General features: G+C 62.4%; 53 protein-coding genes, 1 tRNA gene and 2 pseudogenes. 30 read left to right on the plus strand and 26 right to left on the minus strand.

Features of this window, described 5'->3' with window-relative positions; genetic code table 11:
- Positions 1–890: histidinol-phosphate transaminase (locus EN955_RS13775; RefSeq protein ID WP_127223428.1), on the plus strand; the 890-nt coding region annotated here is incomplete at its 5' end.
- A 41-nt stretch (positions 891–931) separates the two neighbouring features.
- Positions 932–1,468 carry a polysaccharide deacetylase family protein gene (locus tag EN955_RS13780; RefSeq protein WP_024505460.1) on the plus strand — a complete coding sequence of 179 codons (537 nt, stop codon included), beginning with the start codon at positions 932–934 and terminating at the stop codon, positions 1,466–1,468.
- Positions 1,469–1,848: 380 nt separating this feature from the next.
- Here EN955_RS13780 and EN955_RS35360 read toward each other — a convergent pair.
- The 3 genes and pseudogenes from EN955_RS35360 to EN955_RS13795 all read right to left on the minus strand — a co-directional run.
- Positions 1,849–2,343 (minus strand): annotated as a pseudogene (locus EN955_RS35360) (exonuclease domain-containing protein); the annotation flags it as partial.
- A gap of 8 nt (positions 2,344–2,351) precedes the next feature.
- Positions 2,352–2,873, minus strand: coding sequence for an ImmA/IrrE family metallo-endopeptidase (locus tag EN955_RS13790; RefSeq protein WP_024505458.1), 522 nt, complete (start codon positions 2,871–2,873; stop codon positions 2,352–2,354).
- Positions 2,873–3,241, minus strand: a complete 369-nt coding sequence (locus EN955_RS13795; RefSeq protein ID WP_024505457.1) for a helix-turn-helix transcriptional regulator — start codon at positions 3,239–3,241, stop codon at positions 2,873–2,875. The genes EN955_RS13790 and EN955_RS13795 overlap by 1 nt, the downstream gene beginning before the upstream one ends.
- A gap of 159 nt (positions 3,242–3,400) precedes the next feature.
- On the opposite strand from EN955_RS13795, the gene EN955_RS13800 reads away from it, so the two are divergent.
- The 6 genes from EN955_RS13800 to EN955_RS35365 all read left to right on the plus strand — a co-directional run bounded on the left by EN955_RS13800 (position 3,401) and on the right by EN955_RS35365 (position 9,585).
- The gene (locus EN955_RS13800) at positions 3,401–3,622 is read left to right on the plus strand and encodes a DUF2188 domain-containing protein (RefSeq protein ID WP_024505456.1); all 222 of its coding nucleotides are present in this window, start codon (positions 3,401–3,403) and stop codon (positions 3,620–3,622) included.
- 68 nt (positions 3,623–3,690) lie between these two features.
- Positions 3,691–4,938: a nucleotidyltransferase gene (locus EN955_RS13805; RefSeq protein ID WP_024505455.1), complete on the plus strand. Its 1,248-nt coding sequence runs from the start codon at positions 3,691–3,693 to the stop codon at positions 4,936–4,938.
- Between the two features lie 2 nt (positions 4,939–4,940).
- Positions 4,941–5,390 (plus strand): hypothetical protein, encoded by a 450-nt coding sequence (locus EN955_RS13810; RefSeq protein ID WP_024505454.1) that lies wholly within the window; start codon positions 4,941–4,943, stop codon positions 5,388–5,390.
- Positions 5,383–6,519: an SAVED domain-containing protein gene (locus EN955_RS13815; RefSeq protein WP_024505453.1), complete on the plus strand. Its 1,137-nt coding sequence runs from the start codon at positions 5,383–5,385 to the stop codon at positions 6,517–6,519. The genes EN955_RS13810 and EN955_RS13815 overlap by 8 nt, the downstream gene beginning before the upstream one ends.
- Before the next feature lie 64 nt (positions 6,520–6,583).
- Positions 6,584–7,768, plus strand: a complete 1,185-nt coding sequence (locus EN955_RS13820; protein ID WP_024505452.1) for a DUF2235 domain-containing protein — start codon at positions 6,584–6,586, stop codon at positions 7,766–7,768.
- Positions 7,765–9,585, plus strand: a complete 1,821-nt coding sequence (locus EN955_RS35365; protein ID WP_024505451.1) for a hypothetical protein — start codon at positions 7,765–7,767, stop codon at positions 9,583–9,585. The genes EN955_RS13820 and EN955_RS35365 overlap by 4 nt, the downstream gene beginning before the upstream one ends.
- 167 nt (positions 9,586–9,752) lie before the next feature.
- Here EN955_RS35365 and EN955_RS13830 read toward each other — a convergent pair whose 3' ends face one another.
- Positions 9,753–10,739, minus strand: coding sequence for a 5'-nucleotidase (locus tag EN955_RS13830; protein WP_024505450.1), 987 nt, complete (start codon positions 10,737–10,739; stop codon positions 9,753–9,755).
- A gap of 365 nt (positions 10,740–11,104) precedes the next feature.
- On the opposite strand from EN955_RS13830, the gene EN955_RS13835 reads away from it, so the two are divergent.
- Genes EN955_RS13835 through EN955_RS13845 form a run of 3 tightly spaced genes read left to right on the plus strand, consistent with a single transcriptional unit; the run spans position 11,105 to position 13,676 of the window.
- The gene (locus EN955_RS13835; protein ID WP_024505449.1) at positions 11,105–11,479 is read left to right on the plus strand and encodes a DUF3489 domain-containing protein; all 375 of its coding nucleotides are present in this window, start codon (positions 11,105–11,107) and stop codon (positions 11,477–11,479) included.
- A 5-nt stretch (positions 11,480–11,484) separates the two neighbouring features.
- Complete coding sequence (locus tag EN955_RS13840; RefSeq protein ID WP_081714441.1) at positions 11,485–11,991, plus strand: DUF2924 domain-containing protein; 507 nt, start codon at positions 11,485–11,487, stop codon at positions 11,989–11,991.
- Positions 11,988–13,676, plus strand: a complete 1,689-nt coding sequence (locus tag EN955_RS13845) for a recombinase family protein (RefSeq protein WP_024505448.1) — start codon at positions 11,988–11,990, stop codon at positions 13,674–13,676. The genes EN955_RS13840 and EN955_RS13845 overlap by 4 nt, the downstream gene beginning before the upstream one ends.
- A 215-nt stretch (positions 13,677–13,891) precedes the next feature.
- Here the strand turns inward: EN955_RS13845 and EN955_RS13850 are convergent.
- Positions 13,892–13,967, minus strand: a tRNA-Ile gene (locus EN955_RS13850).
- 134 nt (positions 13,968–14,101) lie between these two features.
- On the opposite strand from EN955_RS13850, the gene EN955_RS13855 reads away from it, so the two are divergent.
- Complete coding sequence (locus tag EN955_RS13855) at positions 14,102–14,815, plus strand: SIMPL domain-containing protein (protein WP_013530175.1); 714 nt, start codon at positions 14,102–14,104, stop codon at positions 14,813–14,815.
- Positions 14,816–15,026: 211 nt separating this feature from the next.
- On the opposite strand, the gene EN955_RS13860 is transcribed toward EN955_RS13855, so the two are convergent.
- A complete protein-coding gene (locus EN955_RS13860) occupies positions 15,027–15,383 on the minus strand; it encodes a hypothetical protein (RefSeq protein ID WP_013530174.1) in 357 nt (118 codons plus the stop codon).
- A 256-nt stretch (positions 15,384–15,639) separates the two neighbouring features.
- A complete protein-coding gene (locus EN955_RS13865) occupies positions 15,640–16,086 on the minus strand; it encodes a YcgN family cysteine cluster protein (protein ID WP_013530173.1) in 447 nt (148 codons plus the stop codon).
- A gap of 197 nt (positions 16,087–16,283) precedes the next feature.
- On the opposite strand from EN955_RS13865, the gene EN955_RS13870 reads away from it, so the two are divergent.
- Positions 16,284–18,515, plus strand: a complete 2,232-nt coding sequence (locus EN955_RS13870) for an OmpA family protein (RefSeq protein ID WP_127223429.1) — start codon at positions 16,284–16,286, stop codon at positions 18,513–18,515.
- Between the two features lie 304 nt (positions 18,516–18,819).
- Positions 18,820–19,335 carry a TIGR00645 family protein gene (locus tag EN955_RS13875; RefSeq protein ID WP_024505498.1) on the plus strand — a complete coding sequence of 172 codons (516 nt, stop codon included), beginning with the start codon at positions 18,820–18,822 and terminating at the stop codon, positions 19,333–19,335.
- A gap of 133 nt (positions 19,336–19,468) precedes the next feature.
- Here EN955_RS13875 and EN955_RS13880 read toward each other — a convergent pair whose 3' ends face one another.
- From EN955_RS13880 to EN955_RS13890, 3 genes are all read right to left on the minus strand, one after another.
- Positions 19,469–20,335, minus strand: a complete 867-nt coding sequence (locus tag EN955_RS13880; protein WP_013530170.1) for an NAD(P)-dependent oxidoreductase — start codon at positions 20,333–20,335, stop codon at positions 19,469–19,471.
- Between the two features lie 110 nt (positions 20,336–20,445).
- The gene (locus EN955_RS13885) at positions 20,446–21,075 is read right to left on the minus strand and encodes a helix-turn-helix transcriptional regulator (protein WP_024505497.1); all 630 of its coding nucleotides are present in this window, start codon (positions 21,073–21,075) and stop codon (positions 20,446–20,448) included.
- Positions 21,076–21,083: 8 nt separating this feature from the next.
- Positions 21,084–21,956 carry a S1C family serine protease gene (locus tag EN955_RS13890; protein ID WP_024505496.1) on the minus strand — a complete coding sequence of 291 codons (873 nt, stop codon included), beginning with the start codon at positions 21,954–21,956 and terminating at the stop codon, positions 21,084–21,086.
- Positions 21,957–22,182: 226 nt separating this feature from the next.
- On the opposite strand from EN955_RS13890, the gene EN955_RS13895 reads away from it, so the two are divergent.
- Positions 22,183–23,133, plus strand: coding sequence for a trypsin-like peptidase domain-containing protein (locus tag EN955_RS13895; protein ID WP_024505495.1), 951 nt, complete (start codon positions 22,183–22,185; stop codon positions 23,131–23,133).
- A gap of 9 nt (positions 23,134–23,142) precedes the next feature.
- Here the strand turns inward: EN955_RS13895 and EN955_RS13900 are convergent, their stop codons facing one another.
- Entirely contained in the window at positions 23,143–23,568 is a 426-nt protein-coding gene (locus EN955_RS13900; RefSeq protein ID WP_013530166.1) for a VOC family protein, read from the minus strand.
- A gap of 66 nt (positions 23,569–23,634) precedes the next feature.
- Between EN955_RS13900 and EN955_RS13905 the strand changes: the two genes are divergently transcribed.
- Positions 23,635–24,261 carry a TetR/AcrR family transcriptional regulator gene (locus tag EN955_RS13905; protein ID WP_024505494.1) on the plus strand — a complete coding sequence of 209 codons (627 nt, stop codon included), beginning with the start codon at positions 23,635–23,637 and terminating at the stop codon, positions 24,259–24,261.
- Here EN955_RS13905 and EN955_RS13910 read toward each other — a convergent pair.
- Positions 24,194–25,150: a LysR family transcriptional regulator gene (locus tag EN955_RS13910; RefSeq protein ID WP_024505493.1), complete on the minus strand. Its 957-nt coding sequence runs from the start codon at positions 25,148–25,150 to the stop codon at positions 24,194–24,196. The genes EN955_RS13905 and EN955_RS13910 overlap by 68 nt on opposite strands.
- Before the next feature lie 113 nt (positions 25,151–25,263).
- On the opposite strand from EN955_RS13910, the gene EN955_RS13915 reads away from it, so the two are divergent.
- Positions 25,264–25,899 carry an FMN-dependent NADH-azoreductase gene (locus EN955_RS13915; RefSeq protein ID WP_024505492.1) on the plus strand — a complete coding sequence of 212 codons (636 nt, stop codon included), beginning with the start codon at positions 25,264–25,266 and terminating at the stop codon, positions 25,897–25,899.
- A gap of 54 nt (positions 25,900–25,953) precedes the next feature.
- Here the strand turns inward: EN955_RS13915 and EN955_RS13920 are convergent, their stop codons facing one another.
- Both EN955_RS13920 and EN955_RS13925 read right to left on the minus strand, forming a co-directional pair.
- Entirely contained in the window at positions 25,954–26,253 is a 300-nt protein-coding gene (locus EN955_RS13920) for an AzlD family protein (protein ID WP_024505491.1), read from the minus strand.
- A complete protein-coding gene (locus EN955_RS13925; RefSeq protein ID WP_013530159.1) occupies positions 26,250–26,984 on the minus strand; it encodes an AzlC family ABC transporter permease in 735 nt (244 codons plus the stop codon). Before EN955_RS13925 ends, EN955_RS13920 begins: the two co-directional genes overlap by 4 nt.
- A 170-nt stretch (positions 26,985–27,154) precedes the next feature.
- Between EN955_RS13925 and EN955_RS13930 the strand changes: the two genes are divergently transcribed.
- The 5 genes from EN955_RS13930 (at position 27,155) to EN955_RS13950 (ending at position 30,320) form a co-directional block, all read left to right on the plus strand.
- On the plus strand, positions 27,155–27,613 hold the full coding sequence (locus tag EN955_RS13930; RefSeq protein ID WP_013530158.1) for an Lrp/AsnC family transcriptional regulator: 459 nt from the start codon (positions 27,155–27,157) through the stop codon (positions 27,611–27,613).
- A 126-nt stretch (positions 27,614–27,739) separates the two neighbouring features.
- Entirely contained in the window at positions 27,740–28,942 is a 1,203-nt protein-coding gene (locus EN955_RS13935; RefSeq protein WP_024505490.1) for an MFS transporter, read from the plus strand.
- Between the two features lie 119 nt (positions 28,943–29,061).
- Positions 29,062–29,325, plus strand: coding sequence for a YMGG-like glycine zipper-containing protein (locus EN955_RS13940; RefSeq protein ID WP_013530156.1), 264 nt, complete (start codon positions 29,062–29,064; stop codon positions 29,323–29,325).
- A gap of 56 nt (positions 29,326–29,381) precedes the next feature.
- A complete protein-coding gene (locus EN955_RS13945; protein WP_024505489.1) occupies positions 29,382–30,017 on the plus strand; it encodes an outer membrane lipoprotein carrier protein LolA in 636 nt (211 codons plus the stop codon).
- A 93-nt stretch (positions 30,018–30,110) separates the two neighbouring features.
- Positions 30,111–30,320 (plus strand): hypothetical protein, encoded by a 210-nt coding sequence (locus EN955_RS13950; RefSeq protein ID WP_013530154.1) that lies wholly within the window; start codon positions 30,111–30,113, stop codon positions 30,318–30,320.
- A 48-nt stretch (positions 30,321–30,368) separates the two neighbouring features.
- Here EN955_RS13950 and EN955_RS13955 read toward each other — a convergent pair whose 3' ends face one another.
- Positions 30,369–30,641 carry a hypothetical protein gene (locus tag EN955_RS13955; protein WP_127218880.1) on the minus strand — a complete coding sequence of 91 codons (273 nt, stop codon included), beginning with the start codon at positions 30,639–30,641 and terminating at the stop codon, positions 30,369–30,371.
- On the opposite strand from EN955_RS13955, the gene EN955_RS13960 reads away from it, so the two are divergent.
- The gene (locus EN955_RS13960; protein ID WP_127218879.1) at positions 30,631–31,401 is read left to right on the plus strand and encodes a hypothetical protein; all 771 of its coding nucleotides are present in this window, start codon (positions 30,631–30,633) and stop codon (positions 31,399–31,401) included. The genes EN955_RS13955 and EN955_RS13960 overlap by 11 nt on opposite strands.
- A gap of 147 nt (positions 31,402–31,548) precedes the next feature.
- Here the strand turns inward: EN955_RS13960 and EN955_RS13965 are convergent, their stop codons facing one another.
- From EN955_RS13965 to EN955_RS13995, 7 genes are all read right to left on the minus strand, one after another.
- Complete coding sequence (locus tag EN955_RS13965; protein WP_024505488.1) at positions 31,549–31,848, minus strand: HlyU family transcriptional regulator; 300 nt, start codon at positions 31,846–31,848, stop codon at positions 31,549–31,551.
- A 112-nt stretch (positions 31,849–31,960) separates the two neighbouring features.
- Positions 31,961–32,656, minus strand: coding sequence for a PadR family transcriptional regulator (locus EN955_RS13970; protein ID WP_013530152.1), 696 nt, complete (start codon positions 32,654–32,656; stop codon positions 31,961–31,963).
- Positions 32,657–32,815: 159 nt separating this feature from the next.
- Positions 32,816–33,184 carry a DCC1-like thiol-disulfide oxidoreductase family protein gene (locus EN955_RS13975; RefSeq protein ID WP_024505487.1) on the minus strand — a complete coding sequence of 123 codons (369 nt, stop codon included), beginning with the start codon at positions 33,182–33,184 and terminating at the stop codon, positions 32,816–32,818.
- A 131-nt stretch (positions 33,185–33,315) separates the two neighbouring features.
- Positions 33,316–33,609: a GYD domain-containing protein gene (locus tag EN955_RS13980; RefSeq protein WP_013530150.1), complete on the minus strand. Its 294-nt coding sequence runs from the start codon at positions 33,607–33,609 to the stop codon at positions 33,316–33,318.
- 181 nt (positions 33,610–33,790) lie between these two features.
- Positions 33,791–35,812 (minus strand): RNA polymerase sigma factor RpoD, encoded by a 2,022-nt coding sequence (rpoD, locus tag EN955_RS13985; RefSeq protein WP_013530149.1) that lies wholly within the window; start codon positions 35,810–35,812, stop codon positions 33,791–33,793.
- 426 nt (positions 35,813–36,238) lie between these two features.
- Complete coding sequence (dnaG, locus tag EN955_RS13990) at positions 36,239–38,176, minus strand: DNA primase (protein WP_024505486.1); 1,938 nt, start codon at positions 38,174–38,176, stop codon at positions 36,239–36,241.
- Positions 38,177–38,316: 140 nt separating this feature from the next.
- Positions 38,317–38,688 (minus strand): RcnB family protein, encoded by a 372-nt coding sequence (locus tag EN955_RS13995; protein WP_013530147.1) that lies wholly within the window; start codon positions 38,686–38,688, stop codon positions 38,317–38,319.
- 387 nt (positions 38,689–39,075) lie between these two features.
- Between EN955_RS13995 and EN955_RS14000 the strand changes: the two genes are divergently transcribed.
- Entirely contained in the window at positions 39,076–40,740 is a 1,665-nt protein-coding gene (locus EN955_RS14000) for a Na/Pi cotransporter family protein (RefSeq protein WP_013530146.1), read from the plus strand.
- Positions 40,741–40,960: 220 nt separating this feature from the next.
- The gene (locus EN955_RS14005) at positions 40,961–42,145 is read left to right on the plus strand and encodes an MFS transporter (protein WP_024505485.1); all 1,185 of its coding nucleotides are present in this window, start codon (positions 40,961–40,963) and stop codon (positions 42,143–42,145) included.
- Between the two features lie 61 nt (positions 42,146–42,206).
- Here the strand turns inward: EN955_RS14005 and EN955_RS14010 are convergent, their stop codons facing one another.
- On the minus strand, positions 42,207–44,420 hold the full coding sequence (locus EN955_RS14010) for a heavy metal translocating P-type ATPase (RefSeq protein ID WP_024505484.1): 2,214 nt from the start codon (positions 44,418–44,420) through the stop codon (positions 42,207–42,209).
- Between the two features lie 105 nt (positions 44,421–44,525).
- Here EN955_RS14010 and EN955_RS14015 point away from each other — a divergent pair, with 105 nt between their 5' ends.
- A complete protein-coding gene (locus EN955_RS14015) occupies positions 44,526–44,942 on the plus strand; it encodes a helix-turn-helix domain-containing protein (protein WP_013530143.1) in 417 nt (138 codons plus the stop codon).
- Between the two features lie 8 nt (positions 44,943–44,950).
- Here EN955_RS14015 and EN955_RS14020 read toward each other — a convergent pair whose 3' ends face one another.
- A complete protein-coding gene (locus EN955_RS14020) occupies positions 44,951–45,508 on the minus strand; it encodes a GNAT family N-acetyltransferase (RefSeq protein ID WP_024505483.1) in 558 nt (185 codons plus the stop codon).
- Between the two features lie 182 nt (positions 45,509–45,690).
- Positions 45,691–47,886, minus strand: coding sequence for a catalase/peroxidase HPI (gene katG / locus EN955_RS14025; RefSeq protein WP_024505482.1), 2,196 nt, complete (start codon positions 47,884–47,886; stop codon positions 45,691–45,693).
- Between the two features lie 265 nt (positions 47,887–48,151).
- On the opposite strand from katG, the gene EN955_RS14030 reads away from it, so the two are divergent.
- Positions 48,152–49,099, plus strand: coding sequence for a hydrogen peroxide-inducible genes activator (locus EN955_RS14030; RefSeq protein ID WP_013530140.1), 948 nt, complete (start codon positions 48,152–48,154; stop codon positions 49,097–49,099).
- A 20-nt stretch (positions 49,100–49,119) separates the two neighbouring features.
- On the opposite strand, the gene EN955_RS14035 is transcribed toward EN955_RS14030, so the two are convergent.
- Positions 49,120–49,833, minus strand: a complete 714-nt coding sequence (locus tag EN955_RS14035; protein WP_024505481.1) for a DNA helicase — start codon at positions 49,831–49,833, stop codon at positions 49,120–49,122.
- Between the two features lie 584 nt (positions 49,834–50,417).
- Here EN955_RS14035 and EN955_RS14040 point away from each other — a divergent pair.
- From EN955_RS14040 to EN955_RS14055, 3 genes and pseudogenes are all read left to right on the plus strand, one after another.
- Positions 50,418–51,394 (plus strand): annotated as a pseudogene (locus tag EN955_RS14040) (hypothetical protein).
- 576 nt (positions 51,395–51,970) lie between these two features.
- Positions 51,971–52,327 carry an SPW repeat protein gene (locus EN955_RS14050; protein WP_024505480.1) on the plus strand — a complete coding sequence of 119 codons (357 nt, stop codon included), beginning with the start codon at positions 51,971–51,973 and terminating at the stop codon, positions 52,325–52,327.
- Positions 52,328–52,538: 211 nt separating this feature from the next.
- Positions 52,539–53,456, plus strand: a complete 918-nt coding sequence (locus EN955_RS14055) for an NADP-dependent oxidoreductase (RefSeq protein WP_013530136.1) — start codon at positions 52,539–52,541, stop codon at positions 53,454–53,456.
- Positions 53,457–53,580 lie beyond the last annotated feature (124 nt).

Genomic DNA, 53,580 nt, shown 5'->3' on the forward strand with positions numbered 1-53,580 from the left:
GGACGGCGCTGCGCGAGGCGATTGGGCGGGGCTATGGGGTCGGGGCCGATCTGATCTTGTGCGGCGCCGGTTCGATGGACCTGATCAGTTGCACCATCGCGGCCTTTGCGGGACGAGGCGACGAGGTGCTGGGCACTTCCTATGCCTATAATTTCGCAGCCTCCGCCGCCGCGCGTGTTGGTGCGGCCTACATCAAGGCGGCAGAGCACGATTTCACCGTTTCGACAGACAGCATCCTGGCTGCCGTCACGCCTGCAACGCGGATCGTCTTCGTCTGCAATCCCGGCAATCCGACCGGCACCGGTATTCGCAACGCCGAGCTGCTGCGCTTGCGCGCCGCCTTGGCGCAGGATGTGCTTCTGGTGATCGACCAGGCCTATGGCGAGTTCGACGACCAAGACCCCGGACCGATTTTTGCGCTGGTCGCGCGTGGCGATACCGTCGTGCTGCGCACGCTTTCAAAAGCCTATGGCCTGGCCGGCGCGCGCGTCGGCTGGGGAGTGTTTCCGCCTTCGGTCGCGGCCGAGGTGCGCAAGATGCAGAACTCGAACCAGGTCACGATGGCAAGCCTCGCAATGGCCGTCGCGGCCGTGGAAGACCAGGCCTATATGCGCGAAACGGTGGCCCGGACGACCCAGATTCGCGATCGGTTTGCGCATGATCTGCGGTCTGCCGGCTACCATGTTCCCGAGAGCCGGACAAATTTCGTGCTGATCGGCTTCTCCAGCACAGCCGCCGCGCAGGCAGCCGAGAGAACCTTGCGCGGCGCCGATATCATCGTCCGCGGCCTGGGCGGTTACGGCCTCACCGACTGTTTGCGCGCGACGGTCGGTCCACAAGAGATGATGGACCGGGCACTGCGCATACTGATCGACATGCCCAGCGCATAGATCCGGCGACCCCATATTCTGCATACCGAGGAGATTCGAGAATGCCGTATTTGCCCGCCCGTGATTTAATCGGCTATGGCGACAATCCTCCGGCCGTTGAATGGCCGGGCGGCGCCAAGCTGGCGCTCAACATCGTCGTCAACTACGAGGAAGGCGCCGAATACAGCATCGGCGAAGGCGACGGCGTCTCCGAGGCGATCCTGTCGGATCTTGCCGTATCCCCGGCGGTGCCGGGTCTGCGCAACCGCAACATGGAATCGCTCTACGAATACGGTTCACGCGTCGGCGTCTGGCGGCTGTTGTCACTGTTTCAGGACAAGGAGATCATCCCGACTTTTTACGTGGTGGGGCGCGCGCTCGAGCTCAATCCGGCGGCCGGCAAGGCAATCGCGGCGCTGGGCAGTGACATTGTCTGCCATGGCTGGCGCTGGATCGACTACGCACCGCTGAGCGAGGATGAGGAACGCCAGCATATCGCGATGACCGTCGATACCGTCCAGCGCCTGAGCGGCATTCGCCCGCTCGGCTGGTACACAGGCCGGCCCAGCCTCCCGAGCATGCTGTCCGGCGCATCATAAAGGGCTGTCAGCGTCGGCGCAGCGTTCACGCGCAACCGCCGCATTGGCGACGGCTTCGCGGAAAAATGAGGGATCAGATCGTTAGCGGACATGGCTGCAAGCCGGTCAATATTCTCGTGAAGACTGAGGCAGAGCCGTCCATTCGGCATATCAGGATCGGGGGCGAGGCAGACCACGGGCGCATGATAGGCTTCGCCACCGAAAAACTCGGTCAAGATGAAACCATCCTCAATATCGACGAAGGCTGCAACGGCCGCCTTGTTAGAAAATCGTACGAAGCGTTGCCAAAGCTCGGCCGAGCGCTCGCGGACCAACCTGCAAAGTGCCAGCGTCGCCAAGACGTCGGAAAGCGCATCGTGCGCACGTTCGTGCGCAACGGCATTGGCTGCCGCCAACGGTTGCAGACGAAAAGTCCGCCGGCCCTCGGAATTGCGCGGGATAATCAGCTGCGCTGGTGAAACCGCGTCGGCCGCCATCACCAAGCTGAGCGCGTCGGCCCTGCAATTCTTGTGATTGCTGGTGAGATACGCGGGATAGAGGCATTGGAACAGCGCGTGGCGCACCATCTCCTCGTCGAAGCGAATGGAGTTGAAGCCGACGAAAATTGTGGGGCTGGCCCGGAGCAAAGCTTCGCGAATACGGCTAACCATTGTGTAGTGCGATTCGAGCTGCGGATCGATGAGTTGTCCGATAGGCAGCGAGTTGGTCAGCAAGGCCGAGGGATGTGGCAAAACATGGGGCATTAGGCGCGATCGCACTTCGAACCGCCCCAGCTCGTTCAAATCCGCGTCGGTCTGCACGGCGGCGAAGTGCAATATCTGATCAAAACCGCGCTTGAGACCCGTTGTCTCCGTATCGAAGAAAACGAAGCTCATTGCTTGGACTATTCGCCTCGGCTAAGTCGGAAACGCATAGCTGCCGGGCTGACTCGGAAGCGGCGAGCGAGCGCCTCGATCGCGGCCTCATCTTCCAAGTCAATTCCACCTCCCTCGACGGCGGCAGCGAGCAAAGGCCCCGGTATCAACAGCTCCGAAGCAAAAGCGTTGGCCTCAATTTCCATCGGCTCCGTTCCGAGTGAGGCAACGTCGTCACGGAAAAGAACGCGGATGCCCTTGTCGACGTGAACTGCCTGGCGAATCTCTTGGTCGTGCAGCACGTGATGGGCCAGCTCGTGCGCCGCGGAGAATCGCTGACGGTTGGGATGATGCAGCGCGTTGATCCCGATGATGCTCACCCCGTCTTTGATATAGGCCATACCCGATAGATCTTCCTCGAGGGGCGCATATTGGAGGACGATCTTGCGGGACTTAATGATCCGCTCTATCGGGACCGGCGGCATGGCGACGCCGAAATCTTGAAGTAGCTTGCGAGCTGCTGCGCGAGCGTGCGAAACGTCCGCGATGATCACGACCCGGACCTAACATTTCTACGCGGCTTGAGAGCATTGGTGATCAGCTCTGCCACCTGAGCCTCCGCCGACTCGGATAATCTGTGATCAGTGAACGACTGATTCGAAAGCGTCATTTTGATTTCCCTCCCCGTCTGTGTTTGAGGCATCGGCGGCAACAGCTCTGCCACTTTGCTGAAATCAAGCGCGCTGGCCAAGGCGTAGACGTTATGCAGCAGGATGTTCTGCCGACCACCTTCAATGTTTGCGATCGAAGCGCGAGACATGCCGACTCTGCCCGCGAGCTGAGCCTGCGTGAGGTTCATGGCCTTCCTACGCGTCGCCACCGCATCTCCAAAAGCGCTGTAAATCGGGTCTGTTGTCATGCGCAATGTTTGCTTTCCGTTCTACCGGATGTCAATAGCACAAACATTTTGTGCTTATTGCAAACATACGAATGTGATTGTCGGTTGACACATCCAATGGATTGCGGAATCCTATTGCTGTCGGACAACGAGCCCGGCGACGACTCGAAGGAGCAATAAATGTCGAAGCGTATCCATGTCGTTCCCCATCAGGATGGTTGGGCGGCCCGCCGCGAAGGTTCTTCGCGCGTCGGTTCGATCCACGACACGCAGGCCCAAGCGACCCAAGCCGCGCGCAGCACCGCCATCCGCGAGCGTGGCGAAGTCGTCATCCACCGACCGGACGGCCGCATCCGGGACGCGAACTCCTACGGCAACGACCCGTACCCGCCGAAAGGCTGACCGAAACGAACAAGCCGCGCGAACCTGTCTTGTCGGACGGCGGCTGATCATCAAAGGACCATGCAGCTATGGCTCATTCTCTCAATCCATTCCGCGATGGCCGGCCGGCCGACCCTTTCGGTGATCCGCTAGATGCGATCCTCGCGGAAATTGCGATCAACCTTCAGCTTCCGCCCGGCCTCCATGCCAAGGCCGTCGAGCGATATGAGGCGGTCTGCCGTCATGTCGATCGTCCGGGCAGTCCTCTCGAAGGGCGGGTCTCGAGCTTCTATCCTCAGGGCTCAATGGCGATCGACGCAACTATTTCTACCCGCGGGACCGACGATGAATACGATCTCGATGCCGTAGCCGAAATCCTGGGCGGCAATGAAGGTCCAGAGGCGCTGCTCGACCTCCTTGAACGGGCGCTCAAGGGATATACGGTCTCGCGGATCGAGCGGAAGACCCGCTGCATTACCCTTTTTTATGCTGATGGCATGCACCTCGACGTGACGCCGGCCCGACGCTTGGCGGTCAAGGAGAAGGAGAGTGTGATCGCCCACGCCAAGAAGGGCCGCCCGAGCGAGCATCGCTATGTACCTATGAACGCTTTTGGCTTTTGTGCCTGGTATAATGACCGCACGCCGGTGGAAGAGCGTTTTGCCATCGCGCTTAACCGTGAGCTCTATACCAAGCACGGCCTTGCTTTCTACACTGCCGATGTCGAGGAGGTGCCCGACCAGACTCCGCTCATCATCAAGAACGTCACCACGGTCGCGCTTCAACTGATCAAGCGCCATCGCAACATTCTTTATGCGGATGCCGCGGGCCGGATGCCGCCGTCGGTCATGTTGTCCTGTCATGCCGGCCATGCGGCAATGCCGGGCATGGCCCTTACCGACATGGTTATGCGCCAGGCGCGCTGGACGGCACGGGCGATCGATCAGGCCGCGCGTCAGAACAAGTTGCTCGACGTTCCAAATCCCGAATTTTACGAGGAGCGCTTCACCGACCGCTGGCCCGACAACCAAGCCCGGCAGCGGCATTATGCGCGGGCACTTAACACCCTCGCCGATGGCCTTCAGGCCGCCCGGGAGAGTGGCATGCAGCTCGAGGATCTTCAGGACTGGCTTCGCGAGCAGTTCGGTGAGCGCGTCGTGACCCGTTCGGTCGATGCCTTCAACAAGCGGCTTGGCCAACAGATTCGGGCCGGTCAGCATGGCTATACCCGCACAGGAGGCCTCTTTACGCCGGCGGCGCCAGCGATCATCACCGGCGCCAGCGCCCTGGCGCCGGTGGCGGCGCGCGCCCACACCAACATGGGTGAGAGGCGCTGACCATGGTGTTCGGCATCGATGCGCAGATCAAGGCGATGCAGTCGATCTGGCCGGAACTCACCCTGGTCGCGCGCGAAGCCGAAACCGCCGTTTGGAAAGGGCCGGTGCGGCCACTGCTTCAAACCTACCTCGTCGGCATCCTTTACCGTGCGCCGATGCCCATTGAAAATCTAGACCCACGCCGCCTGCAGCCGCGCGTCTCGATCCTATCGCCCGCTCTGCGGCCACGCCCCGGCGATTCTGAAGGTCGCCTGCCGCACGTCTATTACAGCCCTGATGGAAATGTGACGCTGTGCCTGCTCGATCCCGAGGCAGGCGACTGGTCGCCAGTCGATCTGATCGCGGAGACGACGGTGCCTTGGACCATCGAATGGCTGGCCGCCTATGAAGGCTGGCGCGCCACCGGCAAATGGACGGCGAGTGGCCGTCATGTGGAGGCCGCCAATGGCTAAGACCAAAGCCCAGCAAAAGGTGCAGTCGGCACTCTGGGCGCGCGCGGCCGGACGCTGCCAGTACCGTGGCTGCAATCACGATCTCGTCGGCGACCTCATCTCCGGCAATGAGGACGCGTTGTTCGGATTCATCGCCCATATTGTAGCCGACAGTCCAACCGGACCGCGCGGCGATCCTGTCCGCTCGGCAAAGCTGGCTAAGAGCCTCGACAATCTGATGCTCCTATGTTCGGTCCATCACAAACTGATCGATGTAGACGATGAGGACGGCCATCCCGAAGCACTCTTGCTGGCAATGAAAGCCGAGCACGAGGCACGGGTAGCGCTGTTGACAGGGATCGACGATGACCGCGCATCCCATGTTCTGCGGTTCGGTGCCAGTATAGGCGCGAATGAGGCCCTGGTTTCCACTCGCGCTATCTTCACCGCGATGCCGCCCGATCATCATCCAGCCAGTCAACAGACGATTGACCTGGAGATGACCGGCAACGCTTTCACCGATGCCGATCCCACTTTCTGGGCGATGCAACAAATAAATCTGCAGCGCAATTTCGCGGCGCGTGTCGGAGGTCGGATCGAGCGCCAGGATATCCGGCACCTAAGCGTATTCGCCCTTGCTCCGCAGCCCTTGCTAGTCGAGCTAGGGCGGCTCTTGTGCGATATTGTCCCCATGGTCGTGCACCAGCGTCACCGTGAACCGGCGACATGGGCATGGCAGCGCGACTGCCCAACGATCCGCTACAGCCGGAGGGAGCCTGCCGTGGATCGCGCCGGGGCGGTGGCACTAAAGCTGGGCGTCAGTGCGACCATCACCGACGGCCGGATCGAAAGGGTACTGGGGGAGGACGCTGCGATCTGGAGCCTGTGCGCCGAGGCCCCACACAACGACATCGTTCGATGCCCCGAGGATCAGGTCGCTTACCGCCAGGCGCTTCGATTGCTATTCGATGCCATCAAAGCACGCCATGGCGACACAACACCAATCCATGTCTTTCCCGCATTACCCGCATCGCTGGCAGTGGAAACCGGGAGGGTGTGGATGCCGAAGGCTGATCCCGACCTTCGCGTCTATGATCAGCAACGCGAAAAAGGTTTCGTACCGGCACTGACGATCGGGGTTCTGGAATGAAGATCAGACCAGGCAACGAGCGCGATACCGCGGCAATCTCAGAAAACGCAACCTGGGGAGCGCTATGGCACGCAATCTGATCCTGCTGCTGGATGGCACCAGCAACGAGGTCAATGATAATCTCACCAATGTGGTGAAACTTTTTCGCTGTGCAGAGCGCAGCGACAGCCAGCGCGTCTTCTACCATCCAGGTATCGGTACGGTGCCTCTCGTCACCGACTGGAGTCCTGCCAGACAAAGCGCGATGGCCGCCTTCGGGCTAGCCACGGGTTGTGGGCTCGATGCGAACATTCTCGCCGCCTATTGCTATCTGATCGACACCTATCAGCCTGGTGACCGGATCTTTCTGTTCGGTTTCAGCCGAGGTGCTTACACCGCGCGAGCGGTTGCAGGTCTGATCCATCTCCTAGGTTTGCTTGAACCCGACCAACACAACCTGGTCGACTATGCGCTCAAGGCCTATAAGCGAGCTCACCATGAGGATAGCCTCGAAGCCGCCTGGCAGTTTCGGCGGGTGATTGGTGGGCGCCGGGTACCAGTTCATTTCCTCGGCGTCTGGGACACCGTCGCTTCGGTGTTCGTACGCCCCGGGCTATTTCGTCTGCCTACTCAGTCCTTCCTGCCTTACACCAAATCCAATCCCAGCGTCCGCGTCTTCCGCCAAGCGGCGGCGATTGATGAGCGTCGACGCATGTTCCGCCTCTACAGCTGGACGCCAAGGCAGTCCTTTAGACCTGATCCGTTCGCTGAGGCTGAAGGCGCGCAAAATGAGCAGACGGTCTGGTTTGCCGGGGACCATTCCGATGTCGGTGGTGGTTGGGCAGAGGCTGAAAGCCAAATTGCAAAATTCCCACTGGTCTGGATGACTCGTGAGGCGCAAAAAAACGGCTTCCGGATCGATGAAAGCATGTTTCGTCATCTTGCCGAAGGCGACCCCCTGCCCGGCGGGAAGCGTATGTATGTCGCACCCGACGCGAAGGGACCCATCCACAATTCGATGACTGCCGCATGGTGGCCGCTGGAGTTTCTCCCCAAGAACCGCAAGTGGAAGTGCTTCCCGGAGATGAGCACTGGTGGTGGCTACTATCTTCCGCGCGCGGAGCCGCGCAACATCCCCGAAGGTGCACTGCTCCACCACTCGGTCATTGAGCGGATGGCCACGGGCTATAAACCGACCAATCTTCCAGATGACTTCACGCTAGTCGGTCCTAGCACCGGAGCAACCTGCAACCAGCGAGGCCAGCGATGATCGAACATCTCGAAATCGGACGATCCGGCTATTTTTATCAGCGGAAACGCTCACTTTCGAACGACGCGATCGACAAGCTCTTCCGCGCTCTGCGCGCGCAGACGCGCCAACCTTCGCAGAACTTGTTCCGGATCGATCGGGTGGCATTGGGTGAAGCACGCTACTCCGCAATCTGCTTCTCTTATGAACGAGACGTTTCATTTCTAGCCGCGGAGGCTGAAGTCATCGAGCGGGTGTTCGGGTATGTGGTGGTCGTCGAGCGCGGCCCACACGTAGCGGTGTTCAAGTCTGGCCTCGACATTCCGTCCGCGTTCAAGACGGCGTTTCTCGGTAAGATTGCGAATGAGCGCATCGAACGTGCGATCGCGCGGCACGATGCCGTGTTTGAGAAGCTTCGATTGCGCAACATGTCGATTTCGCCGCTCGCCCTTCGTTCAAAGACCCTTGAGGCCCGTGACCTCGAAAACGCGGTGGCTACGAACAGCGCTAGCCGCTTCATTCCGCAGGGGTACAGCGTGCGCCGCGCGGACGGCGTTTACTCAGCGACGCCGACCACGGGAAGGATTTCCTTGCGCGCCGATCGTGCGGGGGTGGAGGCTGCGGTTGCCTGGGCGACAGAGATCTCGGAGTTGCTGGAAGCCGAGGTCGGTGCTGTGGCAGGCTTCATCCGCAATTTTGCCCGCCCGATCGAACTAACCGCGCTTCCAGCGCAGGTTCGCCCAACCTTTGTCGGCATTGATACCATGGGTCTGGCCGATGCCCTGTTCACTGTAGACGACGGCATTCGACTGATACGTGAGGGTGACAATGGCGTAGAAGCGCTGCCTCAAGCAGAAGCGGAAGCCCTGTTAAGAGCGCTTGAACCAGCTTTTCTGATTGTCACCCGCCGAGGCCTTCACGAGGTCAGAGCAGGCGACGGCACTACCCAAATAGCAACCCTGCGCATCGGAGCCACGCGGATCGCCCTGCAAGCGCTCGATCTTCTGGCTATCGCCGGCATCTCTATCGAACGGCGCGAGTTTCCGTTGGGCGAGGATATCGACGCCGTGTCGCTTGCTCGATTCATCGACCGCGAGAACCTCTTCACCATACTCTTCAGCGACCTTGCTCTCGCGTACATCGATGGCGCGCTGTTTCGCGACGAAGCACTGGCGAGTGGCGGCACGGCATTGCTCGCACATCTTCAAGTCAATCAGTCACTTGAGCAGAGTACCAGTGAGAAGGGTACATTCGCGCCAGGGCAGATCGTCTTCACCCAAGGTTCTGTATTCCGCTCGGTGGTCGACACAATCGCGACTAGTGAAGATGTGCTGCTCTGTGACGATCTTGGGGATGAATGGGCCGATTTCATCGGGATCAGCACTACCAGCAGTCCAAAGATGATCAGCTTCTATCATGCGAAGCACGGCAATCCATCACTCAGCGCTTCAGCGTTTCATGACTCAGTCGGCCAGGCCATTAAGAATCTGGGCCGGATGAGGCTCCCCAGCGACATGCTTCCCGGGAAACTGGCAACCTGGGACGACCGATACCGTAATGGTGGCGTTCAAACCGAAATTGCCCGCATGATCCGTGGCGGGACTCTGCAGGAAATCGCTGTGAAGCTCGACGCGGCGCGCTCGGCTCCCGATGTGCTCCAGCGCGTGTTCATCGTCACGTCCTCACTGAGCCGAACCCAAGTACAGGATGTGCTAACCGCAGCAACGCAGGGAACGACGCCTTCACCGCATTTCGTTCAGTTGTATTGGCTGCTGATGAGCTATTTTTCAGCCTGCGTCGAGATGGGTGTCCGGGGATATGTGGTGTGTCGCCCATGAGAAAAGCCGTAGTCACGTATCGAACGACCGCTTTTTGGATGTTACATTGAGCCTGATGTACGGCAGAGACTAGGCGCAAAGCCGCCATTCGGCTTCCACTATGCCCAGATCGCATGCCGTCACGTTCGGACGCTCAGTCAAAGCGAACGAGATCTAATCCTGAAGGATCAGCCGGCCGGGATTACCGGCGCAGCCGGATCGTGAGGTCCGGGAACATGGCCGGCAGGAACCACTGCCGCCGCGCCTAAAACGTGCTTCTCTTGATCATCGAAGAAAATGTGGGCCCCGAGCGCCTTCAGGATTGGTGCTTTCTCACGGCTGCCTACGAAGTGCGCCTCGTCAGCCGGTGTTCCCCACGCTCTCAACGTCCGAATTACGCGCTCATGCGCAGGGGCGTTCCGGGCAGTGACAAGTGCGATGCGGACCTTACTCACGTTGCCCTCATTAAGGAAAACTCGGCGCAATGCCGATAATTTGTGAAGAAAATTGCCAAACGGGCCGCGCGCCATCGGATTGCTCGCGTTCGCGGTCTCATGCGCAAGGAAAGCCTCCAGGCCCTTTTCCTTGTAGATTGCGTCGGACTCGGGGCCAAACACTACAGCATCGCCGTCGAACGCGACCCGGACCTCGCCCTGGGGTGTTTCGGCACGATCCTTGGGTGCCAAGCCAAGCCGCGCAGCGGCTGCTCCGCCGTCCACCGCTCCTTTTACATCCGTGTCCGCGTTTGAGAGAAATAGGTCGATGCCCCAAGCAGGAACAAAAGGAGCAAGTGACCGCCCGCTAGTAAAACTGCCTGTCTTGACGACAAGCCCATAATGATCGATCGACTTGAACGCTCGGAGAGAGAGGTCGGGCGAGTTCTGGGACAGAAGGATCACTTCAACATACGGAGCAGCCTCAGAATCGTTCAGCGCGAGTAACCGCTCGACTACCTCAAAGCCAGCACCCCTGCGGAGGATCACGTCCTCGCGTTCGAGCTGCATGGCCGCATACGACTTAACGCCGTAGTTCTCGAATACGCGATGTTCCTCCTCCAGATCAAAAAGAGCGCGCGTAGAGATTCCGATGCGGAGAGGGCTGGCCCTTAGCGTAGACCCTGGATCGCCATTCCCCTTGTCATCTTCGGCTGTAAGAGCGGCTTCCGCGATTTCCATTTGCCCTTCCTCCGATATTAAGCCAGCGTAGGCAATGCCCTTTCTATATTTGACCCATTTCGGAAGAATTGAAGATCTGCGGTTCATTGCAGATCGCTGTCATTTCATCGCGATTTCCTAACTTTTCAAATGCCAGATGGACTTGGGAGCATCGACACGTCGTGGCAAGGTCCACTATTGTGGTCTAAGCCCTCGAAGCAGCGATATTCGACTGGACTTCATACGGCAACGAAGCATTGGTGTTGCCAGCGCAGCAGAAGAACAATGGATTAAGAACGAGCAGAATCTCCAGCCCGCCGAGACAGCGGGCTTCGGCCAGTACAAGCGCCGGAATGGTCCGGGCTTCTAACTGATGGAGATTTGAAATGTCTATCTTCAACAACACCACTATGAAGGCCTACAATGCGGAAGCCGCCGATACGGCACCCCGCGTCGACAACAGCCCCCCAACCCGGAAGCCGCGCGAGAAGTCCGTGGTGACCGTCTCGATGACGGTCAAGAAGGCAAAGGACGAAGCGCCCGCAGCGCCTACCAAAACCGACATCGTCCTCAAGAAGCTGAAGTCGGCCAAAGGCGCTACAATCCAAACCCTGATGGATGCGACGGGATGGCAGGCGCATTCGGTGCGGGGTTTCCTCTCCGGTACCGTCATGAAGAAGCTTGGCCACGAACTGCTCAGCGAAACCGGCAAGGACGGACAAAGGCGGTACCGCATTGCCGAGGCGAAGACCGCCGGTTGACCTTGATGCGCAAAAGACAGGATCTGGATAGTGAGATCGCCGGGATCGGCGATCTCACGCGTGATGAACTCACGGCAGCATGGACAAAGGCCTATGGCTGCCCGCCGCCCAAAGGGGTCAAACGTGGGTTGCTTGAACGGTCGGCCGCCTGGCATGTCCAGGCCAAGCGACTGGGTAGTTTACCTTCGACCGTCAAGAAAACACTCGGAGCAGGCAACGCGCGCCGGTCCAACGTAAAGGCTGTCCAACCGAGCAATACTGGACCGGATCGCCGGGAGGGAGTTCAATCGGCCCGGCCAACGTCATCGGACAAGGTAGTGGCGTCGCCGCCGAGATCTATTCCACCCAAGGCCGGCTCGCGCCTAATGCGAGAATGGAATGGCCGGATGCACATCGTCGAAGTCGTTGACGACGGCTTTGTACTTGACGGGAAGACCTACGGATCGCTGTCGGCTGTCGCCCGCCGCATTACCGGCGCCCATTGGTCTGGCCCGAGGTTCTTTGGCCTTTGACAGCAATCCCTCGCCTCAACTGCGCGATCTACACTCGCAAATCGACCGAAGAGGGATTGGAGCAGGAATTCAATTCGCTCGATGCCCAGCGCGAAGCGTGCGCCGCCTTTATCGCATCGCAGGTCGGTCTTGGCTGGAAGTTGATGCCAAACCACTACGATGACGGCGGGATTTCGGGTGGCACGATGGAGCGCCCTGCCCTGCAGCGTCTGCTGCAAGACATCCGGGACAAAAAAGTCGATGTGGTGGTTGTCTACAAGATCGACCGCCTCACCCGTTCGCTGATGGATTTTTCCAAGATCGTTGAGATCTTCGATGCCAGCTCTGTTTCGTTTGTCTCGGTCACGCAGCAGTTCAACACCACAACCTCAATGGGCAGGCTCACGCTCAACGTGCTCTTGTCCTTCGCCCAGTTCGAGCGAGAGGTTACAGCAGAGCGTATCCGCGACAAGATCGCGGCCTCGAAGAAGAAAGGCATGTGGATGGGTGGCGTGGTGCCCCTGGGCTATCGCGTCGAGTACCGCAAGCTGGTGATTGACGAAACCGAGGCACAAACAGTCAGACACCTCTTCGCCCGCTATCTCACCCTGAGGTCAGTGCGCGACCTTGTCGATGAGGCTGCGAGCGACGGGCTTTCCACACGATCGCGACAACTCAAACACGGATCAGTTGCCGTCACCATGCCGTTTTGTCGCGGCAACCTCTACCACCTGCTTTCGAACCCGGTCTACGTCGGCAAGATCAGGCACAAGGACCAGGTCTACGATGGCGAGCACGAGCCGATCATCACGTCGGCTACGTTCGAACAGGCCCAGGTGCTTCTCGCCTCGCAGGCGCCGCAGCGGCGAAGCCATTCCAATGTCACGCAAGCCCATTTGCTCACCGGTTTGCTCTTTGATGAAGCCGGCGAGAAACTGCGATCGGTTCATGCCAACAAGCAAGGTGTTCGCTACCGATACTATGTCTCAAAGCAGTTCGTCGACGAGCGCAGGAAAGGTTCCGAGGGCTGGCGTCTTCCGGCACCCGCACTTGAATCAGTTGTTGAGCATCGCCTGAATCGGATTCTCAGTGATCAAGCCCAACTGTCTGATTGGATTCGGCAATGGGCAGACTCTGGAGAAATCCAGGCAGCGATGCGGCGAGTTGACGAGATGCGGTCGTGTTGGGCCTCAGGCACTACGGATGCGAAGCGATCTCTGCTCCAAAAGATCGTTCGCAGGATCACCCTCAAGCTTGGATTATTGACCATCGAACTGGATCGCCGCTCGCTATCGGAATTGCTTCTCGACCGGACACTGCCACCAAACGAGGGCGCCCAGGTAACTTCCATCGAATGCCCAATCGGTATGAAGCGGCGCGGCGTCGAAACGCGGATCTTGCTTACAGACGGATCTAACATCAGCCGAGAACTCGATGGTGCTTTGATCGACCTTCTGCGTCGAGCCCACTTGTACCTCGGCCAACTTACCGACGGAGCCCACCGAAGCCTCACTGACGTTGCCATGCTCAACGGCACCGATGCATCCGAGGTTAGCCGCCTCCTGCCCTTCGCGCTCCTCGCTCCGAAAATTGCGGCCAACATCGTTGCAGGTGATCAACCTGTTGAACTGACGGCGCACCGGCTGTCCCGATTGTCGGACCTCCCCCTTGCCTGGGCTGACCAGGCTTCACTCCTCGGCTTCTAACCATCCGGCGAGCATCTCGCTGATCAGTCGACCATCACTTCGGCAAACACTTGGCTACGGAATTCGCTCGACAGAGACGGACGACCAAAAGTCAGGTGTTTTGGGCGCTAACTGCGTCGTCTCAGCCAAGTGTTGCCCACTGCATGGCGCTAACCCACGGAAATGTCGGAGCTATTCCGAGACGGTCGAAAACCCCGGAAATCGGGTGGACTGGATGGTGGGCCCGGAGGGACTCGAACCCCCAACCAAGCGGTTATGAGCCGCCGGCTCTAACCATTGAGCTACAGGCCCCACGCGGGCTGGATTAATGTTTTTCGCATCGCGGCACAAGGCTTTCCCGACGGGCTTCCCCAGATCGCCCAAATCAACCCATAATCGCGCTCTACGCGACGTCTGCGACTTGATCGCAGACCAAGGAGATTTTCATGACCAGACATCTTTTGCCTCTCGCGCTCGCCGCTGCAATCGCTTTTCCGGCGATGGCTGGAGCCACCGATCTGCCGACGCCGCCCCGCATCATCGTGTCGGGCGAAGGCGAAGCAACCGTGGCCCCCGATCTGGCGGTCCTGACGCTGAGCGTCATGCGCGAGGCCAAGACCGCGCGCGCCGCGCTCGACGCCAACAATGACGCCATGGCCGCCGTGATCGCGGCGATGAAGTCCGCCGGCATCAAGGACCGGGACCTGCAGACCGCCGGCATCCAGATCAACCCGCGCTACAACTACACCAACAAGCCGGACGGCAGCCAGGAAGCCGAACTCGTCGCCTATCAGGTGACCAACACGCTTTCGGTGCGGGTGCGCGATGTCGACAAGACCGGCGAGATCCTCGACAAGGCGGTGTCGCTCGGCGTCAACCAGGGTGGCGGCATCGCCTTCACCAATGACAACCCGGCAGCCACGGTCACCGAGGCGCGCAAGAAGGCGGTCGCCAACGCCATGGCCAAGGCCAAGACGCTGGCCGAGGCCGCAGGCGCCAGCCTCGGCCGGGTGCTCGAGATATCAGATCAGAACATTGCGCCGGCGCCGATGCCGATCAACGCCAAGGCCTTCGATGCCGCGGCGGGTGGCGCGGCTCCCGTGCAGGCCGGCGAGAATTCCTACAATGTCCAGGTGACCGTCACCTTCGAACTGAAGTAAGCGGCTCTGAGGATCCGTGGCTGGGTCTTGCCCAGCCACCGATGCATCACCAGCCAATAGCACGCATGAAAAACCCCGCGGGATTGCTCCCGCGGGGTTTTTCGAGCCACACCCTTCAACCGGAAAGGGGCTCCGCTAGTCCCAGCTGATCTTGCTAAAGATCATGCTGCCAGGCTGACCCTCAAAGAGGGTCGGCCTTAATTGTCGAACCTCAGCGATAGATAACCGGGCAGCCGCGCTCATTGGCGAACACCACCACGACACGGTCGCCGTCCTGGCGGCCCGCCACCTTCACCGTACGACGGTTGACGTCGACGATGCGGACACGGTGGAGACCCATGCGTTCGGCCTTGTCGAGGGCGCGGTCCGGCGAGCAGCCACGGCGCCAGTCGCCGCGGCGTTCATCACGGCGATGGCGATAACCGTCGTCACCGGTATAGACGCCGAAACGCGGGTCGTTGTTGTTGCCGAAGCCGAGATAGAGGCTGTCGGCGTGGGCGGGAACGGCCGCCAGCGTGCCGAGACCGACCAGGGCCGAAAGGGCTGCCGTCTTGATCGTGTTGAACATCGTCTTCTCTCCTTTTTGCGGGCCTTCGCCCGTCCTCGTGAACCGATGGGGGGAGAATGCGCTTGCCTGTCTGAACTCTTTACGAACCTGCCGTTCATCTCCGGTTCATATGGCGGGAAGAAGGAAGTTCCGGCCATTCGCCATCCTCCCCAGCCCTTGGTGAAGGCCGGAATGCCTGACTCGGCGCCCGATTCCGACCCCCCGCGGATTGGCCAAATGCCTTCGAACGTAGGGCTGTTGCTCGCCGCGGCTGGTCCTACGGCTCCTCGTCCAGCACATAGTCAAAATAGTCTTCCGGCTCGGCAAGATCGGTTTCACTCGCCTTGACCCGGCCGCGCATCGAGATGCCGGCTTCATGCACGGTCTCGGCGCTGCCAGACACCAGCCGGTGCCACCAGTAGAGGTCGCGGCCCTCGGCAACCAGCCGATAGGCACAGGTACTGGGCAGCCAACTGATGGTTCGCACATTCTGCGGCGTCAGCCCGACGCAGTCGGGAACGCGCGCCAGCCGGTTGGCGTAGTCCGAACAGCGGCAGGTCTCGGCGTCGAACAGCCGACAGCCGACGCTGGTCCAGTAGATCTCGCCGGTGTCCTCGTCCTCAAGCTTTGACAGGCAGCATTTACCGCAGCCGTCGCACAGCGATTCCCACTCGGCCGGGCTCATCGCCTCCAGCGCCTTGGTTTTCCAGAATGGCGTTTCCATTTCCCGGATGTGGCCCCGGCCGCGGGCAAGGTCAAGCGCGGCAATGGTCGCAATTGCGGCTATCGCTAGGTGAATGACATGAAGTTGCCTTCAAAAGGTCGGTCAATCGCCCCGTACGGCCTCTATCCGTGCCAGACTGGAACCAATCGGCACAAGATCGGTTTCGGCAAGGATGGGACCCCACAAGGAGAATTTCGATGAAACGCCAACCACGGATTCTGGCAGGCACCGCACTTGGCCTGTTGATGGCATCCGCGCCGTTGGGCGCGTTCCCGCTTCAGGGAAGTGTCGCGTCCGGTCTTGCCCAGCGCACGGCAACCCCATTCATCCTGGCGCAAGCAGCATGCGCCGAGGGCGAATCGGCCGAGGCCTGCGCGCAGAAGCAGCAGGCGGAACCCGAACAGAAACACGAGCGCAAGAAGGCCGAGCCTGAACAGCAGGCCGCGCCTGCCCAGAGCGAGCAGCCCGCCGAGGAGCAGCAGCCACGCCGGAAGAAGCGCGACCAGCAGCAGCAGGCCGAGCAGGCGCCCGCCGAACAGGCCGCTCCCGCCGAGGAACAGCAGCCGCGCAGGAAGAAGCGTGATCAGCAGCAGCAGGCCGAGCAGGCGCCGGCCGAACAGGCCGCTCCCGCCGAAGAACAGCAGCCGCGCAGGAAGAAGCGTGATCAGCAGCAGGAGACCGAGCAGGCGCCGGCCGAACAGGCAGCACCCGCAGAGGAACAGCAGCCGCGCAGAAAGAAGCGTGACCAGCAGCAGCAGACCGAGCAGGCGCCGGCCGAACAGGCAGCACCCGCAGGGGAACAGCAGCCGCGCAGAAAGAAGCGTGACCAGCAGCAGCAGACCGAGCAGGCGCCGGCCGAACAGGCAGCACCCGCAGGGGAACAGCAGCCGCGCAGAAAGAAGCGTGATCAGCAGCAGCAGACTGAGCAGACGCCGGCCGAACAGGTCGCGCCGGCCAACGACAATCAGCCCGGCGAGCAGGCCCAGCCGCGCAAGAAGAACAAGCAGGATCAGCAAGCCCAACCTGAAGTCGCCCCGGCGCCGAAGGAAGCTCCCGCTGGAGAGGCGACGGCCCCTGCCGGCGAGCAGCCGGCGGCCCAAGGCGAGCAGCCCCAGGACACGACGAAGAAGCACGGCAGGAAACCTGTTGGCGAGCAGCCGGCGACGGCCGAACAACCCGCCACCGGCGAACAACCGGCCAATGGTCAGACGGCAGCACCGGCACAGGGCGAAAACCCGGTGCAGGGCGAAGCACCGGCCGATCCAAACGCCGCTCCCATCCTGGACAGCCAGAAGGACGCCGAGCGCAGGGGCGGCGGCCGCAAACGTGGCGACAAGAATGCTCAGCAGGATGGCGAGCAGCAGAATGGCGGACAAAATGCCCAGCAAGGTGGCGATCAGGGCCGCAAGCCGGTGGCTGCTCCCATCGACCAGGGTCCGCCGCCCACCGACGACAGGGCCGCACAGCAGGAGATCAAGCCAGAGAAGATCGTCCCGGTGACCGAGGAGAAGGGTACGCGCGTAGAGCGTGCGCCCGATGAGATCGCCCGCGATCGTCGGCGTCCGAAAGGCGTCGACGTCGTCAGGAAACTCGGCGATCGCGTCATCCTGCAGTTCAACAACCAGACATTTGTCCAGAGCAATGACGCCCCGCGCGTCACCCGCGGTGCCAAAGAAGTCTACTATGAGGATCTGTCGGGCGATCGCACCCGGGAAATCGTCGAGCGTGACAACGGTGTCCGGATCGTCACCATCCGCAACCGCTATGGCGACGTTATCCAGCGTTCGCGCATCGCGCCGGATGGACACGAATATGTGCTGAGCTATGTCGACGAGCGGCACTATCAAGATGACAGCGACTGGCGTGATCCCGGCGACGACCTGCCGCCGATGCGGCTGACCATCCCGCGCCGGGAATACATTCTCGATTCCGAGGACGTCGAGAGCCCCGATGACTACTACGAGTTCCTCGAACAGCCCCCGGTCGAGAAGGTCCAGCGCCTCTATTCGATCGACGAGGTCAAGCGTTCGGCCCGCGTGCGCGACATCGCACGTCGCGTCGATCTCGACACGCTCAACTTCGAATTCGGTTCGGCCTCCATCTCCGACACCGAGGTGCAGAAGCTCGAGGGCGTAGCGACCGCCATGGAGAAGCTGTTGAAGAAGAACCCGGCCGAGACCTTCCTGATCGAAGGTCACACCGACGCGGTCGGCACACCGGAGGCTAACCTCGCTCTTTCCGATCGCCGCGCGGAAGCGGTGGCGGAGGCTCTGACCAATGCCTTCGGCATCCCGCCGGAAAACCTGACGACACAGGGCTATGGCGAGGAGTATCTGAAGGTCAACACGGCGGCGCCCAACCGCGAGAACCGCCGCGTCGCCATCCGCCGCATCACCTCGCTGGTGGCACCGGTCGCCAGCAACAATTAGGTCATGATTTCAAAATCATGACCCGGTTTGTGGAATCGGCAAGAGAAGCATCCCCCCCCGGCACAACCGGGGGTGGATGGATGTGTCGGGTTCAACAAGAATTTTACGGGCATTAGACACGGCTCATTGAATCGCGAGCGCAGCCACCCCAGATTCGGTGCTGGGCGTTCCCTGCCCCGTCCCGACTCCAGCGGGACGCATTGAGCCCCGCCGGACCTTGTTCGGCGGGGTTTTTTGTCTTGCAAACGGTGGCGGCCTCGTCGAATACGGCCATTGCTGAGAGATAACCCGCCGGAATCATCCCATGAAGCGTCTCGAACTCGCCATCGAATCGATCATTCTCGCTTCACGCTGGCTGCTCGTCGTTTTCTATATAGGCTTGGCCCTGGCATTGGCCGTCTATGCGCTGTCCTTCGGCAAGAAGCTCTATGAGTTCATTACCTTGGCGTTCACGCTCGGTGACACCGACACCATCCTGAAGATGCTCGGCCTGATCGATGCCGCGCTGGTCGCCTCGCTGGTGGTGATGGTCATCATCTCGGGCTACGAGAATTTCGTCAGCCGCTTCGACGACCAGGACGGCGGTGTGCACTGGCTGGGCACCATCGATGTCGGTTCGCTGAAGGTCAAGGTTGCCTCGACCATCGTCGCCATCTCGTCGATCCACCTCTTGCAGGTGTTCTTGAACTCATCGTCCTACACGACCGACCAGTTGATGTGGCTGACCATCATCCATCTCGCCTTCGTCGTCTCGGCGCTCATGCTCGCCTATATCGACCGGCTGATGGGCCTGAGCAAAGGCAAGAAGGACGAGGCGTGAGCCTGCGCCTGCCGGACGTTGAATCAATCCCGCAGGAACGATGCCCTACCGCCTTGTTCGAGCAGGGCTTTCCCACGACTCTGCTGGTGGCGAAGGTCTTGGCTCGACGCCCGTCGCGTCAAAACGAACAGCTCTAGTAAATATTCCTGATCTTGCTGTCCGTGCGGGCAAACACCTCGTCGGGGACAAAAAAGTCGCCGGCCAGCGGCCCGGTCGCATCAGGCGCATAGATCGAGAAATCGCTGACGCCCTCGGCGCGCAGCACCTCTTCGTCGATGTAGAAATTGCCGGTCGCTTCGCGCGCCGGCCGCATGAAGATGGCATGCGCAGCATCGGCCATGATGTCGGGCAAACGGCTCATTGCCGCCACCGTCGCGCCGCCCAGCAGATTGCGCACGGCTGCCGTGTCGATGGTCGAAATCGGCCACAGTGAATTGACGGCGATGCCGTCCTTGGCGAACTCGGCGCTCATGCCCAGCGTGCACATCGACATGCCGAACTTGGCCATCGTGTAGGCGACATGGTTCTTGAACCACTTGGCCTTCATGTCGAGCGGCGGTGCCAGATTCAGGATGTGAGGATTGCTGGCCAACTTCAGGTGCGGAATGCACATTTTGGACACCAGGAAGGTGCCGCGCGTGTTGATCTGATGCATCAGGTCGTAGCGCTTCATGTCGGTTTCCAGCGTGCCGGTGAGCTGGATGGCGCTGGCATTGTTGACGCAGATATCGATGCCGCCGAACTTTTCCACGGTCCTGGCGACCGCCTCGGCCACCTGTGCCTCTTCACGGATGTCGCACAGCACGGGCAGCGCCTTGCCGCCGGCCTGCTCGATCTCTTCTGCCGCGCTATAGATTGTGCCGGGCAGCTTCGGATGCGGTTCGGCGGTTTTGGCCGCGATCGTCACATTGGCGCCGTCGCGCGCCGCGCGCAGCGCGATCGCCAGCCCGATGCCGCGCGATCCGCCGGAGATGAACAGCGTCTTTCCCTTGAGCGACATTTCCTTGCGCCTCCCTTGCAACACGTCAGACGCGAAGCTTTGCGCGGCGGGCGACCACAGCGCAAGACCCGACACGCCGGACACCGCGTTACGCAGCGTAGGGTTTATGACTAAACCAGCACCAGCCCCTGCCGCATCGCAGTGGCAATCGCGTCGGTGCGGTTGGCGGCACCGAGCTTGATCAGGATTGCGGCGACATGGAACTTCGCGGTGTGCACGGAAATGTTCAGCCGCCGCGCGATCACCTTGTTGGGTGCGCCCTCGGCCAGCAGCGCCAGCACTTCCGCCTCGCGCGGCGACAGCGAAGGACGGACGGCATGCTCGTCGGAGGCTTCATCTTCGAACGGCTCGCCATCGCCAGTATGGAAATCCTCATGGCGTCCGGTTCTGCGCTCGCCCGATACCCGATAGCCGGCCGCCGCCAGCCGCGCCGCCGCAGCGATCAACAAATCGTCCGCGCCCGTTTCGAGGACGGCCAACACCTCGCCCGCGGGCCGTTCGCCATTGGCGCCTCCCGATAGAAGAACCCGGGGAATGGCGGCCGGCACAGCACCGCCGCTGCTGTCGTCAACGATGGCGACGTCAGCCCTGCCGGCCACCACCGGCAGCAGGTCATCGCTCGCGGCCAGCGAGGCCGCCAGGCGCTCGGCGCGCGACGCATCGCCAAGCGCAATCAGCACCACCAGCCGCCGCGAGACGGCACCGTCATGCATGATCCGGTCGCTGGTGAGCGTGTCCATGGATGCCCTCAGCTCAGCGGCTTTTCGCCGATGGTCAGCCCGACATCGCGCTGTTCGCCGCCGCGCACCACGCCGAGCGTCACCGAAGCGCCCGCACTGTCTGGTCCGAGCCTGCGGATCAGGTCGCGCGGGCCATGCACCGCCTCACCGTTCCACGCCACGATGATATCGCCGAGAGAGAGACCGGCGGCCTTGGCGGGACCATCGTCATCGAGGCTCATCACCATCGCGCCATGCGCGTCGCGGTCGCGTACCGGATGCAGGCCGGCGCCGAGATAACCGCGCGCGACAAGGCCCTTTTCGCGCAGCGTCGCAACCGCCCGCTCGATCGTCTCGTAAGGCATGACCAGCGCCCGGTGGCGCGGCCCGAACAGCAGCATGCCGATCAGCGCACCCTTGGCGTCGAGAACCGGGCCGCCCTCGAAACGGCCGCCGGCACCGACGGCCAGATTGATGCGCCGGTCGATGGTGCCGCCGCGCATCGAGCGCCAGGCCGGACCGACTTCGCCTACCGAGCCCGAAACGGCCAGAGCCGACCCGTTGCTATTGCCGATGGCGATGGCAATGTTGCCTGGCCGCACCGCGTCAGCCCTGGCCAACGGCACGGCGTTGATGGCCGTAGCCGGCTTCAGCAGGGCAACGCCAGTCGACGGATCGCGGCCGACCAGTTCTGCCTTCACCGCCTCACCCGAGGCCAGCGTCAGTTCGATCTCCTCGCCGGCCTCGACAGCCTCCTCGGCGGTGACGAAATAACCGTCACGCCAGTGGAAGGCGCTTGCCGTGCGGTGATGATGCGTGGCGAAGCCAGCCGTTGCCGGTGCCGCCTGGGAGGCGAGATCGGCGATGGCTTGCGAAAACGCGCTCAGATTGAAATCGCTCATATTGGTCTCCTGGGTTCATCCATGCCCCAGATATCGCTCGACAGCGCGTTCAGAGGTACTCGCCTGACGGCTAGTTGCCGGTTTGACTGGCCATCTGGTCAGGTCGCGGCGGTTCCAGCCGCTCCGCACATATAGTGCGTGTCGCCCAAAAGTGCTCAGCGGTTTTGGGACAACGACGCGCACAGGAAAAAAATCATCCTTTCGCCCGAAAATACGGAGCCCTTCCATGGCCCTCGCCGCAGCCAAATTCGAACCTGACGATACATTGCTCGACGCATATTCGACGACCGTTGCGGACGCCGTCGACCGCATCGGCCCGGCCGTCTGCCGCATCGAACGCGTCGGCGGCCAGGGCGGCCACGGCTCCGGCTTTGTCATCGCGCCGGACGGACTGGTCGTTACCAATTTCCACGTCGTCGGCGATGCCAGGACAGTGCGCGTCTCGATGCCGGACGGCGCCTCCCGCGAAGGCCGCGTGCTTGGCCGCGATCCCGACACCGACATCGCGCTGGTGCGCGCCGACGGCAGCTTTGCCGATGTCGCACCGCTCGCCGATTCCAAGCGGCTGCGGCGCGGCCAGATCGCCATCGCCATCGGCAATCCGCTCGGCTTTGAATGGACCGTCACCTCCGGCGTCGTCTCGGCGCTCGGCCGCTCCATGCGCGCCTCGACCGGCCGGCTGATTGACGACGTCATCCAGACCGACGCAGCGCTCAACCCCGGCAATTCCGGCGGGCCGCTGGTTTCGTCGGTCGGCGAGGTGATCGGCGTCAACACCGCCATGATCCATGGCGCGCAGGGCATCGCCTTCGCGGTCGCCTCCAACACCGCCAATTTCGTCATTTCGGAGATCATCCGCTTCGGCCGTGTCCGCCGCGCCTTCATCGGCGTCTCGGCCGACACTGCCAGTTTGCCGCGCCGCGCCGCCCTGTTGTCGCAAGTCTCGACCAGCACGGCGGTTCGCCTGCGCAGCGTCGAGAAGGACGGCCCGGCGGCCAAGGCCGGCCTGAAAGAAGGCGACATCATCGCCGCCATCGACGGCCGTCCTGTCACCGGCGTCGACGACCTGGTGCGCATGCTCGACGCCGAACGCATCGGCCGCGAGACGCTGTGCACCGTCGTGCGCCGCACCGGTGTCAGCCAGGTGACGGTGACGCCGGTGGCAAGGGCCAGTTGAGGCGGGCGCTCAGGCTCCCGCCACCCCTTCCGCATACTGCGCCAGAAACGCCTCGCTCGGCGGGATCGGCTTGATGACGTCGATCAGCACGCCATTGGGGTCCTTGGTGATGAAATGGCGCTGGCCGAAGGGCTCGTCGCGCAGCGAGCGCAGGATCGGCAGGCCGGCGGCGACGACGCGCTCATAGACAGCGTCCGGGTCGCGAACCTCGAAATTGATCAGCAGGCCCGAAGCGCGGCCCCGCCCCTCTTCCGGGATGGTCTCATGGTCGCCCTGGACGATGCCGAGATTGACTCTTCTGTCCTCCCCCGATTGCAGATGCACATACCAGTCGCTTTCGAACAGGGGCTGGAAGCGGAAATGCTTCACATAAAAGGCCGCCGTGCCGGCGACGTCGCCGGTCATCAGCACCGGGTAATAGCTCGTGGTCTTCATCTTTCCTTCTCCCGTCAATTAACATACAGTCTGCATGTAAACCGAATTAACATACAGGCTGCATGTATGCAACACGATTTCGCGCGTCGTTCCAACCGCGACCGCACCGAAGCGACGCGCGCCCACCTGATTGCCGCGGCGCGAAAGCTGTTCACGGAGAAATCCTATTCCGAGACCGGCACGCCGGAGATCGTAGCCGCCGCCGGCGTGACGCGCGGCGCGCTCTACCATCATTTTGCCGACAAGCAGGCACTGTTTGCTGCCGTGGTCGAGCAGGAGGCGGCAGCGGTCGCCGAGGAGATCGAGCGCGCCTCGCCGCCATCGCTGTTTGCCCATGACGCGCTGATTGCCGGCTCCGACGCCTATCTCGCCGCCATGCGCGCGCCCGGACGCACGCGGCTGCTGCTGCTCGACGGCCCGGCCGTGCTTGGCCGCGCCGCCATGGACGCGATCGACAATCGCCACGGCAACCGCTCTCTGCGCGAAGGGCTGGTCGCGGCGATGCGGGCGCAGACGATGACGAGATTGCCGGCCGACGCGCTGACCGCACTGCTCGGCTCCGCCTTCGACCGTGCCGCCCTGGCCATCGAGGCCGGCGCCTCAGCGCAAGATTACCGCGCCGTGCTCATGGCGCTGATCGATGGGCTGTCTCGTGCTCCTCATCCGGCACCTCGCCCGGCTCGAACTCGTTGAAGCAGCCGAGCTGGCGCTTGAACTGGTCGATCAGCCAGGCCGCCGCCGGCTTCGGGCTGCGATCGCTGCGATGCATGGCAAACAGCGGCGAACTCACCTCCCTGAAGGATTCGAGGTCGATCTCGACCAGCCGGCCGCTCGCTAGGTCGTCTGATATCAGCCAGCGCGGCAGCCCGCCCCAGCCCAGCCCCTCGCGCATCAGCATATGCTTGGTGCGCACATCCGTCAGCCGCCATGTACGGTAGGCATAGACGCCGAAGTCGCGCCCCTTGGTGCGCTCCGACTGGTCGGTGACGACAAGTTGGGTGTGTTCGCGCGCATCCTCGATCGCCACCGGTTTCGGCAGCAAGGCCAGCGGGTGGGTGGGCGCGGCGGCCAGCACGATCGACATGAAGCCGATGCGCACAAGGTTCACGTCGACATCGCCCAGCAGGCCGCCAATGCCAAGGTCGGCCTGCCCGCTGACGACATGGTCGGGGATCAGGCCGAGCGTGCCGATGTGCAGCCGCAGCATCACGGTCGGAAACTGCGCCTCGAATGCCTTCAGCACCCGAACCAGCACCGGTGACGGCAGCGTCGCGTCGACCGACAGCGCGACCTCGGCCTCGAGCCCCTGGTGGTGGCCGTCGACGCGCGAGCGGATGCGCTGCAGCACGCCGATCATGCGCCGTGCGTCCTCCAGCATCGCCCGGCCGATCTCCGTCAATTGCGGCTCACGCGTGCCCTCGCGCTCGAACAGTTTCAGCCCAAGCTGCGCCTCGAGATTGGCGATGCCGTAGCTGATGACGGACTGTGCCCGGTTGAGCTTGCGGCCGGCGGCCGAGAAGCTGCCGGCTTCGGCGACTGTCACAAAGATCTGAAGTTGATCGAGCGTCGGGTTGGGCTGCATCGCTATATCCAATTTATGGATGGATCGTATAGAAAATATACCAGTTTATTGAATGGATCGAAAGCCCCATATCTGGCGGGACAAATCATTCCAACCGCTGGAGAGAGCCCAAAATGTCCATTCTTCTTGTCACTTCGAGCCCGCGCGGCGCTGCCTCGCATTCGACCCGCATCGCCACCGAATTCGCCGAAAAGCTCGTCGCCGCCGATCCGTCGAACACGCTCGTCGTGCGCGACCTCGTCGCCAATCCGTTGCCGCACATCGATGCCGACTATGCGACGGGCATCTATACCCCGGCCGAAGCGCGCACCCCGCGCCAGGCTGAAGTCGTCGGCGTCTCCGATGTCGTGCTCGACGAGCTATTCGCCGCCGACACGGTGATCCTGGCCACCGGCTTCATCAACTTCAACATCTCCTCGACCCTGAAGTCATGGGTCGACCACATCTCCCGCTCCGGCAAGAGCTTTGCCTATGGCGAGAACGGCCCCAAGGGTCTGGTCACCGGCAAGAAGGTCTATATCGTGCTGGCTTCCGGCGGCATCTATTCGGAAGGTGCGGCCGTGCAGTTCGATCACGCCATTCCCTACCTGCGTGGCGTGCTCGGCTTCCTCGGCATGACCGATGTCGATGTCATCCGCATCGAAGGCGTTGGCATGGGTCCTGACGCGGTGACAGCAGCGCTCGCCAAGGCGACCGCCAAGGTCGACGCCGTTGTGGCCGCCAGCCGGGACGTCGCGGCTGCCGCGTAAACAGCCGAAATTTGTCCGCATCGAAGGCAGGCGTTCGCGCCTGCCTTTTGCGTTCTAGCCGATGAGGTGCCTCAGCAGACCAGCGGCGCTGACCCCGATCAGCACGGTCGGCAGCATGGAAAACCGCGTGGCGGCTGCCAGAGTAACAGCCAGCGCCAGAAGATCCGCCGGGGACTTCGATACGAAGGCCGGTGCGATGACAGAGATCAGCACGCAGCCGGGCGCAGCTTCCATCACAGCCGTGGCACGGGCGCCCAGCGTGCGGTTGCGCAGGACGACATAGCCGCCGATGCGCGTCAGATAAGTGACGCCGGCCATCAGCACGATGGTGAAAAGGGTCGTTGCATCGATCATGCATCACCTGCCATCAGCCAGGCCGCGACCAGACCCGACATGGCGCCGGCGGCGACATACCAGGCACCGGGAACGAAGAGATAGACCAGTGCTGCAACGACCAGGCTGACCAGCCAGGGCCGCGCCGCCGCCATACCCGTCCACATGCCGCGCATCAGCACCAGGAAGACAGCCGGGAACGCCATGTCAAAACCATAGGTCTCGACATGGCCGAGCATCGGACCGAGCAAGGCACCCAGCGTGGTGAAGGCCACCCAGGTGAGATACATCGCCAGCGCCGCGCCCATATAATAGCGCGGGCTGAAGGCCGGCGTGATGCCGGCTGCAGCACGCAGTTTGGCATCGGCCAAGCCCAGCGCCCAGCTTTCATCGCACATAAGGAAAAGCGCCGGAAACACCTTGCGCCGTGGCAGGTCGCGCAGGAACGGCGCCAGTGCCGCACCCATCAGCAGGTGACGGCTGTTGACCAGGAAGGTGATGGCGACGATGAGCACGATGTGCGGCGGCGACGTCCACAACTGGATCGCCGCGAATTCCGAACCGCCGGCGAAATTCAGCCCTGTCATGGCAGACAGTTCGACCGTGCTCAAGCCTTTCTGCGTCGCCTGGGCGCCAAGCACCAGCGCATAGGGGATGGTGCCGAACAGCACCGGCGCGCAGGACGCCACGCCACGGCGGAATTCGGATTTCGAACCATCTGCCACCGTCTCGACTGCCTGTGAAATGCTCATGTGTCTTCATCGGCTGACCTCGCGGCCGCCGCTTCCCTGCGTTTGAAATCAACTGATGTCGGCAGCAAACATACCGAAATCGGTCCGCAATTTGGTTGCGGAGATTGTTGTATTTCGCCGAATTCTGGCATTTTATGTTACAAATTTTCGAATAGATGGAATCTGTAGCCATGAAGCTGGATGAGATCGACAAGCGGATTCTGCGGGCGCTGCAGCGCGATGGCCGCATGGCCAACAATGATCTGGCCAATGAGGTCGGGCTGTCGCCATCGCCTTGCCTGCGTCGCGTGAAGCTGCTGGAGGAAGCCGGTGTCATCGACCGCTATGTCGCCGTGCTCAACCCGGCCAGCATCGGCAAGGGTCTGACCTTCTTCACCCGCATCTGGCTGAAGACGCAGGACGAGGACACGATCGAGCATTTCGCCACCGAAGTCGCCAAGCTGCCGCAGGTGATGGAGTGCTACCTGATGCTCGGCGATTGCGACGCCATGGTGCGCGTGGTGGCGGCCGGCATCGACGACTACCGCCGCTTCCAGTCGGAGCATCTGAGCCGCATCAAGGGCGTGCAGAACGTCAAGACCGACGTCCCCAGCCAGACGATCAAATACACGTCGGAACTGCCGATCTGATCTGCTGAAAACGGCGTCGGGCCAGACTGGATAAAAAATGCAACCGGATTGTAGGATCAGCCTCGCTGCCGGCGTCCTTCGGATGCAAGCAGCGCTGAGCGCTGCCCTCTGGCATGGGAGATTTGAATGAGCTTTTCCTATCGTTGGGTCATCGTCGCGGCTGGCGCGCTGATGTCCTGTGTCGCCATCGGGACGATGTTTTCGCTGGCGATCTTTCTCGAGCCGATGGCGATCGACACCAACTGGTCGCGCGCCGGCATTTCGAGCGCCATGACGCTCAACTTCCTGGTGATGGGCCTTGGCGGCTTCGCCTGGGGCGCGATATCGGACCGTTTTGGCGCCCGCATCGTCGTGATGACCGGCGCGGTTCTGCTCGGGCTGGCGCTGGTGCTGGCCAGCCGGGCCGGTTCGCTGCTGAGCTTCCAGATTACCTATGGCGTGCTGGTCGGCCTCGCGGCAAGCGCCTTTTTCGCGCCGATGATCGCGCTGACCACAGGCTGGTTCGACACCAACCGTAGCCTCGCCGTCTCGCTGGTCTCGGCCGGCATGGGCGTGGCGCCGATGACGATTTCGCCCTTCGCCCGATGGCTGATCTCCGCCTATGACTGGCGCACCGCCATGTTCGACATCGGCATTACCGCCTGGGTATTGCTGTTGCCGGCGGTGCTGCTGGTGCGCCAACCACCGAAGCCCGTCATGGCCGATACCGGCTCCGCGCCGGTTGCCGAAGGCGCCGGCCTGACGGTCGGCCAGGCGCTGCGCTCGCCGCAGTTCATCGTGCTGGGGCTGACCTTCTTTGCCTGCTGCGCGGCGCATTCCGGGCCGATCTTCCAGATGGTCAGCTATGCCATGCTGTGCGGCGTCGCCCCCATGGCCGCGGTCTCGATCTACAGCGTCGAAGGCCTGGCCGGCCTCGGCGGCCGGCTTTTCTACGGCGTGCTTGCCGACCGGCTGGGCGTCAAGCCGGTGCTGATCGCGGGCCTGGCGATCCAGGCGATCGTCATTGCCGCCTATCTCTCGATCAGCCGGCTCGAGCAGTTCTACATGCTGGCCGTCATTTTCGGCGCCACCTATGGTGGCGTCATGCCGCTCTATGCGGTGCTGGCGCGCGAATATTTCGGCCAGCGCATCCTCGGCACCGTGTTCGGCGCCGCCACCATGCTGTCCAGCCTCGGCATGGCGCTGGGACCGCTTGCCGGCGGCATGGTCTTCGATGCCTATGCCAACTACCACTGGCTATTCATCGGCTCGGCCCTCGTCGGGCTCGGCGCGGTCGGCATCGCCATCGCCTTCCCGCCGCTGCCGCGCCGAGAGTTGCAGGCGGCGTAGCGGGGCACAGGGGTTGTGCTTGATGGCCAGCCGTCGCTTGAACGGAGGCAGCGGTCGATGGATCGAAAAGCTCCTTGGTGCATTTAAGCCTTGGCTAATAGTAGCCCAGGAGAGAACCAATGAAAAAGACGCTGCTCATTTTGAGCCTGCTCATTCCGCTCTCGGCGTGCTCCCGTACCGAACAAGGCGCTGCCGTCGGCGGCTTGGGTGGCGCAGCGGTAGGCGCCGCGGTGGCCGGCGATCCTGTGCAAGGGGCGGTTGTTGGCGGTGCGGTTGGCGCGATAGCCGGGGCCGTCATCGGGCACGCCAGCGAAGCCGGCCAGTGCAGATATCGCGATCAGTATGGCCGGGTTTACGTTGCACGATGCCCGGAGGGTTACTGACCTGGAGGCGCGTGATCTCTTTCGATCACGCGCCTGCTCCGGAGGTGGGATAAGCGATGGGCTATCGGATCAAAGTACTGCTGGGTTGCTGGTTCGCCGTTGCCAGCGCTGCCGCGATGTATGCGGCACCCACCGCCGCGATCTCCGCCGCGCCTGTTGATGCCAAGACGGTTGCCGATCACCTCTCATCGGTAAAGTCCATGTCCGGGGACTTCGTCCAGTCGGGTCCAAATGCGGAAAGGACTCGTGGCAGGTTTTTTCTACAACGCCCCGGCAAGATCCGGTTCAACTATGCAGGCCAATCAGGGATCAGCGTGATTGCAGATGGCAAATCCCTGGTGGTTTATAACAGAAAGCTGAAGACATCGCGGCTTTATGCTCTCTCGAAGACGCCGCTTAAGCTGCTGCTCGACAATAAGGTCGACTTCTCCGGCAATCGCGTGAAAAGCATCAGGGACGATGGCGCCCAAATTACCGTCAAGCTGTCGGACAGATCGACCTTCGGCAATTCGAGCATCTCCATGGTGTTCGACAGTAAATCTCTAGATCTGCGCAGATGGAGCCTCACCGACGAGAAGGGACTTACCACAACGGTGACTATATCAAATGTGAAGCAGGGCGTTCGCGCTCCCGAGGGCACCTTCGTGATCGATTACACGGCAAACCGTGAATTCAACACGACCACGAAATAGCCGAAGCCGCGGGCATATTCCCTGGGCCGGAACCAATGCGATCATCAGCGGTTTAGTCCATGAAGGGACCGGAACCGCAAAGGACGCGGCGCAATGATTGAAATTCACAGCATGGAAGCGGCCAAAGCCAGACTGCGTATAAGGAGAGCTGAGCACTCTTTGAAGTGCGCGAACGACTTGCTGGATGAGGAAGGTGGCGTCGCCCTCAATCTGGCATTGTGCAGCCGGATAAGAGCCGCGCAAAGGCACCTGATCGAGGCAAGGGCACGCCTGATGACGATCGATCCCGCCAGGACGAATTGACCCGCTGGCGGTCGCGATCTGCGACCTCCAGCGGAGAGGTGGTCCTGCCTACCCAAAAATCCGATCGCCCTGCTCGTCGACCAACTGGATGCCCTCCTTGATCGAGATGTCGACGGCGTCGTCGAGCGGAGAGTTAAAGAAGGTTGTATCAGACAGACCTAAGGCGATAGTAGTTATTCGTTGGTAAGTGGGGCTTTTCATCGTGACAACTCGCCTGGGTCCGCTGGTAACCCTTTGCTTGATCGCCTTTGTCGCCTTGACTGCAACTGCATCGGCCGTCGCAAAGCAGAAAGCGCCCGAAGAATGGCCGATGAACTTCATTCTGGTTCGGAACGGCGATTGCAACGTCAACTGCGTCCAATGGATATCTGCCGAGGGCATAATAAAACCTGATACCGCCAGGCAATTTGAGAAATTTCTGCGGAAACTGAAGGGAGAAAGGCTTCCTGTCGTGTTTCAGTCTGGCGGCGGGAACGTGGATGCGGCGCTCGAAATGGGACACATGATCCGCGCCGCCGGCCTCGAAACTGCGATAGGCAGGACGCAGTTGAACGGCTGCCCGATGCTGGTGCCACGCTGTCCGCAAAAGATGGTCAGGAACGGCTGGTCGGAAGGGGAAGTTCATTCTGGTGGGGCGTACTGTTTCTCGGCCTGCCCATGGGCCTTGGCTGGGGGCCAGGTCCGCGCCGCAGCTGCCAATGCCCGGATCGCCGTCCATCAGATAACGAACGGCCGGAAGACACCCCGAATGCACAACGGCAGAAGAAGCTTTGATGAGATTTCGACGGTGCCTGATCCGGCGCTGAAGCAGTTGCTGTCCGACTATTTCGACGAAATGGGCGTCAACAGCGCCGATGTGTTCGCCATGATGGGGCTGGCAACGCCGCAGGGCCTTTATAACGTCTGGGACGCTGAAGCGCTCAAATCAGGCATCATAACGAAAGTCTACTCGTACTCGGAAGAACCGGGCTACGTCATCGGTGGAACGAATGTTGCCGATCCGGCCGATCCCACGCCGGCGGCTACTCCAGTGCCGGCGGTTACCACAATGCCGGACGAACTCATGCATTTACTGCCATAGCAAGGCGGCCTGTAGAGTGAGCCGGCTTTGATGGCATTGCGGAGACCAGGCCTTGTTTGGCGTTCCTAACACGCTTGACAGCATCTTCACGCTGATCGGTTGGGCTCATTGCGAGATGCCGAAGATTTTCGCCTCGACCGGTCCTGCCTATCCAAAAACCCGATCGCCCTGCTCGTCGACCAGTTGGATGCCCTTCTTGATCGAGATGTCGACGGCGTCGTCGAGCCCGGCAAAGCGGTCGGCGCGGATGAATTTGTGTTCCTTCACCACGCCGTCGATCTCCTTGGAGACGACGCCGCAGGTCTGGTACTGGCCATCGGCCTTGTAGGGCGTGGCGCTGATCAGAAAGCCCTTGTGCTCGACCTGCTTGGCTGGCGCTGCACTCGTCGGCTCAGCCGTCTGGGTTCCGCCGCCGCCACCGCCGAAAAGACGCTTCAGAAAAGACATCGGACTTCCTCCAACAGCATTCATCCCGCACCATGTAGAGTGACGCGGGATGAATTTCACTATCGGTCCTTGGGCCAGCGGGCAAGGGCTGCGTCCGGTCGGCTGGACGAGCTTACTTGTGCGACAGCGCTTCCAGCGCCTCGGCGGCGGCTTCGAGGATGGCGATGGCCTCGGCCTGCTTGTCGGCCGGGGCGTCGACGAAGTCGCCCAGAGCCGCGCGCAGCCGGTGACGGACTGCGCGGAATTCGTCGCGCGCTTCCGAACGATCCCCGCGGCCACCGCGGCCGCCACGACGCCCGCCCTCTTCGCTCTCGTCGTTCCAGCCGAACCAGTCGCGCGCCTTGGCCATTTTGCGGCCGAAGCGCTCGAGATGGTCGAGCACGCCGTCGATCATCTCGCGGTTGTCGGCGAGATGCGCCTGGCCCGCCTCGGTGATCGAAAACACCTTCTTGTTGCCGTCGGCGGCGGAGGCGGCATAGCCGGCCTCTTCCAGGAAGGTCAGCGTCGGGTAGACCACGCCCGGGCTCGGGCTGTAGATGCCGCTGGTGCGCTCTTCCAGGGCCTTGATGATGTCGTAGCCGTGACGCGGCGCTTCGGCCAGCAGCGACAGCGTGATCAGCTTGAGGTCGCCGTCGGCCAGCATGCGTCCGGCGCGGAACATGTCGCCCGGACCGCCGCGCCCGCCACCACGGCCGCCGTGGCCGAACGGGCCAAAGCCGCCGCCCCCTCTGCCACCGAATTTGCCGGCCATGTGCATGAACATGCGCTCGCCGAAATGACCGCGCCCGAAATGATTGTGTTTGTGCATTGATTGCTCCTTGAGTTGTATCTTACGATATATCTTAATTAGGCAAGTCAATCGATGGAGTCAAGATATATCTTACGATGTATCTGAATGCAGCACCAGCGGGCTCGATTTTCCAGTCTCGGCCGCTTCGTTGCGAACGGCGGCCACCGATAAATTCGGCTACCAGCGCCCCATGCGCCGGTTCCAGGCATAGAGAAGATCGGCAAAGCGATCGTAGGCAAAGCGTGTCAGCGGCAAGGCAACCGGATTGCCGAACAGCGTCGCCAACCAGCCCTCGCCCGGCGTGACCTTCCATACCGCGATGGCGACATCGGCGCCGACCAGCAGTCGGCCCTCGGCATCGGTGGCGTGCAGCCGGCGGCGGATATCCTCAAGCGACGCGCCAAATCCGGCTAGCGCTGCCGGTTCAAGATTGATGTCTCGGAACTCGATCCGCCCAGCCTTGATCGCTTCGATCAGCCGCCGCTTCTGCCTGCTGATCCCGGCATCGCAGACCGGGCAGCGCGTGTTGTACCAGACGGTCAGCATAGTTCCGGCATTTGGTTGGTAGCGCAAACTTGAAGGACCACGAACGATCGGGCGCCGTCAAGACGTCGCTCGGTCGCTCGCGCGAAGGAGAATGTATCGGGCCAGCCGGTCCGGCCCTTCCGCTACGGGCTTTATCCGAGCGAGGTGACGATCTCGCGGTAGGCTAATTCGGGAAAGGCCTTCAGCGTCCGCGTCCTGACATTGCCGGCTGCCGCCAGCATCAGCGAGAAGCGCGCCAGCACCGCGTCGTCGGGCGCTTCGACCACCGCCACCATGTCGTATTCGCCCATGGTCAGGTAGAACGCCTTGAACGATCCGCCCATGTCTCCCAGCTGCTTTCTGGCGGCGTCGAGCCGCTTCGGTGACTCGCGCACGTTTCTGGCACCCTGCTCCGTCCAGTTCATCAGCACGATGTAGCTTGTCATGGCACACCTCCCTCCGGGGCCACGGAGCACGGCGGCTTCGCCGGGGCGGGCATCCGGGTTATCGCCCAGAAATGCATCCGACAGCGAAATTATCCTCCCGAAGGGCCCGGCCCGCAAGAGTGCGCCCCACAAACAAAAAAGGGCGCCATCGGCGCCCTTGAACTCTTTGCATCGGTAAGTCTCAGCTATCCAGGAAACTGCGCAGCTTGCGCGACCTGCTCGGGTGCTTGAGCTTGCGCAGCGCCTTGGCTTCGATCTGGCGGATACGCTCGCGGGTAACCGAGAACTGCTGGCCGACTTCTTCCAGCGTGTGGTCGGTGTTCATGCCGATACCGAAGCGCATTCTGAGCACGCGCTCCTCGCGCGGCGTCAGCGAGGCCAGCACGCGCGTGGTGGTCTCGCGCAGATTGGCCTGGATCGCCGCGTCGATCGGCAGGATCGCCATCTTGTCCTCGATGAAATCGCCCAGATGCGAATCCTCCTCGTCGCCGACCGGCGTTTCGAGCGAGATCGGCTCCTTGGCGATCTTCAAGACCTTGCGTACCTTTTCGAGCGGCATGGCAAGCTTTTCGGCCAGTTCTTCCGGCGTCGGCTCGCGGCCGATCTCGTGCAGCATCTGGCGCGAGGTGCGCACGATCTTGTTGATCGTTTCGATCATGTGCACCGGAATGCGGATGGTGCGCGCCTGATCGGCGATCGAACGCGTGATCGCCTGCCGGATCCACCATGTCGCGTAGGTCGAGAACTTGTAACCACGGCGGTATTCGAATTTGTCGACCGCCTTCATCAGGCCGATATTGCCTTCCTGGATCAGGTCGAGGAACTGCAGGCCGCGATTGGTGTATTTCTTGGCGATTGAGATGACGAGGCGCAGATTGGCCTCGACCATTTCCTTCTTGGCGATCGCCGCTTCGCGCTCGCCCTTCTGCACCTGGTTGACGATCTTGCGGAATTCCAGGATCGAGATCGCCGTTTCGGTGGCGAGGTTCTGGATCTCGGCGCGCAGGTCCTTGATCGCATCCTTCTCGTTCTTGGTGAATTCCTTCCAGCCGCGCGAGGTCAGGTTGCCGATCGAGCGCGTCCAGTTCGGGTCGAGCTCGGAACCCTGATATTCCTTCAGGAACTCTTCGCGACGCACGCCGTAGCTTTCGGCGAGCCTGAGCAGCTTGCCTTCGTTCTGCACCAGGCGCTTGTTGATGTCGTAGAGCTGCTCGACCAGCGCCTCGATGCGCGCCGTGTTGAGCGACAGCGACTTCACCGCCTTGATCAGCTGGTCCTTCAGCTCCTTCAGCCGGCGATCCTGGCTGGGCGACAGCGTGCCGGCCGCGGCCAGACGGTTCTCGACCTGCTGATCCTGCAGCTTGCGCAGCTTTTTGTAGGTGTCGGCGATAACGTCGAGCGTCTCCATCACCTGCGGGCGGAGTTCCGCTTCCATCGCGGCCAGCGACAGGCTCGCTTCGTCCTCGTCTTCGTCGTCGTCATCCGTCAGCCCACGCGTATCGGCGCCGACATTGGTGATGTCGTCTTCGTCGTCGCGCGAACGGCGCGGCTTGTCCTCGACCTTGGCTTCCTCGACGCGCTCGACCACCGGCGCCTGCTTGGCCTCGGGGCCGGCATAGGTGGCTTCGAGATCGATGATCTCACGCAGCAGGATCTTGGATTCGTTGAGTTCGTCGCGCCAGATGATGATGGCCTGGAAGGTCAGCGGGCTTTCGCACAGACCCGCGATCATCGTCTCGCGGCCGGCCTCGATGCGTTTGGCGATGGCAATTTCGCCCTCGCGCGACAAAAGCTCCACCGAGCCCATCTCGCGCAGATACATGCGCACCGGATCGTCGGTGCGATCGGTCGGTTCTTTCTTGGTGGTGGTGGCGGCAACCGCGGTGCCGGTCTGCTCAGCCAGCTCGTTGGCGTCTTCCTCGGCATCGGCCGCGGTGTCGGCGGCCTCGGGCTCCTCGCCCTGCTCGTCGTCCTCGACCACGTTGATGCCCATGTCGGACAGCATCGCCATCGTGTCCTCGATCTGCTCGGAGGTCACTTCCTCTGAGGGCAGCACCGAATTCAGCTCGTCCATGGTGACATAGCCGCGCTTCTTGGCGGCCTTGATCATCTTCTTGACAGCATCATCGGAAAGGTCGAGCAGAGGGCCATCGGTGGCGCCTTCGCGTTCGGTTTCGACCTCTTCCTTTTCCTTTGTCGCCATAGTCTTTATCTTCTCCTAGCGGCCGAACTTCAAAGCCGCGTAAGCTGTCGGACCAGTCAAATCGGATGCGCTCGCTTATGAAACGCGCTTCACCGGGCCAGTAACTGCATCAACTCGTTTCGTTTGGTGTATGTCGTTGCCCCAAAACCGGGTTTCCCCTTTTTGGGCGACATCCATTAAGTCCAGATTAACCCTGATATCTGTGGCAGGCGGGCTGCCTGTCCAGTGACCAGTACCTCACATCGCTTATTTCCCGTCGACGCGGGTTCGGGTTAACGTTTCGAATCGTCCTGATTCCGCCAATCTGCCAGAAGGTCAAGCGCCTCTCGCATGATTCGCATGAAAAAAGCGAATCAATTACCCGACTTAGCCCGTTACGCGCCATTTCGACGCGCAACGACGCTTTCTCAATTCACTCGCTTCCAACTAAGCTCGCCCTGCCCTGCCCGAGGAGACGCCAAACCCTTCGATCAGTGCTTCCGTGGCTTGCACATCCTGGAATTGCGCCTGAATTTCGATCAGGTGCCGGTAGTTTTCGTCTGTGGGATCGGTGGCGAGCGCCGCTTCCGCCTGTTTCAGTTCCTTATGTAAGGTGCGCGCGCTGCGCTGCAAGTGCAGCGCCTGGCTGAAAGCATCGCGGGCATCTTCAAGGGCGGCGGTCTCTAGCGCCGGCCATTGCCGCATCCGCCGGATCAACCCGACGGCCCGCTCCCAGATCTCGGCGCAGCCGGCGCGTTCGATCGTCGCAATCACCGCCTGGCGATCATTGGCCATGTCATGCGCCATTGCATCGAGGATTGCCGCATGCAGCCGCCTCAGATCGGAGTTGGCGAGATCGAGAAACTCGATATGGGCGAAATTCTCGTCGATCAGTGCCGGATGGTTGACCAATGCGACGATGATCGTCGCCTCGCGCACCGACATCCCCTCGCCGCCGCGTTTGACCAAAGCCGACTGGCCGAGACTTTCGGTGATCGCAATGCGGCCGCCACCGCTCTTGGCGAACTGCCCGCCGGGAGCGGCTGCCTTGCCCTGGCCCGGGCGCCCATCCTGGCGGCCGCTTTGCCTGGTGCCGCGCTGCGAGCCGAAGAAGCTCAACACGCGCTCGCGCATCTCCTGTTGATAATGGTAGCGGAGACTTTCATCGCGGATGCGGCTGGTCAGTTCGCGCAGCGTCTTCTCGAGCTCGGCCCGCCGCTCCGGCGTGTCGAAGACGCCGCCCGCCGTCTCACGCATCCATAAAAGGTCGACCAGCGGCCGCGCCTCGGCCAGAACGCTACGAAACGCATCCGGTCCTTCGGCCTTGACGAGGTCGTCGGGATCCTTGCCTTCCGGCAGCAGCGCGAAACGCGCCGAGCGGCCGGCCTGCACCGACGGCAGCGCCATGTCGGCGGCCCGCCACGCGGCCTTCAACCCGGCCTTGTCGCCGTCGAAGCACAACATCGGCTCCGGCGCCATGCGCCACAGCAGCTCGAGCTGGTTCTCGGTAAGCGCGGTGCCGAGCGGCGCCACGACATTCTCGAAGCCGGCCTGTGCCAGCGCGATGACATCCATATAGCCTTCGACGGCGATGACCGTGCCGCCCTTGGCCAAGGCCTTGCGGGCGCGGGCGAAATTATAAAGCACGTTGCCCTTGTGGAAGAGCTCGGTGTCGGGCGAGTTCATGTATTTGGCCAGCGCATCGGGCTGCAGCGCGCGGCCGCCAAAGGCGATGATCTTCCCCTTGGAATCCGGGATCGGAAACATGATGCGGTCGCGGAACCAGTCATAGGAAACCGGGATGTCGTCGCCGTGGCGCACCAGTCCGCAGGCCTCGATATCGGCTTTCGGCACGCCCCTGGCGGCGAGATGCTCCTTCAGCGCATTGCGGCTGTCCGGCGCAAAACCGAGCCGGAACGATTGCTGCGTCGCCGGCGTCAGGCCGCGGTCGCGCAGATAGGCACGCGCCTTGGCGCCTTCCGGTCCCTGCAGCCGTTCCTGGAAGAAGGCGGTCGCCATCTCCATGACGTCGGTCAGGCTGGCGCGTTCCTTTTCGCGCCGCTCCTCCTGCGCATCGCGGACCGGCATAGGCACCCCGGCCATGTCGGCGATCTTTTCCACAGCTTCGGGAAAGCTCATCCCGTCCAGTTCGGTGAGGAACTTGAAATGATCGCCCGAGACCGAACAGCCGAAACAATGGTAGCGGCCCTTCTTGTCCTCGCAGTGGAAGGAAGGGCTCTTCTCGCCATGGAACGGGCAGCAGGCCCAATAGTCGCCGCGCGGTGCGTTGGTCTTCTTGCGGTCCCACGCGACGCGCTGGCCGATCACCGATGAAATCGGCACGCGGTCGCGTATCTCGTCGAGGAAGGCGGGTGGAAAGCGCATCGGGGAACTCGTTTCCCGATTATATAATCACGCCCGCGAAATCCGACGACCCTTAATGCGGGCCATACCCGGTTTCCACAGGCAAAAAGAAAGGCGGCCGTAGCGGGCCGCCTCCCTTTTCAATGTCCGGCAGGTGCCGATTAATGCGCGGCAAGCGCGCCGAAGATGACGCCGGAGAGGATGCCGACCAGCACATAGTCGTTGCCGACGCGGATCCATTCCTGGCCGCGGCCGGGGCGATGCAGGCCGTAGCGGCCATAGTCGCGGATCGGCTGATGGCGCTTCCAGCCGGAATATTTCTGGCCATGCCGCCAGTTGTTGCGCTTCACGACGACGACCTTCTTCTTGTAAACGCGCTTCCTCACATCGCTGTGGTGGCCGGGCTTCTGCCAGTCGACCTGACTGTAGTTCGACTGCGGCGCGTTCGGCGCATTCAGCGGTGCGGCCTGGCCGGTGAGCGACGTGGCGGCCAGCATCGAGAAAGCGAGTGCGGAAAGGACGATGCGTTTCATGAGAAGTCTCCTTGGTTGTCGATATCGAAGCAGTAGCTGCCCATCGATGAACCGAAACTGAACGCACGCATTACAATTATGTAATGGATTCCTTGATTTACCCAAGGAAGCTGAACATGATCGCAAAGGCAGGAGCCAGTCGCACCGCAAACTCGGCCTATCCGCCGCTTCGCGCCCGCCCAGCAATGCAACCATTTGCGCGTCCGTCCATTTTCCGACACCGCCTGTCGCGCGGCAACGGCCCTTGAAATCGACAAGATTTTATTATCCGGCTAAAATATTCGAGGTATTATAAGTCACCGCCATGAACATGATTCGTTCCCTCGTTTTTCCTTCTGATCGCCACGCAAAACAGGGCGGGCGCCCTGTTTGCATGCGGGGGACGAAATGAGCGGGTCCGTCGTCCTACTGCATCTGGCCGGCGCCGTGGCGCTGATGCTGTTTGCCACCCGCATGGTGAAGACCGGCGTTGAACGCGCCTATGGCGACGTGCTGCGCCATCGCCTCCGCGCCACCATGCGCAATCCGATCATGGCGGTGCTGGCCGGCACCGGCCTTGCCATCGCCCTGCAGAGCTCCACCGCCGTCACGCTGCTGGTCGGCTCCTTCGCCGGCTCTGGCATCGTCTCTGGCGCCGCGGGTCAATTGGCAGTGCGCGGCGCCGAAATCGGATCGGCGCTGGTGGTCAAGCTGCTGACCTTCGACCTCACCTTGCTGGTGCCGCTGTGCCTGATCACCGGCACGGTCATGTTCATGGCCACCGAGCGGCGCGACTGGCGCCAGTCCGGCCGCATCCTGGTCGGCATCGGCCTTCTGATCCTGTCGCTGGAGATGATCGGCCAGGCATCGGAGCCCCTGCGCAACAGCCAGCTCATGCCGGTCATCATCAACTACTTCTCGACCGATTCCATCACCGCCTATCTGCTGGCGGCACTGATCACCTGGCTGTTCCAGTCGAGCATCGCGGCGGTGCTGTTGATGGCGACGCTGGCAGGCCGTGGCCTGATCACGCCCGAACTTGGCGTCGTTCTCATCCTTGGCGTCAACCTCGGCTCCTCGATCATCGCGCCGATGCTGACCCGCTCGTCGAGCCCCGAAGTGCGCGTCGTGCCGATCGGCAATCTCCTGATGCGCGGGCTTGGCTCGCTGGTCATGCTGATCCTTGTCATGATCTTCAGGCCGCACTTCGCCTTTCTCGGTTCTACGGCGGCGGACCAGATCGTCAATGCCCACATCCTGTTCAATGTGCTGATCCTGCTCGCCGGCCTGCCGCTGGCAGGCTTCGTCTACCGCGCTTCGGAGAAGATCGTCGCACTTGGCACCAAGCCCGTGCCGGCCGCCTCGCTTGACGTCGTCGAGCTGTCCGCACTCAACGAAAGCGCGCTCGACGTGCCGAGCCAGGCGCTGGCCAATGCCACCCGCGAGGTGGTGCGGGTCTGCGAGACGATCGAGATCATGCTCAAGCGTATCATCGAACTCTATGAGAGCGCCGACGCCGACAAGATCAAGGCGCTGGCCGCACTCGACGACCGCGTCGACCGCAAGCACGCCGCGATCAAGCTCTACCTCGCCAAACTGACCAGGAACCCGCTGACCGAGGACGAGGCGCTGCGCTGCCAGGAACTGATCGGCGCCTGCGTCAAGCTCGAGCAGGTCGGCGACATCATCGTGCGCAACATGCTGGTGCATGTGAAGAAGAAGTTCGAGCGCGGACTGGAATTCACCGACGAGGGCTGGGCCGAGCTGTGCGCCTTCCATGGCTCGGTTCTGGCCAATGCGCGGCTTGCCTTCAACGTTCTGGTGTCGCGCGATCCCGAGACCGCCCGTCAGCTGGTGCTGGAAAAGGACCGGCTGCGCGACCGCGAAAAGGAAACCAGCGCCAGCCATTTCGTGCGGCTGCGCGACGGCACCGCCAAGAGCGTCGAAACCAGCTCGATCCATCTCGACACCATCCGCGACCTGAAACAGATCAATTCGCTGCTGGCCTCGATGGCCTATCCGGTGCTTGAAGAGCGCGGCCTGCTGACGGGGTCGCGGTTGAAAGCGAGCTGAAGAATAGCAATCCCCCACGGGGCCTCCGGAGAGAGAGGAAGGGAGCGCGCTTGGATAGGTTCGCGCGCTTCCTTTACCCCGGCCATCTCCCCCACAAGGGGGGAGATTGGCGCTTCACCGCCTCGCCCCCACTGAAGAAAACCTAAACTCGCGACAAAAATTTCTGGATTGCCCGCAAAGCCCATCCGTGGTTTGAGGCGCTTCCAGCTAAGGCTTCCCCATGTCGCTTCCGCTCATCGCCCTGTTCATCGCCGCCTTTGCCTTCGGCACCACCGAATTCGTCATTGCCGGCGTGCTGCCGCAGGTGGCGCAAGGCCTGGGCGTCTCGGTTCCCTCCGCCGGCTATCTCGTCTCCGGCTATGCCGGCGGCATCGCCATCGGCGGCCCGCTGCTGGCGCTCGCCACCAAGTCATTGTCGCGCAAGAGCCTGCTGCTAGGCCTCGCCATCGCCTTCACCATTGGCCAGGCGGCTTGCGCGCTGGCGCCCGATTTCACCTCGATGCTTCTGTTGCGCATTGCCGTGGCGGTCGCGCATGGCGCCTATTTCGGCGTCGCCATGGTCGTCGCCGTCGGTCTCGTGCGCGAGGACCAGCGCGGCATGGCTGTCGCCGTCATCCTGTCCGGCCTCACCGTCTCCAACGTCATCGGCGTGCCGGCCGGCACCGCGATCGGCAACATCTGGGGCTGGCGTGCGACTTTCTGGGTGATGTGCGCGCTGGGTGTCGCGGCAACGCTTGCCATGGCAGCCCTTTTGCCGCGCACCACCGGCTCATCGGCCAAGCCCGCCGGTTTCGCCCGCGAGGTCCGCGTGCTGGCCCGCCAGCAGGTCTGGACATCGCTGATCCTGATGCTGATGCTGATGATCGGCCAGTTCGGCCTGTTCACCTACATCACCCCGACACTGCTGGAAGTCACCGGTCTCGACGAGAACCTGGTGCCGTGGGTGCTGCTGCTCAACGGCGTCGGCGCAACCCTTGGAGTCTTCCTCGGCGGCAAGCTCTCCGACTGGAAGCTGATGCCGTCATTGATCACCATGCTGGCCCTGCAGGCGGTGACGCTTGGCGTGATCTATGCCGTCAGCCCCTATCCCCTGCCGATGGTTGTGGCGATCGTCATCTGGGGCGGTCTCAACTTCGCCATCGGCACGCCGATCCAGACCCGCATCCTGGCCTGGACGGCAGATGCTTCCAACCTCGCTTCGTCGCTCATTCCGTCCGGCTTCAATGTCGGCATCGCGCTGGCCGCTTCGTTGGGCGCCGCGATGCTGAACAGCGGCTATGGCTACCGCAGCCTGCCGCTGCTCGGCGCCATCGCCATGCTGGTCGCCGTGGCAGTGGCGCTCGCCTCTTATGTCTGGGAAGGGCGCAGCAACGCCACGCCGCCGCTGACAGCCCCAGCCGAGTAGATCACGATCCGGAAAAGTGGACGCCGGTTTTCCGAAAAGATCGTGATCAACCAAAAACACTTCACCCGCGCCAGCGCAGCAGGCGCATGGCGTTGGCGGTGACCAGCACGGTCGCGCCGGTATCGGCCAGGATCGCCGGCCACAGGCCGGTGATGCCCAAAATGGTGGTGACCAGGAACACCGCCTTCAGCCCCAGCGCCACGGTGATGTTCTGGCCGATATTGGCCATCACCGCCCGCGACAGTTTCACCATACGCGCGACGTCCATGACGCGGCCGTGCAGGATCGCCGCGTCCGCGGTCTCCAGCGCCACGTCGGTGCCGCCGCCCATGGCAATGCCGATATCGGCGGCCGCGAGCGCCGGCGCGTCGTTGATGCCGTCGCCGACCTTGGCAACCTTGAAACCCTCGCGCTGCAATTCGCCGACGATGCGCTGCTTGTCCTGGGGCAACAGCTCCGCCCGCGCCTCGATGCCGAGCGAAGCGGCGATGGCTTGCGCCGTGCGGCGGTTGTCGCCGGTCAGCATCACTGCGCGGATGCTCTCGGCCTTCAGCGCCGCGATCCCGGCCGCAGCATCCGGCCGCGGCTCGTCGCGCATGGCAATCAGCCCGGCCACCACGCCATCGGCGACGAGCACTGACACCGTCTTGCCCTGGCCGTTGAAGCTGTCGACGGCGAGGCGCTGCGCTTGCGTCATGTCGGCGCGTTCGCCCGCCGCCTGGCCGGAGCCGAGGAAGACGGCGACGCCGCCAACGCTGCCCTCGACACCCTTGCCCGAGATTGCCTTCGCCGCGAGAGCCGGCGGCACCGGCGCCTTGTCGGCCTTGGCCCGGTCCAGGATCGCCATCGCCAACGGATGGCTGGAGCCCTGCTCCAGTGCTGCCGCCAGCGCCAGCACGGTGCGTTCATCCCTTCCATACGCCACGATGTCGGTGACGACAGGCTTGCCTGCGGTCAGCGTACCGGTCTTGTCGAAGGTGACCGCCGTGAGCCGGCGAAAGCCTTCCAGCACCGCACCGCCTTTCATCAACAGGCCACGCCGCGCGCCGGTCGCCAGGCCCGCGGCGATCGCCGCCGGGGTCGAGATGACCAGCGCGCAGGGGCAGCCGATCAGCAGGATCGCAAGGCCCTTGTAGATCCATTCGTTCCAGTCGCCGCCGGCAAGCAGCGGCGGCAACAATGCCACCAGCGCACCGACCGCCAGCACCGCCGGCGTGTAGGTGCGCGAGAAGCGGTCGATGAAGCGCTCGGTCGGCGCCTTGGCCTCATGCGCCTCCTCCACCAGCCGCACGATTCGGGCGATGGTGTTGTCGGAAGCGGCCGCCGTCACCCGCACCTTGAGCACGCCGTCGATGCTGATCGTGCCGGCAAAGACGGCGTCAGCGACGCCCTTGCGCTTGGGCGTGCTCTCGCCGGTCACCGGCGCCTCGTCGATTTCGCTCGCGCCCTCGATGATCTCGCCATCGGCCGGGATGCGGTCGCCCGGCCGCACCAGGATGATGTCGCCGACCGCAAGGTCTTCGGCGGGACACTCCGATGTGCCGCCTGCGCGCTCGACCAAGCCCGTCTTCGGCACCAGATCGGCAAGTCCCTGGATGCTCGCCCGCGCCCGGCCGGCGGCGACACCCTCCAGAAGCTCGCCGATCAGGAAGAGCACCACCACGGCGGCGGCCTCTTCAGTGGCACCGATCATCACGGCGCCTATCGCCGCGATGGTCATCAGCATCTCGATCGAAAACGGCGTGCCGGCCAATGCCGCCATCAGCGCGCGCCGTGCGATCGGCACCAGGCCGACCAACAGCGCGGCCAGGAACACCCCGCGTTCCGCCACCGGGAACAGATGGCCGATGCCGTATGCGGCGAGAAGCGCTGCCGCGCAGGCGAGCGTCAGCACCGCCCGGCGGGAACGCCACCACGCCTGCCCCGTCTCGGAATGGCCATGATCGGGATCGGGATCGTGGATCGCATGATCGTGGCCTTCATGGTCATTGTGGACGTGATCGGCGTGCGCCTTGTCTGACATCGGCGATACATGTGCCTCGGCCCTGACGATGCCGTAGCCGAGCCGAGCCACCTGCTGCAGCACCTTGTCTTCCGGCAACGCGCCGCCATGGCTGACCGTCATGCTGGCACCGGTCACCGAAACCGAGACATCGGCGACGCCGTCTAGGCGACGCACCGCCGTATCGATCTTGGTTGCGCAAGAGGCGCAATCCATGCCGCCGATCTTGAACCGCGTCTGCCTTATTTTTACCTGGTCGAGGGGCGCCGTCATCACATCACCTGTCTGTCTTGCCCGCGCGGCGTCGCCGCATGGGTCTTGAACGCTGATGTCAGGCACTGTAATTGCTCTAGTCACTAGAGCTTCAAGAGGCAATTCATGTTTTCGATCGGTGATCTCTCGCGCCGCACCGGGGTCAAGGTGCCGACCATCCGCTACTACGAGCAGATGGGCCTTGTTGCCGCACCCGAGCGCTCGGAAGGCAACCAGCGCCGCTATTCCAGGCAGGAGCTGGAGCGGTTGGCCTTCATCCGCCACGCCCGCGATCTCGGTTTCGCCGTCGAGGACATCCGCTCTCTGATCGATTTGAGCGGCCACCCCGAGCAACCCTGCGGCCACGCCGACAAGATCGCCGAGGAGCAACTGATCTCGGTGCGGGAAAAGATTGCCCAGTTGAAGCGGCTCGAGGCCGAGCTCGAACGCATCGCCACGTGCTGCAATGGCCAGACGGTCGGCGACTGCTACGTCATCCGCGCGCTGTCGGATCATGCGCTGTGCGCCGATGAGCATGGTTGAGATACATCCTACAGCTCGATCCGGAACCGCAAGCTTTCTGCTCCGCCATAGGCGGCGTCCTCGAAAAAGCGTTCGACGAGCTTGCCGCCATTGGCCAGGATCACCTTGTGCGAGGCCGGATTGCCCGGTTTGGCGGTGATCTCGACGTGAGCCAGGCCGACCGCCCTCGCCTCCTCCAGCATCAGGCGCAGCGCCTGTGTAGCGTAGCCGCGCCGCCGCTTCCACGGCACCACCGCATAGCCGATATGGCCGAGCACATGCGGCGGCAGGTCCGACGTGCCCTTCTGCCAGCGAAAGCCGATCGAGCCCGACGCCTCGCCGTCCCAGATCCAGCGGCGGAAGCCTGGCAGGCGCGGCACCTTTTTGCCGTCGGGCAAGGTGATCGGACCGCCCCTGGCCTGGGGATCATCGAGGTCGGCGAGAAAAGCCACGGGATCCCTTTCGATTGCCGCAAGCTGCTCGCGCGTCGCTTCCAGCAATCGCACATTGTCCGGCGACCAGCCGCGTTCGAGTGCCGCCTTGTAGGACGGCAGATGTTCGAGCGCGGGTTTGACGATTTCGATCATGGTGCACCGGTGCAGACGCGATGCCCACAAAATAGCATGCTTGACCAGGGAGGCACGGTCCACCAAAGCGCGGCCCCATACGACAAAGGCCGCGCTCCCATCACTGGAAACGCGGCCCTGGCGTTGTGTCCTTGGGAGGACCGGCGATCCGGCGCGGCCGCGCCGGAGCACCTTTAGCGATCTCAGGCGATGTCGAAGCGGTCGGCGTTCATCACCTTGGTCCATGCCGCAACGAAATCCCTGGTGAATTTCGCCTTGGCGTCCGCCGACCCGTAGACCTCGGCAAGCGCGCGCAATTGGGCGTGCGAGCCGAAGATCAGGTCGGCACGGGTGCCGGTCCACTTGACCGCCTTGGTCTTGCGGTCACGCGCCTCGTAGACTTCGTCGGAGCCGGCGGCCGGATCCCAGACCGTGTTCATGCTGAGCAGGTTGACGAAGAAGTCGTTGGTCAACGTACCCGGCCGGTCGGTGAACACGCCGTGCTTCGAGTTGGCCGTGTTGACGCCGAGCACACGAAGACCGCCGACCAGCACCGTCATTTCGGGTGCGGTCAGCGACAGCAATTGCGCCCGGTCGACCAGCATGGCTTCGACCGACATCGGCTGCTTGCCCCTGACATAGTTGCGGAAGCCATCGACTTTCGGCTCGAGCGCGGCAAAGGAATGGACATCCGTCTGTTCCTGTGAAGCATCCATGCGACCCGGCGTGAACGGCACCTTGGCCTCGTGGCCGCCATCCTTCGCCGCCTTCTCGACAGCGGCGACACCGCCGAGAACGATGAGGTCGGCCAGCGAGATCTTTTTCCCGCCGGTCTGTGCCGCGTTGAACTCCTTCTGGATGGCTTCCAGCCTGGCCAGCACCTTCGACAGTTCCGCCGGCTGGTTGACCTCCCAATCCTTCTGCGGCGCCAGCCGGATGCGTGCACCATTGGCACCACCGCGCTTGTCGGAATTGCGGAACGTCGAGGCCGAGGCCCACGCCGTCGAGACCAATTCGGAAACCGACAGGCCCGATGCCAGGATCTTCGCCTTCAGCGACGCAATGTCCTGCTCGCCGACCAGTTCGTGGTCGACCGCGGGGATCGGATCCTGCCAGATCAGTTCTTCCTTGGGCACGAGCGGGCCGAGATAGCGAACGACCGGACCCATGTCGCGATGGGTCAGCTTGAACCATGCGCGGGCAAAGGCGTCGGCGAACTGGTCCGGATGCTCATGGAAGCGCCGCGAGATCTTCTCGTAGGCCGGATCGACCCGCAGCGCGAGATCGGTCGTCAGCATGGCAGGCGCGCGGCGCTTGGACGGATCGTGGGCATCCGGCACGGTGCCGGCACCGGCGCCGCCCTTCGGCGTCCACTGATGGGCGCCCGCAGGGCTCGTGGTCAGCTCCCATTCGAAGTTGAACAGATTGTCGAAGAAGTTGTTGCTCCACTTGGTCGGCGTCGTGGTCCAGGTCACCTCGAGGCCCGAGGTGATGGCATCGCCGGCGATGCCCGTGGCATGCTTGCTCGACCAGCCGAGGCCCTGCGCTTCGATGCCGGCGCCTTCCGGCTCCGCACCCACAAGCGAAGCATCGCCGGCGCCGTGGGTTTTGCCGAAGGTGTGGCCGCCGGCGATCAGCGCCACGGTCTCCTCGTCGTTCATGGCCATGCGGCCGAACGTCTCGCGAATATCGCGTGCCGAGGCCAGCGGATCCGGCTTGCCGTTCGGCCCTTCCGGATTGACATAGATCAGACCCATCTGGACGGCGCCGAGATGGCCCTGGAGTTCGCGGTCGCCGGAGTAGCGCTTGTCGTCGAGCCACTTGGTTTCCGAACCCCAATCGACGTCCTGCTCGGGTTCCCAGACGTCGGCGCGGCCGCCGGCGAAACCGAAGGTCTTGAAGCCCATCGATTCCAGCGCGACGTTGCCGGTGAGGATCAGCAGGTCGGCCCAGGAGATCTTGCGCCCATATTTCTGCTTGACCGGCCACAGCAGCCGGCGCGCCTTGTCGAGATTGGCATTGTCCGGCCAGCTGTTGAGCGGAGCAAAACGCTGCTGGCCGGCCCCGGCGCCGCCACGGCCGTCGCCGATGCGGTAGGTGCCGGCACTGTGCCAGGCCATGCGGATGAACAGCGGCCCGTAATGGCCGAAGTCGGCCGGCCACCAATCCTGCGAATCCGTCATCACCTGGTGCAGGTCCTTGATCACCGCATCGAGATCGAGCGACTTGAATTCCTCGGCATAGTCGAACTCTTCGCCCATCGGATCCGAAAGGTTCGATTGCTGATGCAGAACGCCAAGGTCCAGTTGGTTCGGCCACCAGTCACGGTTCGTCCTGCTGGAGGATCCGTGCGCAACGGGGCATTTGCCGGCACTGGGATCATCGGTCTGTGCGTCCATGTTCTTCTCTCCGATCGTGGCTGAGTTGAGCTGTTCAACTGCTGCGTGAACAGGAACACAAAAATGTCCCTGTAGGCGGTCCGTTTCATGGCTGGCGCGATGACCTGAGCCCGATACGCGACCGAATATGTTGGATGTCCTGTTGCTGCGGGCATGCGCCTCACCAGGCGGTCCCGGCTGCTCCTCATCTTCGTTACGACTCCTATAGCAAAGCCGCTTGATTAATTTAAGTTGGATTTCCTGATTGCAGCGATAAGATGACATTATGACAAACCTGACGCTGAAGCAGCTGCGTTATTTCGAGGCGCTGGCCCGGCACAATCATTTCGGCCGCGCCGCCGATGCCTGCTCGATCTCGCAGCCCGCCATCTCGGTGCAGATCCGGGAGTTGGAGGAAACGCTGGGCACGGAGCTTTTCCAAAGAGGCCCACGCCAGGTCCGGCTGACCAATTTCGGCGAGGAATTCGCCTTGCGCGTCCGCGACATCCTGCGCTCGGTGGATGAGCTGACGGATCTGGCCCGCGCCTCGCGCGACCGGCTGGTGGGACGGTTGCGCATCGGCGTGATCCCGACGATCGCACCCTACCTCCTGCCTGCCATCATCGGCAACCTCGCCCGCATGCATGACGGGCTCGATATCCACGTGCGCGAAACGCAAACGCAGAAGCTGATCCAGGAACTGGCCGACGGCCGGCTCGACGCGGCCATCGTCGCCTTGCCGGTGTCGGAACCCTCGCTGACGGAAATCGTGCTGTTTGCCGAGAACTTCGTGCTGGTCCGGCCCGGCGAGGACGAGGGAAAGCCGGTCCCCAACCGCGAAATGCTGCGCGAGATGCGGCTGCTTCTGCTGGAGGAAGGCCATTGTTTTCGCGATCAGGCGCTGTCGTTCTGCAACATGCATTCGGCGCGGCCTAGGGAGTTGCTGGACGGCAGCTCGCTGTCGACCCTGGTGCAAATGGTCGGCGCCGGTGTCGGCGTCACCTTGATTCCCGAAATGGCCGTGCCGGTGGAGACGCGCTCGGCGGCGGTGTCTGTCGCCCACTTTGCCAACCCCCAACCTTCGCGGACGATCGGCATGATCTGGCGCAAGACAAGCCCGATCGCCAAACAGCTGATGCTTATATCCGAAGTGGTTCGCCAGGCGGCCGAAACGTTGCGCGCGCAGCACAATCCGGCATCGGTTGAGCTGAACCTGGTAGCAGCCGCCCAATGAAGGCTTGGCTGACCCGATCGTCAGCCTGCCGCGCGGAACCGGATCTCGCCCTTGTTCAGGAAGCAGGTCTTGTTGAACAGCGACAGATCCAGAGGGTTAGGCAACCGCACATCGCCGATATCGGGAACCGGCTTCTGCGCCGGGTCGTAGGACCGATCGATCTGCGAGATGAAGACGAGGATCAATCCCCTGTCGCCGGCAAACGCCTTCAGCGTGCGAACCTGCGCCATCAGCTCCGGATTCTGCCGCTTCTGGTCGAGCAGTTGCAGGTAGTCGATCACCACCAGCGTGCCGCGCGGCGCCGAGCCCAATGCCTTGACGATGTAGTCGGCGCTGATGGCGTCGGAATTGTCGAACACGAACCGGTCGTTGAACTGCACCGGGTCTGCCCCGATGGCTCGAAACCGGTCGAGCACATCCCGCTGCGTATACTCCAGCGTGAAGAACACGCCCCGACTGCCGGACTTCATGGCTTCGATTGCCAGTTCGAGACTCATCAGCGTCTTGCCGTGGCCGGGTCGTGCACCCACCAGGACCAGATCGCCGGGCGCAAGTTGCGCAAACAGTGTGCCGGCACGCGCCGCCCCGGCTGCCTTGGCCGCAAGCAGGCTCCAACTGGCGAAGCCTTCCCGTACTGCAACACGGTCAAGCGCTTCGTGGAGCGGAATTTTGGCCTCGCGGGACAAAAGCCTGGCTTGACGCTTCAGATGATAGACGGGCGCGGACAGTTTCATGACAAACCTCCTGGTGCGAGCCGTTTTCGCAACCCCTCCTTATGCCAAGCGCTCGAACAGTTGGTTCGGTGATGAGAGAGCCCTGCATGGATGATGCTTTCCCGGCGGAGGGAGGAGGCGTGAGCCACGCCAGAATCAGATGATAGCTCAATCCCTGCGTATCGAAAATCGCGGAACTCGAGAGATCAGGTTCCGAACTCGCGGCTTTTCGCGATAGGAATTTTTTCTTGACTCCCTGCACTCAGCTATGGTACATATTTGTCCATGGTGCTGATTTGCGCCAATGGCCCGCCGCACAGGCGGGTTTTTCGTTTGATGCTCCGTCAGCCAACGCGCCGACGAGCTCGAAGGAACCCGCCAACCCGAGTTCGTTGCCCTGCTTCAAGGATACGAAGACGTCCGCCGCAAGCCTGGAGCCAGCATGTCGGCGTAGGGCCGTTGCATGCGTCGACCTGCTTTGCGGATCTTCATGCGGGTACGCTAAACAAGATGTGTTTCGCCTGATAATGCGAGGCCATCTATGATCGATTCTCGCGGCAAATACCGCAAGAAATCGCCATTCGCTTCGACAGGAGAATTGATCCGTGCGGTTGAGATCTGTTTGTCTGGGCGTCGTCGCCAGCTTTTTCGTCGCCGTCATCGCCGTGACGGTGTCCGCTCGATCCTTTGCCGCATCATCTGACGTTCCGGCCTGGTTGCAGGCTCATGTCGGCAACAGCGACGGCCAGATCTCACAAATTGTCCTCGAACGAGCCCGCGCGCTTTATCGGAAGAAGGTCGCCCAAGGGGCCGTCAAGAACCCCTGCTACTTCGCCATGGATGCGACACGCCCCAGCGATCTGGGCAATGGCGTGCTCGGCCGCCGCTACTACGTCATCTGCGAGGCCAGCGAGTCCTTCCGCGCGATTTCGTCGGGTCATGGCAGCGGGCGGAATCTGAAGGGCGTCGTCGATTTTTCGAATGGCAGCGGTGCGCTAGGAACTTCGGCAATGCGATGGATTCATCGTTGACGGCCGGCGGCGCCTATATGACCCGCGAGGCGAAAACCTCGTTCAAGGGTTATTACCGCACTGGTGCGAAACGGGACGTGGCTTTCCAGCGCACCTTCATCCAGTTCGACGGCGAAGGCGAAGCCGCGAACGCCAGGCAGCGGGTGATCGGCGGCCACGCAGCCCAGGTGCTGCACGGCCTGTGCCTGCGCAAAAATCCGAACAGCTCGCATGCCGACCATGACGGCTTCGTACCGTTCGGCAAGCTGGTGGATTATGCCGGCGGTCGCAGCAATGGCTGCACCAGTTGGTCGCCGGCGGATGCGCAGCAGATTATCCCGATGGTCAAGGACAATCCGACGACGCTCTACATCTACCCGGAATCGCGCGACATCGCCGCGGTCGCAGCCAACCATTCACAGCCGGGCGCCTATTGGAACGCGTCCTGCCTGAAGGAAATCGGCACACCGAAATTCTGGCCGCGAAAGACCCTCGAGCCGATCATCGCCCAATACAGGAAGGATCATCCGGCACCGCCGCCGCAGCCAGTGCCGATTTGCACGCAGCCGTGACGTCCGCTTCGGCATGCGAACCATGCGCATTGATCAGCAACCCGTCGTGAACCGGTATCGATCCCGATCTCCGAGGTTTGGCAGCGTCTGACTCCCCGCGCGTCGTCGATGTCGGTAGCCAAAGGCTGGGATAGGTTCATTTGTAACCTCGGCGCGTTGGTCCCCAGAGACAACGCGCGCCCATGGCGCGGACGGCCGCCGCCGGACCAAGGGTACCCGCGGCAGGAAGGAAGCGGCACAGAAGGCTGCCAGAACGCGAACACATCACGCTTACATTGAACGTCTTCTTCGAGGACTGGCGCTCCGGGTGACGACTATGATCGAGACATGGGTAATCGCCTGCGCCTCGCACCTTCCCGCCGCGTTGTATGTCGCGAACGGATCGGGAGTGGCTGAATGCTCCCGGCGAGGACAGTTCCCGGTGCCGTGTCCAGGCCGATTGGTTGGAACCAACGGCCTGCTCTCCAGTTAGAAAGCCAGCAAGTCTGGTTGTAGCCTTGCCGCCATGTGACCGACGGTTTCAAGGCCACCGATTGAGCTTCGGAAGCGTGGAGAGCACGCTTGATGGAGAAAATCATGAACCAATGGTCAAACGCCAAGCTCTGTGACGTAGCAAATCTGGTCCTCGGAGCAATTCTCTTCTTCTCTCCATGGATATTCGCCTTAGCGGCGGGGACACAGTCCCAGAATGCCATGGGCAGCGGCATCGTGATTGTCGTGCTTTCGGTTGCCGCCCTCTTCGCCTTTGCTGTCTGGGAGGAATGGCTGAACCTCGTTGTGGGTCTTTGGGTAGTTGTGTCTCCCTGGGTGCTTGGATTCCAGGCAACCACAGCCATGGGCGTGCATGTTGTAATCGGCGTTCTGGTCGCGGTTCTGGCTGCGATCGAGCTGTGGATGATGAACCAGAACCCGCCGACGCAGTCTACGGCCTAGCAGGACTGGGCGTCCTTGCGGCGGCCTGATCGTGACGGATTGGCCGCCGACAAATTGGCATCCCGCTGGGTCGCCGATGATGGTGGAAAATCATCTGACGGTGGCCCCCGGGAGGCCAGCGTGCCTGCCGCCGCAACCTCGGCTGCACAGCCGCTGACGACAGCCCTGCAGACAGCGTCGCCGAAAGCCAGACAACAGGAGGTATGCCGACATGAAAGCAATCCGCATCCACGCTTTTGGCGGACCTGAGGTCCTTTCGATCGATCAGGTCCCCTCGCCTCAGCCGCTTGACGACGAGGTTGTGCTCAGGGTCCGCGCCGCAAGCGTCAATCCGATCGACTACAAGACCCGCGAAGGGTCGGTGAGCGAGACCCTGCCGGTCACGCTCGGGCGCGACGTATCCGGCACGGTGGAAATATGCGGTACGCGGGCGCATACGTTGAAGAAGGGCGACCCGTTGTTTGCGATGCTTGGTCATGACCGGGGCGGCAATGCCGAATATGTCGTGGTCAAGGCGACGGAGGCGGCTGCCAAACCGGATCGTCTAAGCCATGTCGAAGCCGCGGCGGTGCCGCTTGCCGGCATCACCGCATGGCAAGGCCTTTTCGACCATGGCGGCCTCAAATCCGGACAACGGGTTCTCATCCATGGCGGCGCCGGCGGCGTCGGTCATCTGGCGATCCAGCTGGCCAAGGCCGCGGGCGCGTTCGTCGCGACAACCGTTTCCGCCGAGGACGTCGTTTTCGTGCGTGAGCTTGGCGCCGATCAGACGGTCGACTACAAGAATCAGCGTTTCGAAGAGGTCGTCGATGCGGTCGACCTGGTGTTCGATCTTGTCGCGGGCGACACGCAGGAGCGCTCCTGGGAGGTGCTCAAGCCTGGCGGGACGCTCGTTTCCACGCTTTCCCAACCGTCGCAGGAAAAGGCAAACTTGCGTCGGGCGCGTGGCGTCTCCTACCTGGCCGAGCCGAATGCGGCGCATCTTGCCGAGATCGGCCGCCTCATCGAGGCCGGCAAGGTCACCCCCTTCGTGCAAGCCACCTACCCTCTTGGAGAGGTCGCCAAAGCGGAAGAACGGCTGGAAAATGAGCATGTGCGTGGCAAGATCGTGCTTGAGGTTTCCGCCTAGAGCGGTTCACGACTTGATGGAATCGTAGGGGATTCCCGATTTGTGAGTTTTGTGATTCAAGATGCTGGCTGGAGTGGAGGCCAGCATCTGATGACGCGACCTTTTTCCAATGATCTTCGCGAAC

The sequence above is a fragment of the Mesorhizobium sp. M7A.F.Ca.CA.001.04.2.1 genome, assembly GCF_003998485.1.
In the GTDB taxonomy this organism is placed as follows: domain Bacteria; phylum Pseudomonadota; class Alphaproteobacteria; order Rhizobiales; family Rhizobiaceae; genus Mesorhizobium; species Mesorhizobium ciceri.

What these genes read in the sequence shown, in the direction of transcription:
- EN955_RS13780 (WP_024505460.1), top strand. Translation starts at nt 932, where the DNA reads ATGCCGTATTTGCCCGCCCGTGATTTAATCGGCTATGGCGACAATCCT.
- EN955_RS13795 (WP_024505457.1), bottom strand. Translation starts at nt 3,241, where the DNA reads ATGACAACAGACCCGATTTACAGCGCTTTTGGAGATGCGGTGGCGACG.
- EN955_RS13800 (WP_024505456.1), top strand. Translation starts at nt 3,401, where the DNA reads ATGTCGAAGCGTATCCATGTCGTTCCCCATCAGGATGGTTGGGCGGCC.
- EN955_RS13805 (WP_024505455.1), top strand. Translation starts at nt 3,691, where the DNA reads ATGGCTCATTCTCTCAATCCATTCCGCGATGGCCGGCCGGCCGACCCT.
- EN955_RS13810 (WP_024505454.1), top strand. Translation starts at nt 4,941, where the DNA reads ATGGTGTTCGGCATCGATGCGCAGATCAAGGCGATGCAGTCGATCTGG.
- EN955_RS13815 (WP_024505453.1), top strand. Translation starts at nt 5,383, where the DNA reads ATGGCTAAGACCAAAGCCCAGCAAAAGGTGCAGTCGGCACTCTGGGCG.
- EN955_RS13820 (WP_024505452.1), top strand. Translation starts at nt 6,584, where the DNA reads ATGGCACGCAATCTGATCCTGCTGCTGGATGGCACCAGCAACGAGGTC.
- EN955_RS35365 (WP_024505451.1), top strand. Translation starts at nt 7,765, where the DNA reads ATGATCGAACATCTCGAAATCGGACGATCCGGCTATTTTTATCAGCGG.
- EN955_RS13830 (WP_024505450.1), bottom strand. Translation starts at nt 10,739, where the DNA reads ATGGAAATCGCGGAAGCCGCTCTTACAGCCGAAGATGACAAGGGGAAT.
- EN955_RS13835 (WP_024505449.1), top strand. Translation starts at nt 11,105, where the DNA reads ATGTCTATCTTCAACAACACCACTATGAAGGCCTACAATGCGGAAGCC.
- EN955_RS13840 (WP_081714441.1), top strand. Translation starts at nt 11,485, where the DNA reads ATGCGCAAAAGACAGGATCTGGATAGTGAGATCGCCGGGATCGGCGAT.
- EN955_RS13855 (WP_013530175.1), top strand. Translation starts at nt 14,102, where the DNA reads ATGACCAGACATCTTTTGCCTCTCGCGCTCGCCGCTGCAATCGCTTTT.
- EN955_RS13860 (WP_013530174.1), bottom strand. Translation starts at nt 15,383, where the DNA reads ATGTTCAACACGATCAAGACGGCAGCCCTTTCGGCCCTGGTCGGTCTC.
- EN955_RS13865 (WP_013530173.1), bottom strand. Translation starts at nt 16,086, where the DNA reads ATGGAAACGCCATTCTGGAAAACCAAGGCGCTGGAGGCGATGAGCCCG.
- EN955_RS13870 (WP_127223429.1), top strand. Translation starts at nt 16,284, where the DNA reads ATGAAACGCCAACCACGGATTCTGGCAGGCACCGCACTTGGCCTGTTG.
- EN955_RS13875 (WP_024505498.1), top strand. Translation starts at nt 18,820, where the DNA reads ATGAAGCGTCTCGAACTCGCCATCGAATCGATCATTCTCGCTTCACGC.
- EN955_RS13880 (WP_013530170.1), bottom strand. Translation starts at nt 20,335, where the DNA reads ATGTCGCTCAAGGGAAAGACGCTGTTCATCTCCGGCGGATCGCGCGGC.
- EN955_RS13885 (WP_024505497.1), bottom strand. Translation starts at nt 21,075, where the DNA reads ATGGACACGCTCACCAGCGACCGGATCATGCATGACGGTGCCGTCTCG.
- EN955_RS13890 (WP_024505496.1), bottom strand. Translation starts at nt 21,956, where the DNA reads ATGAGCGATTTCAATCTGAGCGCGTTTTCGCAAGCCATCGCCGATCTC.
- EN955_RS13895 (WP_024505495.1), top strand. Translation starts at nt 22,183, where the DNA reads ATGGCCCTCGCCGCAGCCAAATTCGAACCTGACGATACATTGCTCGAC.
- EN955_RS13900 (WP_013530166.1), bottom strand. Translation starts at nt 23,568, where the DNA reads ATGAAGACCACGAGCTATTACCCGGTGCTGATGACCGGCGACGTCGCC.
- EN955_RS13905 (WP_024505494.1), top strand. Translation starts at nt 23,635, where the DNA reads ATGCAACACGATTTCGCGCGTCGTTCCAACCGCGACCGCACCGAAGCG.
- EN955_RS13910 (WP_024505493.1), bottom strand. Translation starts at nt 25,150, where the DNA reads ATGCAGCCCAACCCGACGCTCGATCAACTTCAGATCTTTGTGACAGTC.
- EN955_RS13915 (WP_024505492.1), top strand. Translation starts at nt 25,264, where the DNA reads ATGTCCATTCTTCTTGTCACTTCGAGCCCGCGCGGCGCTGCCTCGCAT.
- EN955_RS13920 (WP_024505491.1), bottom strand. Translation starts at nt 26,253, where the DNA reads ATGATCGATGCAACGACCCTTTTCACCATCGTGCTGATGGCCGGCGTC.
- EN955_RS13925 (WP_013530159.1), bottom strand. Translation starts at nt 26,984, where the DNA reads ATGAGCATTTCACAGGCAGTCGAGACGGTGGCAGATGGTTCGAAATCC.
- EN955_RS13930 (WP_013530158.1), top strand. Translation starts at nt 27,155, where the DNA reads ATGAAGCTGGATGAGATCGACAAGCGGATTCTGCGGGCGCTGCAGCGC.
- EN955_RS13935 (WP_024505490.1), top strand. Translation starts at nt 27,740, where the DNA reads ATGAGCTTTTCCTATCGTTGGGTCATCGTCGCGGCTGGCGCGCTGATG.
- EN955_RS13940 (WP_013530156.1), top strand. Translation starts at nt 29,062, where the DNA reads ATGAAAAAGACGCTGCTCATTTTGAGCCTGCTCATTCCGCTCTCGGCG.
- EN955_RS13945 (WP_024505489.1), top strand. Translation starts at nt 29,382, where the DNA reads ATGGGCTATCGGATCAAAGTACTGCTGGGTTGCTGGTTCGCCGTTGCC.
- EN955_RS13950 (WP_013530154.1), top strand. Translation starts at nt 30,111, where the DNA reads ATGATTGAAATTCACAGCATGGAAGCGGCCAAAGCCAGACTGCGTATA.
- EN955_RS13960 (WP_127218879.1), top strand. Translation starts at nt 30,631, where the DNA reads ATGAACTTCATTCTGGTTCGGAACGGCGATTGCAACGTCAACTGCGTC.
- EN955_RS13955 (WP_127218880.1), bottom strand. Translation starts at nt 30,641, where the DNA reads ATGAAGTTCATCGGCCATTCTTCGGGCGCTTTCTGCTTTGCGACGGCC.
- EN955_RS13965 (WP_024505488.1), bottom strand. Translation starts at nt 31,848, where the DNA reads ATGTCTTTTCTGAAGCGTCTTTTCGGCGGTGGCGGCGGCGGAACCCAG.
- EN955_RS13970 (WP_013530152.1), bottom strand. Translation starts at nt 32,656, where the DNA reads ATGCACAAACACAATCATTTCGGGCGCGGTCATTTCGGCGAGCGCATG.
- EN955_RS13975 (WP_024505487.1), bottom strand. Translation starts at nt 33,184, where the DNA reads ATGCTGACCGTCTGGTACAACACGCGCTGCCCGGTCTGCGATGCCGGG.
- EN955_RS13980 (WP_013530150.1), bottom strand. Translation starts at nt 33,609, where the DNA reads ATGACAAGCTACATCGTGCTGATGAACTGGACGGAGCAGGGTGCCAGA.
- rpoD (WP_013530149.1), bottom strand. Translation starts at nt 35,812, where the DNA reads ATGGCGACAAAGGAAAAGGAAGAGGTCGAAACCGAACGCGAAGGCGCC.
- dnaG (WP_024505486.1), bottom strand. Translation starts at nt 38,176, where the DNA reads ATGCGCTTTCCACCCGCCTTCCTCGACGAGATACGCGACCGCGTGCCG.
- EN955_RS13995 (WP_013530147.1), bottom strand. Translation starts at nt 38,688, where the DNA reads ATGAAACGCATCGTCCTTTCCGCACTCGCTTTCTCGATGCTGGCCGCC.
- EN955_RS14000 (WP_013530146.1), top strand. Translation starts at nt 39,076, where the DNA reads ATGAGCGGGTCCGTCGTCCTACTGCATCTGGCCGGCGCCGTGGCGCTG.
- EN955_RS14005 (WP_024505485.1), top strand. Translation starts at nt 40,961, where the DNA reads ATGTCGCTTCCGCTCATCGCCCTGTTCATCGCCGCCTTTGCCTTCGGC.
- EN955_RS14010 (WP_024505484.1), bottom strand. Translation starts at nt 44,420, where the DNA reads ATGACGGCGCCCCTCGACCAGGTAAAAATAAGGCAGACGCGGTTCAAG.
- EN955_RS14015 (WP_013530143.1), top strand. Translation starts at nt 44,526, where the DNA reads ATGTTTTCGATCGGTGATCTCTCGCGCCGCACCGGGGTCAAGGTGCCG.
- EN955_RS14020 (WP_024505483.1), bottom strand. Translation starts at nt 45,508, where the DNA reads ATGATCGAAATCGTCAAACCCGCGCTCGAACATCTGCCGTCCTACAAG.
- katG (WP_024505482.1), bottom strand. Translation starts at nt 47,886, where the DNA reads ATGGACGCACAGACCGATGATCCCAGTGCCGGCAAATGCCCCGTTGCG.
- EN955_RS14030 (WP_013530140.1), top strand. Translation starts at nt 48,152, where the DNA reads ATGACAAACCTGACGCTGAAGCAGCTGCGTTATTTCGAGGCGCTGGCC.
- EN955_RS14035 (WP_024505481.1), bottom strand. Translation starts at nt 49,833, where the DNA reads ATGAAACTGTCCGCGCCCGTCTATCATCTGAAGCGTCAAGCCAGGCTT.
- EN955_RS14050 (WP_024505480.1), top strand. Translation starts at nt 51,971, where the DNA reads ATGAACCAATGGTCAAACGCCAAGCTCTGTGACGTAGCAAATCTGGTC.
- EN955_RS14055 (WP_013530136.1), top strand. Translation starts at nt 52,539, where the DNA reads ATGAAAGCAATCCGCATCCACGCTTTTGGCGGACCTGAGGTCCTTTCG.